The organism is Nocardioides oleivorans, assembly GCF_004137255.1.
GTDB classification, from domain to species: domain Bacteria; phylum Actinomycetota; class Actinomycetes; order Propionibacteriales; family Nocardioidaceae; genus Nocardioides; species Nocardioides oleivorans.
In genome coordinates this window covers 846,815-902,884 of sequence record NZ_SDWT01000001.1, presented here as the reverse complement: position 1 = coordinate 902,884, position 56,070 = coordinate 846,815, and the positions used below count along the sequence as shown (strand labels likewise).

General features: G+C 72.2%; 55 protein-coding genes (2 of these 55 only partly in view). 43 read left to right on the top strand and 12 right to left on the bottom strand.

What is annotated here, in order from left to right:
* The 4 genes in view from EUA93_RS04360 to EUA93_RS04345 are tightly spaced (at most 22 nt apart) and all read left to right on the top strand, a layout consistent with a single transcriptional unit that may run on beyond the window.
* Window positions 1–454 carry the final stretch of a thiamine ABC transporter substrate-binding protein gene (locus EUA93_RS04360; protein WP_129399012.1) on the top strand. 629 nt of this gene lie to the left of the window's left edge, so 454 of the gene's 1,083 nt are visible here — the last part of the coding sequence; its start codon lies beyond the left edge, outside the window; it ends in the stop codon at window positions 452–454.
* Window positions 451–2,085 (top strand): ABC transporter permease, encoded by a 1,635-nt coding sequence (locus EUA93_RS04355; RefSeq protein WP_129399011.1) that lies wholly within the window; start codon window positions 451–453, stop codon window positions 2,083–2,085. Before EUA93_RS04360 ends, EUA93_RS04355 begins: the two co-directional genes overlap by 4 nt.
* Window positions 2,085–3,116, top strand: coding sequence for an ABC transporter ATP-binding protein (locus EUA93_RS04350; protein WP_129399010.1), 1,032 nt, complete (start codon window positions 2,085–2,087; stop codon window positions 3,114–3,116). Before EUA93_RS04355 ends, EUA93_RS04350 begins: the two co-directional genes overlap by 1 nt.
* A gap of 22 nt (window positions 3,117–3,138) precedes the next feature.
* Window positions 3,139–4,185: a phosphatase PAP2 family protein gene (locus tag EUA93_RS04345; protein ID WP_242497234.1), complete on the top strand. Its 1,047-nt coding sequence runs from the start codon at window positions 3,139–3,141 to the stop codon at window positions 4,183–4,185.
* A gap of 99 nt (window positions 4,186–4,284) precedes the next feature.
* Here EUA93_RS04345 and EUA93_RS04340 read toward each other — a convergent pair whose 3' ends face one another.
* Window positions 4,285–5,241, bottom strand: coding sequence for a hypothetical protein (locus EUA93_RS04340; RefSeq protein WP_129399009.1), 957 nt, complete (start codon window positions 5,239–5,241; stop codon window positions 4,285–4,287).
* Between the two features lie 325 nt (window positions 5,242–5,566).
* On the opposite strand from EUA93_RS04340, the gene EUA93_RS22160 reads away from it, so the two are divergent.
* Entirely contained in the window at window positions 5,567–7,027 is a 1,461-nt protein-coding gene (locus EUA93_RS22160) for a C40 family peptidase (RefSeq protein ID WP_129399008.1), read from the top strand.
* 104 nt (window positions 7,028–7,131) lie between these two features.
* On the opposite strand, the gene EUA93_RS04330 is transcribed toward EUA93_RS22160, so the two are convergent.
* Window positions 7,132–8,013, bottom strand: a complete 882-nt coding sequence (locus EUA93_RS04330) for a sulfotransferase domain-containing protein (protein WP_129399007.1) — start codon at window positions 8,011–8,013, stop codon at window positions 7,132–7,134.
* 36 nt (window positions 8,014–8,049) lie between these two features.
* Here EUA93_RS04330 and EUA93_RS04325 point away from each other — a divergent pair, with 36 nt between their 5' ends.
* The 6 genes from EUA93_RS04325 (at window position 8,050) to lon (ending at window position 15,293) form a co-directional block, all read left to right on the top strand.
* On the top strand, window positions 8,050–10,098 hold the full coding sequence (locus EUA93_RS04325) for an acyl-CoA dehydrogenase family protein (RefSeq protein ID WP_338036340.1): 2,049 nt from the start codon (window positions 8,050–8,052) through the stop codon (window positions 10,096–10,098).
* Window position 10,099: 1 nt separating this feature from the next.
* On the top strand, window positions 10,100–10,771 hold the full coding sequence (locus EUA93_RS04320; protein ID WP_129399006.1) for a class I SAM-dependent methyltransferase: 672 nt from the start codon (window positions 10,100–10,102) through the stop codon (window positions 10,769–10,771).
* A complete protein-coding gene (locus tag EUA93_RS04315) occupies window positions 10,768–11,343 on the top strand; it encodes an alpha/beta hydrolase (protein WP_129399005.1) in 576 nt (191 codons plus the stop codon). The genes EUA93_RS04320 and EUA93_RS04315 overlap by 4 nt, the downstream gene beginning before the upstream one ends.
* Before the next feature lie 45 nt (window positions 11,344–11,388).
* On the top strand, window positions 11,389–11,970 hold the full coding sequence (locus EUA93_RS04310) for a carboxymuconolactone decarboxylase family protein (RefSeq protein WP_129399004.1): 582 nt from the start codon (window positions 11,389–11,391) through the stop codon (window positions 11,968–11,970).
* The gene (locus EUA93_RS04305; protein ID WP_129399003.1) at window positions 11,967–12,845 is read left to right on the top strand and encodes an RNA polymerase sigma-70 factor; all 879 of its coding nucleotides are present in this window, start codon (window positions 11,967–11,969) and stop codon (window positions 12,843–12,845) included. Before EUA93_RS04310 ends, EUA93_RS04305 begins: the two co-directional genes overlap by 4 nt.
* Before the next feature lie 78 nt (window positions 12,846–12,923).
* Window positions 12,924–15,293 carry an endopeptidase La gene (gene lon / locus EUA93_RS04300; RefSeq protein ID WP_129399002.1) on the top strand — a complete coding sequence of 790 codons (2,370 nt, stop codon included), beginning with the start codon at window positions 12,924–12,926 and terminating at the stop codon, window positions 15,291–15,293.
* A 31-nt stretch (window positions 15,294–15,324) separates the two neighbouring features.
* On the opposite strand, the gene EUA93_RS04295 is transcribed toward lon, so the two are convergent.
* Window positions 15,325–15,861: an inorganic diphosphatase gene (locus tag EUA93_RS04295; RefSeq protein ID WP_129401077.1), complete on the bottom strand. Its 537-nt coding sequence runs from the start codon at window positions 15,859–15,861 to the stop codon at window positions 15,325–15,327.
* Window positions 15,862–15,975: 114 nt separating this feature from the next.
* On the opposite strand from EUA93_RS04295, the gene dacB reads away from it, so the two are divergent.
* The 14 genes from dacB (at window position 15,976) to EUA93_RS04225 (ending at window position 29,386) form a co-directional block, all read left to right on the top strand.
* Entirely contained in the window at window positions 15,976–17,454 is a 1,479-nt protein-coding gene (gene dacB / locus EUA93_RS04290; protein ID WP_165355048.1) for a D-alanyl-D-alanine carboxypeptidase/D-alanyl-D-alanine endopeptidase, read from the top strand.
* A gap of 281 nt (window positions 17,455–17,735) precedes the next feature.
* Window positions 17,736–18,761 (top strand): zinc-dependent metalloprotease, encoded by a 1,026-nt coding sequence (locus EUA93_RS04285; protein WP_129399000.1) that lies wholly within the window; start codon window positions 17,736–17,738, stop codon window positions 18,759–18,761.
* A complete protein-coding gene (gene tilS, locus EUA93_RS04280; RefSeq protein ID WP_129398999.1) occupies window positions 18,758–19,738 on the top strand; it encodes a tRNA lysidine(34) synthetase TilS in 981 nt (326 codons plus the stop codon). Before EUA93_RS04285 ends, tilS begins: the two co-directional genes overlap by 4 nt.
* 101 nt (window positions 19,739–19,839) lie before the next feature.
* Window positions 19,840–20,211: a response regulator gene (locus EUA93_RS04275; protein ID WP_129398998.1), complete on the top strand. Its 372-nt coding sequence runs from the start codon at window positions 19,840–19,842 to the stop codon at window positions 20,209–20,211.
* A 39-nt stretch (window positions 20,212–20,250) separates the two neighbouring features.
* Window positions 20,251–21,963, top strand: a complete 1,713-nt coding sequence (locus tag EUA93_RS04270; RefSeq protein WP_129398997.1) for a sensor histidine kinase — start codon at window positions 20,251–20,253, stop codon at window positions 21,961–21,963.
* A gap of 32 nt (window positions 21,964–21,995) precedes the next feature.
* On the top strand, window positions 21,996–22,547 hold the full coding sequence (gene hpt, locus EUA93_RS04265) for a hypoxanthine phosphoribosyltransferase (protein WP_129398996.1): 552 nt from the start codon (window positions 21,996–21,998) through the stop codon (window positions 22,545–22,547).
* A gap of 136 nt (window positions 22,548–22,683) precedes the next feature.
* Window positions 22,684–24,744: an ATP-dependent zinc metalloprotease FtsH gene (gene ftsH, locus EUA93_RS04260; protein ID WP_338036339.1), complete on the top strand. Its 2,061-nt coding sequence runs from the start codon at window positions 22,684–22,686 to the stop codon at window positions 24,742–24,744.
* Window positions 24,741–25,361, top strand: coding sequence for a GTP cyclohydrolase I FolE (gene folE, locus EUA93_RS04255; RefSeq protein ID WP_129398994.1), 621 nt, complete (start codon window positions 24,741–24,743; stop codon window positions 25,359–25,361). The genes ftsH and folE overlap by 4 nt, the downstream gene beginning before the upstream one ends.
* Window positions 25,362–25,384: 23 nt before the next feature.
* The gene (gene folP / locus EUA93_RS04250; protein WP_129401076.1) at window positions 25,385–26,203 is read left to right on the top strand and encodes a dihydropteroate synthase; all 819 of its coding nucleotides are present in this window, start codon (window positions 25,385–25,387) and stop codon (window positions 26,201–26,203) included.
* 7 nt (window positions 26,204–26,210) lie between these two features.
* Window positions 26,211–26,567, top strand: coding sequence for a dihydroneopterin aldolase (folB, locus tag EUA93_RS04245; protein ID WP_242497233.1), 357 nt, complete (start codon window positions 26,211–26,213; stop codon window positions 26,565–26,567).
* Window positions 26,560–27,129: a 2-amino-4-hydroxy-6-hydroxymethyldihydropteridine diphosphokinase gene (gene folK, locus EUA93_RS04240; RefSeq protein WP_129398993.1), complete on the top strand. Its 570-nt coding sequence runs from the start codon at window positions 26,560–26,562 to the stop codon at window positions 27,127–27,129. The genes folB and folK overlap by 8 nt, the downstream gene beginning before the upstream one ends.
* Before the next feature lie 7 nt (window positions 27,130–27,136).
* Window positions 27,137–27,631, top strand: a complete 495-nt coding sequence (locus tag EUA93_RS04235; RefSeq protein WP_129398992.1) for a DUF3180 domain-containing protein — start codon at window positions 27,137–27,139, stop codon at window positions 27,629–27,631.
* A gap of 9 nt (window positions 27,632–27,640) precedes the next feature.
* Window positions 27,641–28,255, top strand: a complete 615-nt coding sequence (locus tag EUA93_RS04230) for a hypothetical protein (RefSeq protein WP_129398991.1) — start codon at window positions 27,641–27,643, stop codon at window positions 28,253–28,255.
* Between the two features lie 57 nt (window positions 28,256–28,312).
* Entirely contained in the window at window positions 28,313–29,386 is a 1,074-nt protein-coding gene (locus EUA93_RS04225) for a GNAT family N-acetyltransferase (RefSeq protein ID WP_207208600.1), read from the top strand.
* Window positions 29,387–29,392: 6 nt separating this feature from the next.
* On the opposite strand, the gene EUA93_RS04220 is transcribed toward EUA93_RS04225, so the two are convergent.
* Window positions 29,393–30,376: an ABC transporter ATP-binding protein gene (locus tag EUA93_RS04220; protein WP_242497232.1), complete on the bottom strand. Its 984-nt coding sequence runs from the start codon at window positions 30,374–30,376 to the stop codon at window positions 29,393–29,395.
* A gap of 3 nt (window positions 30,377–30,379) precedes the next feature.
* Here EUA93_RS04220 and EUA93_RS04215 point away from each other — a divergent pair, with 3 nt between their 5' ends.
* The 3 genes from EUA93_RS04215 to EUA93_RS04205 are packed head-to-tail and all read left to right on the top strand — an operon-like array spanning window position 30,380 to window position 32,848.
* A complete protein-coding gene (locus tag EUA93_RS04215) occupies window positions 30,380–31,078 on the top strand; it encodes an ABC transporter permease (protein ID WP_129398990.1) in 699 nt (232 codons plus the stop codon).
* A complete protein-coding gene (locus EUA93_RS04210; protein ID WP_129398989.1) occupies window positions 31,075–31,839 on the top strand; it encodes an ABC transporter permease in 765 nt (254 codons plus the stop codon). The genes EUA93_RS04215 and EUA93_RS04210 overlap by 4 nt, the downstream gene beginning before the upstream one ends.
* Window positions 31,840–31,894: 55 nt before the next feature.
* A complete protein-coding gene (locus tag EUA93_RS04205; protein ID WP_129398988.1) occupies window positions 31,895–32,848 on the top strand; it encodes an ABC transporter substrate-binding protein in 954 nt (317 codons plus the stop codon).
* Between the two features lie 16 nt (window positions 32,849–32,864).
* Here EUA93_RS04205 and EUA93_RS04200 read toward each other — a convergent pair whose 3' ends face one another.
* Window positions 32,865–34,001, bottom strand: coding sequence for a glycosyltransferase family 2 protein (locus EUA93_RS04200; RefSeq protein ID WP_129398987.1), 1,137 nt, complete (start codon window positions 33,999–34,001; stop codon window positions 32,865–32,867).
* Window positions 34,002–34,036: 35 nt separating this feature from the next.
* Between EUA93_RS04200 and EUA93_RS04195 the strand changes: the two genes are divergently transcribed.
* From EUA93_RS04195 to EUA93_RS04135, 13 genes are all read left to right on the top strand, one after another.
* Window positions 34,037–35,137, top strand: coding sequence for a sulfotransferase family protein (locus EUA93_RS04195; RefSeq protein WP_242497231.1), 1,101 nt, complete (start codon window positions 34,037–34,039; stop codon window positions 35,135–35,137).
* Window positions 35,134–36,084, top strand: a complete 951-nt coding sequence (locus EUA93_RS04190; protein WP_129398986.1) for a glycosyltransferase — start codon at window positions 35,134–35,136, stop codon at window positions 36,082–36,084. The genes EUA93_RS04195 and EUA93_RS04190 overlap by 4 nt, the downstream gene beginning before the upstream one ends.
* 178 nt (window positions 36,085–36,262) lie before the next feature.
* Window positions 36,263–37,204, top strand: a complete 942-nt coding sequence (locus EUA93_RS04185; protein ID WP_129398985.1) for a MetQ/NlpA family ABC transporter substrate-binding protein — start codon at window positions 36,263–36,265, stop codon at window positions 37,202–37,204.
* Window positions 37,205–37,235: 31 nt separating this feature from the next.
* Window positions 37,236–38,264 carry a methionine ABC transporter ATP-binding protein gene (locus EUA93_RS04180; RefSeq protein WP_129398984.1) on the top strand — a complete coding sequence of 343 codons (1,029 nt, stop codon included), beginning with the start codon at window positions 37,236–37,238 and terminating at the stop codon, window positions 38,262–38,264.
* Window positions 38,261–38,929 carry a methionine ABC transporter permease gene (locus EUA93_RS04175; RefSeq protein ID WP_129398983.1) on the top strand — a complete coding sequence of 223 codons (669 nt, stop codon included), beginning with the start codon at window positions 38,261–38,263 and terminating at the stop codon, window positions 38,927–38,929. Before EUA93_RS04180 ends, EUA93_RS04175 begins: the two co-directional genes overlap by 4 nt.
* Window positions 38,930–39,053: 124 nt before the next feature.
* Window positions 39,054–39,959: a Rossmann-like and DUF2520 domain-containing protein gene (locus EUA93_RS04170; RefSeq protein WP_129398982.1), complete on the top strand. Its 906-nt coding sequence runs from the start codon at window positions 39,054–39,056 to the stop codon at window positions 39,957–39,959.
* Window positions 39,956–40,873 carry a pantoate--beta-alanine ligase gene (gene panC / locus EUA93_RS04165; protein WP_129398981.1) on the top strand — a complete coding sequence of 306 codons (918 nt, stop codon included), beginning with the start codon at window positions 39,956–39,958 and terminating at the stop codon, window positions 40,871–40,873. The genes EUA93_RS04170 and panC overlap by 4 nt, the downstream gene beginning before the upstream one ends.
* Window positions 40,874–40,887: 14 nt before the next feature.
* Entirely contained in the window at window positions 40,888–41,304 is a 417-nt protein-coding gene (gene panD, locus EUA93_RS04160) for an aspartate 1-decarboxylase (RefSeq protein WP_129398980.1), read from the top strand.
* Between the two features lie 9 nt (window positions 41,305–41,313).
* Entirely contained in the window at window positions 41,314–42,984 is a 1,671-nt protein-coding gene (locus tag EUA93_RS04155) for an L-aspartate oxidase (RefSeq protein WP_129398978.1), read from the top strand.
* Window positions 42,981–43,883: a carboxylating nicotinate-nucleotide diphosphorylase gene (gene nadC / locus EUA93_RS04150; RefSeq protein ID WP_129398976.1), complete on the top strand. Its 903-nt coding sequence runs from the start codon at window positions 42,981–42,983 to the stop codon at window positions 43,881–43,883. Before EUA93_RS04155 ends, nadC begins: the two co-directional genes overlap by 4 nt.
* Window positions 43,880–44,650: a type III pantothenate kinase gene (locus EUA93_RS04145; protein ID WP_129398974.1), complete on the top strand. Its 771-nt coding sequence runs from the start codon at window positions 43,880–43,882 to the stop codon at window positions 44,648–44,650. Before nadC ends, EUA93_RS04145 begins: the two co-directional genes overlap by 4 nt.
* A 111-nt stretch (window positions 44,651–44,761) precedes the next feature.
* Entirely contained in the window at window positions 44,762–45,091 is a 330-nt protein-coding gene (locus EUA93_RS04140; protein ID WP_129398972.1) for a histone-like nucleoid-structuring protein Lsr2, read from the top strand.
* 3 nt (window positions 45,092–45,094) lie between these two features.
* A complete protein-coding gene (locus tag EUA93_RS04135; RefSeq protein WP_129398970.1) occupies window positions 45,095–45,670 on the top strand; it encodes a basic secretory protein-like protein in 576 nt (191 codons plus the stop codon).
* 4 nt (window positions 45,671–45,674) lie between these two features.
* On the opposite strand, the gene EUA93_RS04130 is transcribed toward EUA93_RS04135, so the two are convergent.
* From EUA93_RS04130 to EUA93_RS04120, 3 genes are all read right to left on the bottom strand, one after another.
* A complete protein-coding gene (locus EUA93_RS04130) occupies window positions 45,675–46,469 on the bottom strand; it encodes an ABC transporter ATP-binding protein (protein ID WP_129398968.1) in 795 nt (264 codons plus the stop codon).
* Window positions 46,466–47,536 carry a taurine ABC transporter substrate-binding protein gene (locus tag EUA93_RS04125; protein WP_129398966.1) on the bottom strand — a complete coding sequence of 357 codons (1,071 nt, stop codon included), beginning with the start codon at window positions 47,534–47,536 and terminating at the stop codon, window positions 46,466–46,468. The genes EUA93_RS04130 and EUA93_RS04125 overlap by 4 nt, the downstream gene beginning before the upstream one ends.
* A gap of 99 nt (window positions 47,537–47,635) precedes the next feature.
* Complete coding sequence (locus EUA93_RS04120; RefSeq protein ID WP_129398964.1) at window positions 47,636–48,517, bottom strand: ABC transporter permease subunit; 882 nt, start codon at window positions 48,515–48,517, stop codon at window positions 47,636–47,638.
* A 215-nt stretch (window positions 48,518–48,732) separates the two neighbouring features.
* Between EUA93_RS04120 and EUA93_RS04115 the strand changes: the two genes are divergently transcribed.
* Entirely contained in the window at window positions 48,733–51,330 is a 2,598-nt protein-coding gene (locus EUA93_RS04115; protein ID WP_129398962.1) for an ATP-dependent Clp protease ATP-binding subunit, read from the top strand.
* 20 nt (window positions 51,331–51,350) lie between these two features.
* On the opposite strand, the gene EUA93_RS04110 is transcribed toward EUA93_RS04115, so the two are convergent.
* The gene (locus EUA93_RS04110) at window positions 51,351–52,232 is read right to left on the bottom strand and encodes an HhH-GPD family protein (protein WP_129398960.1); all 882 of its coding nucleotides are present in this window, start codon (window positions 52,230–52,232) and stop codon (window positions 51,351–51,353) included.
* Between the two features lie 83 nt (window positions 52,233–52,315).
* Between EUA93_RS04110 and EUA93_RS04105 the strand changes: the two genes are divergently transcribed.
* Window positions 52,316–53,149 carry a hypothetical protein gene (locus EUA93_RS04105; RefSeq protein WP_129398958.1) on the top strand — a complete coding sequence of 278 codons (834 nt, stop codon included), beginning with the start codon at window positions 52,316–52,318 and terminating at the stop codon, window positions 53,147–53,149.
* A gap of 104 nt (window positions 53,150–53,253) precedes the next feature.
* Here the strand turns inward: EUA93_RS04105 and disA are convergent, their stop codons facing one another.
* The 3 genes from disA to EUA93_RS04090 form a co-directional block, all read right to left on the bottom strand.
* Window positions 53,254–54,336, bottom strand: a complete 1,083-nt coding sequence (gene disA / locus EUA93_RS04100) for a DNA integrity scanning diadenylate cyclase DisA (protein WP_129398956.1) — start codon at window positions 54,334–54,336, stop codon at window positions 53,254–53,256.
* A gap of 125 nt (window positions 54,337–54,461) precedes the next feature.
* Complete coding sequence (gene radA / locus EUA93_RS04095; protein WP_129398954.1) at window positions 54,462–55,859, bottom strand: DNA repair protein RadA; 1,398 nt, start codon at window positions 55,857–55,859, stop codon at window positions 54,462–54,464.
* A 42-nt stretch (window positions 55,860–55,901) separates the two neighbouring features.
* Window positions 55,902–56,070 carry the 3' portion of an ankyrin repeat domain-containing protein gene (locus EUA93_RS04090; protein ID WP_207208599.1) on the bottom strand. 599 nt of this gene lie beyond the right edge of the window, so only the last 169 of its 768 coding nucleotides appear in the window; its start codon lies off the right edge, out of view — the gene reads right to left on this strand; the stop codon is at window positions 55,902–55,904.

Here is a 56,070-nt window from a genome sequence, read left to right as displayed (position 1 = left end):
CTACTGGTCCGACCTGCTCGCCAACGGCGCGAAGGTCGTCGACGGCTGGGAGGACGCCTACTACGGCGACTTCACCGCCGGGTCGAGGACCGGCACGCGCCCGATCGTCGTGTCCTACGACTCCTCGCCCGCCTTCACCGTGGAGGACGGCACGACCACGACGGCCGCGCTGCTCGACACCTGCTTCCGCCAGGTCGAGTACGCCGGTGTGCTGGCCGGCGCCGACAACCCCGCCGGTGCCGAGGCGCTCGTCGACTGGATGCTCAGCGACGAGGTGCAGAGCGCGCTGCCGGAGTCGATGTACGTCTTCCCGGTGATGCCCGGCGCGACCATCCCCGACGACTGGGCGAAGTTCGCACCGCAGCCCACCGACCCCTACGAGGTCTCGCCCGAGGAGATCTCGGCCAACCGCGAGCAGTGGCTGACCGAGTGGACCGACGTCATCTCCCGATGAGGCGCATCGCCGGGCTCCTCCTCCTGGCCGCCGGGCCGGTGGCGGTGCTCGGCGTCCTCTTCGTCCTGCCGGTCCTCGGCATGGTCAGCGAGGGCTTCGTCGTCGACGGCCGGTTCGCGCCGGGCACGGTGCTCGAGGTGCTGGCGCGACCGCGGGTCCACCGGGTCGCGTGGTTCACCGTCTGGACCTCGGCCACCGCGACGCTGCTCGCGGTCGTCATCGGGCTGCCGGCGGCGTACGCCCTGCACCGGCTCGCGCTGCCCGGCCGCACCGTCGTCCGGGCCGCGATGCTGGTGCCGTTCGTGCTGCCGACCGTCGTGGTCGGCGTCGCCTTCCGGCAGCTGCTGGGGGAGGGCGGTCCGCTCGGGTCGCTCGGCCTCGACGGCACCCCGGTCGCCATCATCTGCGGGCTCGTCTTCTTCAACGTCGCCGTCGTGGTGCGCACCGTCGGGGTCGCGTGGGAGTCGCTCGACCCGCGGCCCGGCCAGGCCGCCGCGGCGCTCGGCGCGTCGCCGTGGCAGGTCCTGCGGACCGTCACCCTGCCCGCGCTCCGGCCGGCGATCGTGGGCGCGGCGAGCATCGTCTTCCTCTTCTGCGCGACGGCGTTCGGCATCGTGCTGACCCTCGGCGGGGTGCGCTACTCGACCGTCGAGACCGAGATCTACCTGCTCACCACGACGATCTTCGACCTCCGGGCGGCGGCCGCGCTGTCGGTCCTGCAGATCGTCGTCGTGGTCGTGCTGCTCGCCGTCGCCGCCCGGCTGCGTGCGACGCCCGACCCGACGGCGCAGCGCACGGTGACGCCGGTGCGGGCCGTACGCCGCGCGGACGCGCCGGTGGTCGCGCTGACGCTGCTGGTGCTGGGCGCGATGCTCCTGCCGATCCTCACCCTGGTGCTCGGGTCGTTGAGCGTGGGCGACGGCTGGGGGCTGGCGAACTACCGCGCGCTGACGACCGCCGGCGACGACCAGGCGCTGCTGGTGCCGGTCACGACGGCCCTGGTGACGAGCCTGCGCACTGCGGTCGACGCGACCTGGATGGCGCTGCTGGTCGGGATGGTCGTCTCGGTGATCGTCACGCGCCGCTCGCACTCGGTCGCCGAGCGACGCGTGCGCTCGACCCTCGACGGCTTCTTCATGCTGCCGCTCGGGGTGAGCGCGGTGACCCTCGGCTTCGGCTTCCTGATCACCCTCGACCAGCCGCCGCTCGACCTGCGCGACTCCCCGCTGCTCGTCCCGATGGCCCAGGCGCTGGTCGCGCTGCCGCTGGTCGTGCGCACCCTGGCCCCGGTGCTGGGCGGGATCGACGACCGGCAGCGACAGGCCGCGGCGTCGCTGGGCGCGAACGCCTGGCGCACGATCCTCACCGTCGACCTGCCGGTCGTGTGGAAGCCGATGCTCGCGGCGAGCGGGTTCGCCTTCGCCGCCTCCCTGGGGGAGTTCGGCGCGACGTCGTTCCTCGCGCGCGACACCAGCCCGACGCTGCCCGTCGTGATCTTCCGGCTCATCGGCCACCCCGGTGAGATGAACTACGGCATGGCCCTCGCCGCCTCCGTCGTCCTCGCCGTCGCGACCGCCGTCGTGATGCTCGCGGTCGAGCGGCTGCGGGTGCCGGGAGTGGGCGCCTTCTGATGAGCCTCTCGATCTCCGACGTGACGGTCCGCTACGGCGACACCGCGGCCGTCGACCGCGTCTCGCTCGACCTCGCCTCCGGCCAGGTGCTCGCCGTGCTCGGCCCCTCGGGCTGCGGCAAGTCCACCCTGCTCCGCGCCGTGGCCGGACTCGAGCCGCTCTCGTCCGGCACGATCGCGTGGGAGGGCGCCGACCTCGGCGGCACCCCGACCCACAAGCGCGGGTTCGCGCTGATGTTCCAGGACGGCCAGCTCTTCGGCCACCTCACCGTCGCCCGCAACGTCGCCTATGCCCTGCGGTTGCGGCGGACGCCCTCCGCGCGCGTCGCCGCGCGGGTGCGCGAGCTGCTCGCGCTCGTCGGCCTGGAGGGGTACGACGACCGGCTCCCCGGCACGCTCTCCGGCGGCGAGCGGCAGCGGGTCGCCCTCGCCCGGGCCCTGGCCGTCGAGCCGAGGCTGATCCTGCTCGACGAGCCGCTGTCGGCCCTCGACGCGACCCTGCGCGAGCGGCTCGCCGGCGACCTCCGCTCGATCCTGCGGGCCGCCGGCACCACCGCGCTGCTGGTGACCCACGACCACGAGGAGGCCTTCGCCCTCGCCGACCGGCTGGCCGTGATGCGCGCCGGCCGGGTCGTGCAGGCCGGTGCCATCGACGAGGTCTGGCGCACGCCCGTCGACGAGGAGACCGCCCTCTTCCTCGGCTATGCCCGAGTCGTGCGCGAGGACGCGGCGGCGCAGGTGCTGGCCGCGGCGGGGACGGGGTCGTCGTACCCCTCACCCCCGGCCGTCGCGCTGCGCCGCTCGGCGCTCGTGGCGGACCCGGGCGGTGCGCTCCGGGGACGCGTCACCGAGGCGCGGGTGACGCCGGAGCAGGTGCGGCTGGTGGTGTCGGTGGACGGCGTCGGGACGCTCGACGCGGTCGCCTCGCTGGGCAGCCGGGTGTCGCCCGGGGACGAGGTCGCGCTCCGCGTCGACGAGACCCGACTGGCGGTCCTGCCGGACGCGGCTGCGCCGTTTCGGGGACAGGCTTGACGCGTCCCTAGACTCATCCCTTGTGTACAGACCCGCCTATGCCCTGCTCGTCGGCGTCGCCGGCATCATGGGCGCGCTGGCTGTCACGGCCGCGATCACGCTGAACCGGCCGCTCGTCGACCCCGAGGGATTCCTCGGCCCGTCGTGGCTGCGCCTGCCGCTGCTCGTGCTCGGCGCCTTCCTGCTCGACCTGCTGCCGCGGACGCTGTGGTTCTCCCGGATGAAGCCGGCGCTGATGCCCGACATCGTCAAGGAGCGGATCCGCACCCACTGGGACCGCGAGCGGATCATCCTCGTGGTGCTCGGCCTGGTGAGCTTCTACATCACCTACGTCTGCTACCGGAACCTCAAGTCGTTCCTGCCCTTCATCATGGGCGAGGACAAGTACGACCGTGAGCTGCACCTGATCGACCGGGCGCTGATGTTCGGCCACGAGCCGGCGACGATCCTGCACACGATCTTCGGCACCGGGATCCTGTCCCACTTCCTGTCGACGATCTACCTCTGGTTCCTGCCGCTGGTGCCGCTCGCGCTGGCCGCCTGGCTGGTGTGGTCGCGCAACATCACCTTCGGCTACTGGTTCGCCACCTCGCAGTGCCTGGCCTGGACCCTGGGCACCGCGTCCTACTACGCGCTGCCGACCCTCGGCCCCGGCTTCCAGTACAGCTACCTCTACGCCGACCTCCCCGACACCGGGTCGAGCGCGTTGATGGAGGCGTTGTTCTACGGACGAAAAGGGGTGATCCGCGACGGCGCGGAAGGTGCCGTGCAATCGGTGGCCGGGTTCGCGTCCCTGCACGTCGCGATCACCCTGCTCGTCGCCCTGATGGTGCAGTACACCCTGCGCAACAAGCTGATCCGGATCGTGTTCTGGCTCAACTTCTCCATCACCGTCGTGGCCACCCTCTACTTCGGCTGGCACTACATCGCCGACGACCTCGCCGGCGTCGTGATCGCCCTCTTCTCCTTCTGGCTCGGGGGACTCGCCTCCGGGCAGAAGTTCGACAGACACGGGTTGGCGAGCCACCCCACCTCCACGACCCGTCAGGTCCCCGTCGACGCCGAGTGAGCGGCGGGTGGGTTGCCTCGGCGGTCACCGGATATCCGGTGACCACCCCGCTTGTCGGCCCAGATCTCGGCCGACAACCGGGAGACTCGGGTGCAAAGGTCACGCGGCGCCCTTGTTGCGCGAGGCCATCACCTTCCGGATCCGGGTCGCGAGCAGCTCGGGGCGGGACAGGTCGGCCCACGTGATCCTGATGCAGGTCCAGCCGGTGAGCTGGCACACCAGCACCTCGCGCTCCTTCTCGCGCATGAGGAACTCATCGAGCGTCTCGCCCCCCTTGCGGTAGCGCTCGTACTTCACCTTGCCGTCGAACTCGACGAACACTCCGAGCTCCGGCCACGCGAAATCCACCCGCGCCACCCGCGTGCCCTGCTCGTCGAAGATCTCGACCTGCGGCTCGGGCCTGACCAGCCCTTGCCGGTACGCCAGATAGCTGAAGCGGTCCTCGCCGACGGACTCCGGCCGACGGTCGGCGAGGTGCACGACGAGGTTCGTGGTCAGGCTCCCCGGCCAGTCGCGATGCGTCTCCGCCTGCGCCTTGAACTCCTCGATCGTCATCGCGCCCGCGTGCAGGAGGCGGTTGACCGCCACGAGTGCGGCCTCCACGCTGCCCAGCGTCGTCGCCTCGAAGGCCGAGCGCGCCGCCGTGCTGACCACGACTCCGTTCAGCTCCTCCTGGTCCTCGGTCCCCAGGATCCCGCGGTGCGGGATCCAGTCCGGTTGCCGCCGCCCCGCCCGCTGGTGGGTGCCGGTGCGCGTCGTGTGCACCACGTCCAGCGAGAAGCCCCACAGCGGGATCCCGCGCTCGACGAGCGAGGAGACGTGCGTCAGCGCCGTCGCGCTGTGCGCCCTGGCCCGCACGGCGCGTGCGAGCAACCGATGCCGGTCCTCTGGTGTCAGCCGGTCCCACACGTCGTGATGCACGTAGGCGCCGTACCGGATGCGCTTGAGCACCCTGGCGGCCACCAACCGGTCGATCTGGTTGTCGGTCAGTCCGCTCGCGAGAAGGTCGCGGCGCAGCTGCACCAGACCCTCGAGGTCCACCTGTGGCTCCGTCATGCGGTGGTGGATGCCCGGCGATCGATCGACGTATGCCCGTCCTCTCGAGGCTGTGGAGAACCCTCGTGCAGGCGACCTTTGCACCCGAGTCTCCCGGTTCGGCACCCAGGTCTGGGCCGACAACCGGGGGCGGTCACCGGATATCCGGAGACTCCATCGCCCGTCGTAAGAAAACTACATTGTTGTAGTTTGCAAGCCGACACGCCGAGCGACGGTGAAAAAGTTGAGAAAACTGTTCCCCGTGTGACGAAAGTTCACTAACGTGCCTCGAGTTGCCCGTGCGGTGGGGAAGCCGCGCGGGCCCGAAGCCAACCAGGGAGCCCCCGTGCCCTTCGTGCCACCGCTGGACCCGACGCCGTCACGCGCCACCACGCCGAGGCGTACGACGTCGCGCTGGGCGACCGCCCTCGTGCTGGTCGCCGGGCTCGCGCTCGGTGGACACGGCATCGCGTTCGCGCAGGACGATGACAGCGTGCCGAGCGAGGCCGACGTCGAGCAGGCCCGGCAGGACGCGGCCGACAAGGAGCGCGACGTCGCCGACGTCCGTGCCGACCTGATCAGGGCCAACCTCGCGCTCAATGCTGCGGGCGACACCGCGGCCCAGGCCGCCGAGGCGTGGAACGGCGCACGCTGGCGCGCCGAGGAGGCCCGCCAGGAGGCGAAGGACGCCGAGAGCGCGGCCGAGACGGCACGTGCGGACGTCGCGGAGCAGCGCGAGCTGTACGCCGACACGGTCGTGCGGTCCTACGAGCGGGCCTCGCAGGTCCAGGGCCTGGCGGCGGTCGTCGAGTCCGACGGGATCAGCTCGCTCATCGACCGCTCGGTCACGATGGGCAACACCTCCGACGCGCTGGACAACCAGTACGACTCCTTCATCGCAGCCTCCGCCGTCGCCGACGTCGCCGCCACGACCGCGGCACGAGCCAGCGAGCGCGCCGCAGCGGCCGAGTCCGAGGCTGAGTCCGCCCACGACGCCGCGGCCGCAGCCCAGTCCGATGCCGGCGCCCTGGCCGAGTCGATCGCCGCGACCAAGTCCGACCTGATCGCCGAGCTCGCCGACCTCACGGGCATCTCGGTGCGCCTGGCCGAGAAGCGGCAGCAGGCTCTCGAGCAGGCGGCAGCCGACGCGGCCGCAGCCGCGGCCCAGGCGCAGGCCGAGCAGGAGGCGGAGGAACAGGCGGAGCAGGAGCAGCTGACCGCCACGCCGACGCCGACGCCCACGAGCAAGCCGACGCCGACCAGCAAGCCGACTCCGACGAGCACGCCGACCCCGACGCCGACCCCCACGCCGACCCCGACGCCGACCCCCACGCCGACCCCCACCCCGACTCCGACGCCGACTCCGACTCCGACGCCGACTCCGACGCCGACTCCGACGCCGACTCCGACTCCGACCCCGACTCCGCCGCCCACCCCCACGCCGGGCGACGCGACCGCCGCCATCGCCTTCGCGCAGGCGCAGATCGGGGAGCCGTACAGGTGGGGCGCCGCCGGTCCGAATGCCTGGGACTGCTCCGGGCTCACCTCGGTCGCGTGGGCCCAGGCGGGCAAGGCGCTGCCGCACTACTCGGTCGCGCAGTACACCCAGTCGACCGCGATCACTGCCGGCCAGCTCGCGCCGGGCGACCTCGTCTTCTGGGGCTCCTCGAGCAACCCGAGCTCGATCTACCACGTCGCGCTCTACATCGGCGACGGCCAGATCGTGCACGCTCCGCGCACCGGTCGGAACGTCAGCCAGGAGTCGATGTACTACTGGCGGGCGCCGAACTTCTTCGCCCGCCCCTGACATAACGGGACCTTTGCACCCGGGACTCCCGGTTCGGCACCCAGATCCAGGCCGACAAGCGGGGCAATCACCGGATATCCGGTGACCGCCGGGGAGAGCCCCCCTCAGCGCACCTTCCGCGCAAACCGCGCGGCGAGCTCGGCGGGGTCCAGGTCCCCGTCGAGGACGAGGCGGGTGGGCCAGGCGGAGGTGTCGATCCCGGACAGCTCCTCGAACAGCGCGAGGTCGCGGGCGTAGACCTCGGCGACGCGGGCGAGGTCGTCGGCGGTGGGCGCGGTGCCGGGGACCTGCTCGGCGCCGGCGTGCCAGTTCCTCAGCGGCGGCACCTGCTCGAAGCGGGGGAGGTCGAGGAAGTCGGTCGTCCGGTCGATCGTCGCGTCGAAGTCGCCGAGCATCGACCGCAGCTCGAGCAGCAGCCACTGCTGGCGCGGGAAGAGCTCGAAGCCGCGCTGCAGCTGCTCGCCGTAGAAGCCGCGCGCGATGCCGGTCATGTGACGCCACCGCATCGTGCGCACCTCGTCGGGCGGGGGGACCGCGTCCGGCAGCGAGGTGTGCGGCCACTCGGTGAGGAAGTCCGGCCAGTCCGGCCACGCCAGGTTGCGCGAGCGCAGCATCACCCAGTGCGAGAAGAGCCGCTCGAGCGGGTCGCGGAAGACGGCGACGAGCGGCATGTCGGGCCGGTAGCGCTGCATCCGCTCCATCGCGTGCGGCCAGTAGAGGTACGTCGGTGACGCGTCGCCGACCATCGTGTGGACCGCCGCCCGGCGCGGGGCGGTGTAGTCACGGGCGTAGTCCGGCGCCGCCCAGTCGACGGCCTCGTCGTCGAAGTAGTGCCGCTCCTTGTCGGGCGGCTGGCACACGAGGCGGTGCTGGTTCAGCGTGACCGCCAGCGTCGATGTACCACCCTTCTGCACGCCGACGACGGCGTAGTTGTAGGGCAGCACGCCCAGGGGATCGCCCTGAGGGGTGGCATCCGGCACGTTCATCGCGGTGAACCTACCCGCCGCACTACCGTGGCGGGTATGGCCACCGACCAGGTCCCTCCGATGACCGACGAGATGCCCACGCCCGAGCCCGAGGCGCCGCAGGTCGAGGTCGACACGGACGACCACGCGAAGGGCTACCAGCAGCCGGAGGTCGACGTCGCCGAGATGCGCCGGCTGCTCGACGGCCGCCACCACGAGGTCCGCGACCTCGTGCGCAGCAACCTCGCCGAGCACGCGCAGGTGCTCCTCGACCAGGAGCAGATGTCCACCGCGGACTTCCGTGAGCGGGTCAAGGATGTCGTGGTCATGATGGCCGAGACCGGCCAGACCGGGATGGGCTTCCCCGAGGAGTACGGCGGGGGCGGCGACATCGGCGCCTCGATCGCCGCGTTCGAGACGCTCGCCCTCGGCGACCTGTCGGTGCTCGTCAAGGTCGGTGTGCAGTTCGGCCTGTTCGGCGGGGCGGTGCTCCAGCTCGGCACGAAGGCGCACCATGACGCGTACCTCGCCGACCTCGTCAGCGGCCGCACGATGGGCTGCTTCGCGATGACCGAGAGCGGGCACGGCTCCAACGTGCAGGCCCTCGGCACCGTGGCGACGTACGACGTCGAGGCGCAGGAGTTCGTGATCACCACGCCCGACGACGCGAGCCGCAAGGACTACATCGGCAACGCCGCCGCGCACGCCGAGCTCGCGGTGGTCTTCGCGCAGCTCGACGTCGAGGGGGAGCGCCACGGCGTGCACGCCTTCGTCGTCCGGATCCGCGAGGGCGGCGAGGTCGTCGACGGCGTACGCATCGAGGACTGCGGCCCGAAGATGGGCCTCAACGGCGTCGACAACGGCCGGATCTGGTTCGACGGGCTGCGCGTGCCGCGCACGGCACTGCTCAACCAGTTCGCCGAGGTGACGCCGGAGGGCCGCTACCTCTCGCCGATCGACAACCCCAACAAGCGCTTCTTCACGATGCTCGGCACCCTCGTCCAGGGTCGCGTCTGCGTCGGTGGCGCGGGCATCAACGCCTCGAAGGTCGCGCTCGCGATCGCCACCCACTACGCCGTGCGCCGCCGTCAGTTCGAGGCGACCGACCCCGAGCAGGAGCAGGTGCTCCTCGACTACGGCATGCACCAGCGTCGGCTGCTGCCGCTGGTCGCGCGGACGTACGCCCTGCACTTCGCGCAGGAGGTCGTCGCCGCGCAGCTTCACGACGTGTTCTCCGGGCCCGGGCCGATCGAGGAGGGGAGCGACGAGCACGCACGCCGGATGCTCGAGTCCCGGGCCGCCGGCACCAAGGCGCTCGGCACCTGGCACGCGACCCGCACGATCCAGGAGTGCCGCGAGGCCTGCGGGGGCGCGGGCTACCTCAGCGAGAACCGCTTCGCCGCGCTCAAGGCCGACACGGACGTCTTCACCACCTTCGAGGGCGACAACCACGTGCTGCTCCAGCTCGTCGCGAAGGGGCTGCTGACCGACTACGCCGGCGAGTTCGAGGAGATGGACCAGCTCGGCATGGCGCGCTTCGTCGCCGGTCTCGCGGTCGACACCGTCGTCGAGCGGACCGCCGTGCACAAGCTCGTGCAGTCGGTGCGCGACCTGCTGCCGGGCGGTGACACGTGGGACCAGGAGGCTGGCCTCCTCGACCCGCGCTACCAGCTCGCGATGCTCCGCTTCCGCGAGGAGCACATGATCGGCGGGGTCGCCCGCCGGCTCAAGCGCGGCATCGATCAGAAGGAGGACCCGGGCGCGGTCTTCTCCCGCGTCCAGGACCACGTCATCGCGGCAGCCCGCGCACACACCGAGCGGCTGGTGCTCGAGGCCTTCGTCGCCAAGGCCGCCGAGCTCCCCGACGGCGACCTGAAGGTCGCGCTCAACCTGCTCTGCGACCTCCACGCGCTCAGCACCATCGAGGCCGACCGGGCCTGGTTCATGGAGCACGGCCGGCTCTCCAGCACCCGCTCGAAGGCGATCAGCCGCGAGGTCAACGCGCTGTGCCGCAAGGTGCGCCCGCTCGCCGTCGACCTCGTCGACGCGTTCGGCGTCCCCGAGGAGATGCTGCGCAGCCCCGAGCTCCTGGCCTGGGGCGAGTGACGTGCGGCTCCCCGGTCTGGGCGGGTGGAGCGAGGACCCGCTGTGGTCCTACGTCTACCCCTGGCTGGTGGAGCACGAGCACCTCGGCGGCGCTGCGTGGCGGGCCGGCACCGGCAGCGACCTGTCCCTCCTGCACGACGCAGCGGCCGAGATCGGCACGCTGCCGCGCGGCGCCCGCGTGCTCGACGTACCCACCGGCTCCGGCGTCGCGCTGCGTGGCCTCCGGCCCGGCCAGGGCATCGACCTGGTGGCGGCCGACATCTCCGCCACCATGCTCGACCGCGCGATGGCCACCGCCCGGCGCCGGGGCGTCGCCGACCAGGTCACGCCGCAGGTCGCCGACGTCGGCGACCTGCCCTTCCCCGACGACGACTTCGACCTGGTCGTCTCGCTCACCGGCCTGCACTGCTTCCCCGACCCGCACCGCGCCGTCGACGAGATCGTCCGCGTGCTCCGCCCCGGCGGCACGATCACCGGCAGCTCGCTCTTCACCGACACCGGCCCGCGCTACCGGCCACTGCGCTGGGGCGGCTCCGCGATCGGCATCCTCGGCCCGATGTGCACCTCCGCCGAGGCACGGCAGTGGCTGCGCGACGCCGGCTGCGACCACGTCGACCTGGCCCTGCACGGGGGCATCGGCTACTTCCGCGCGACGAAAGGAAGCCGGGCATGACCTTCGGCGGACTCCCCACGCGGTTCGAGCCCGACGGCGAGAGCCGGGGCGTCGCGCTCGTGGCTCCCGGGCGCGCCTACTCGCCCGCGGCGCCGCTGCTCGACTTCGCCCGCGTCTCGCTGCTCCAGCACGGGTTCACCGTCCAACAGCTCTGGTGGGACTCGACCACCCGCGGCGAGGAGGACCCGGAGGAGTGGGTACGCCGCCACGTCGCGGCCGCCCACGAGCAGGAGGACGCCGACCACGTGCTGGTCGTCGCCAAGTCGCTCGGCACCCGCGCAGCGTCGTACGCCGCCGAGCGCGGGCTCGACGCGATCTGGCTCACCCCGCTGCTCGTGGAGCCGGCGGTGGCCGAGGCCATCGCAGCCAACCCCGGCAGGCAGCTCCTCGTCGGTGGGCTGCGCGACGAGCTCTGGGACGTCGCCGTCGCCCGCGAGCTCGCCGACGCCGGCTGCGACGTGCTCGCGGTGGCGGACGCCGACCACGGCATGGGCACTCCCGACGCGGTCCGCACCGCCGAGATCCACGTCGAGGTCGCCCGGGCCGTCGAGGGCTGGTTGTCACAGACCTGAGCCGGCCGGTGTCTCCATGTCATCGCACCCACCAGAGGAGATGACATGCCCAGCCAGTTCCGCATCCCGAAGGCCACCCTCGACGGCGCCTACGGCGCGATCATGACCCGCGTCGCGAGGCGCATGTGGGGCCAGGTGCCCGACAACGCCTACGTCCTGTGGCACCACCTGCCCGTCGCGAAGGCGGTCTTCGGCTTCGAGCAGAAGGTCGCGAGGTGGAAGGCGCTCGACCCGCACCTCAAGGCGTACGCCGAGATGGCCGCCGCCGGCGCCATCGGCTGCTCGTGGTGCCTCGACTTCGGCTACTTCATGGCCCACACGAAGGGCCTCGACGAGTCGAAGGTCCGTGAGGTGCCGCGCTGGCGGGAGTCGGACGCCTTCACCGACCTCGAGCGCGACGTGATGGCGTACGCCGAGGCGATGACCGTCACGCCCCCGACGGTCACCGACGAGACGGTCGCCGACCTCGACCGGCAGCTCGGCCACGCCGCGATGGTCGAGCTGACGATGATGGTCGCGATCGAGAACGAGCGCTCGCGCTTCAACTCGGCCCTCGGGCTCGCCTCGCAGGGCTTCAGCGACGTGTGCGAGCTGCCGCTCGCGCAGGCTGGGACCATCAGTCGGTGAGCACGGACCACTTCATCGCCCACCGCAACCTCCTCTTCACCGTGTCCTACGAGATGCTCGGCTCCGCCGCCGACGCCGAGGACGTGCTGCAGGAGGTCTGGCTGCGGTGGGCGGACCGTCTCCGGCAGGAGGACGCGTCCGAGGTGCGCGACCCCCGGGCGTACCTCGTCCGGATGGCCACCCGCCTCTCGCTCAACCGGCTCCGCACGCTGTCGCGCCGGCGCGAGGACTACGTCGGCCCGTGGCTGCCCGAGCCGCTGCTGACCTCGCCCGACGTGGCGCTCGACGTCGAGCTGGCCGACAGCGTCTCGACCGCGATGCTGCTCGTGCTCGAGACGCTGCCGCCGACGGAGCGCGCGGTCTTCGTGCTGCGCGAGGTCTTCGACGTGCCGTACGACGAGATCGCGGAGGCCGTCGAGAAGTCCGAGCCCGCCGTCCGCCAGATCGCCAGCCGCGCCCGCGCGCACGTGGCCGAGCGCCGCCCGCGCGCGGCGGTGAGCCGGGCCGAGTGCGACGCGGTGATCGAGCGGTTCCGCGCGGCCACCGAGTCCGGCGACCTCCAGGGGCTGATGGACGTCCTCGCGCCCGACATCGTGCTGATGACCGACGGCGGCGGGAAGGTCCAGGCCGCGCTCAACCCGATCCGCGGCCGCGACAAGGTGCTCCGCTTCCTCACCGCCGTCACCCCCGACGCCATCGAGCTGCAGCCGGTCTGGCTCAACGGCTCGCCGGCCATCCAGTTCGTGATCGGCGGCCGGCGCGACGGCGTCGGCACGATGCTGGTCGAGGACGGCGTCGTCACCCGGCTCTACCTCGTCCGCAACCCCGACAAGCTCGGCTCGGTGTCGGAGCCCGTCGACCTCGTCCGGCTGTGACGCCGGGCGGGGCGAGCGTTCGCGGTGGGCGAAACCGCAACCGGAATCATCCTCCGTTTCCCGCACGTTGAAGCGAGCATGACCCAGAACCTGTCGCTTCCCGTGGTGTTCCTCCACGACACGGTCGTGCTGCCCGGCATGGTCGTGCCCATCGAGCTCGACGACTCCGCCCGCGCGGCGATCGACGCCGCGCGCCTCGCCCACGACACGAGCCGGACCGGCGAGGCGGGCGACGAGCCCTCGCGCGTCCTGGTGGCGCCCCGCCTCGAGGACAGGTACGCCACCCACGGCGTGGTGGCCGTCGTCGACCGGGTCGGCCGCTTCGCGGGCGGCAAGCCCGCCGCCGTCCTGCGCGCGGAGCGCCGCGTCGCGATCGGCGCGGGTGTCCCCGGTCCCGGGGCGGCCCTGTGGGTCGAGGCCGAGGCCGTCCCCGAGACACTCGTGACCGACGAGCTGCGCGCCCTCGCCGAGGACTACCGCGCGCTCGTGGTCTCGATCCTGGAGCGCCGCGAGGCGTGGCAGATCATCGAGAACGTCCGTCGGATCACCGACCCGGACGTGCTCGCCGACACCTCCGGATACGCGCCGTACCTCTCCGACGACCAGAAGCGCCAGGTCCTCGAGACGCCCGACGTGGGCGAGCGCCTGAGGCTGCTGCTCGAGTGGACCCGGTCCTACGACACCGAGGACGAGGTCACCGACAAGATCAGCAACGACGTGCGCGAGGGCCTGGAGAAGACGCAGCGCGAGTTCGTGCTGCGTCAGCAGCTCGCCGCGATCCGCAAGGAGCTCGGCGAGGGCGAGCCCGACGGCTCCGACGACTACCGCGCCCGCGTCGAGTCGGCCGACCTGCCCGAGGCGGTCCGCGAGGCGGCGCTGCGCGAGGTCGACAAGCTCGAGCGCTCCAGCGACCAGGCCCCCGAGGCCGGCTGGATCCGCACCTGGCTCGACACCGTCCTCGAGCTGCCGTGGAACGAGCGCACCGAGGACTCCCACGACGTCGCCGCCGCGCGCGCCGTGCTCGACGCCGACCACCACGGCCTCGACGAGGTCAAGGACAGGATCACCGAGTACCTCGCGGTGCGTGCCCGTCGGGCCGAGCGCGGCCTGGAGGTCATCGGCGGACGCGGGTCCGGCGCCGTCGTGCTGCTGGCCGGGCCTCCCGGTGTCGGCAAGACGTCGCTCGGCGAGTCCGTCGCGCGCGCGCTCGGACGCAACTTCGTCCGCGTCGCCCTCGGCGGCGTGCGCGACGAGGCGGAGGTCCGCGGCCACCGCCGGACGTACGTCGGAGCCCTCCCGGGTCGCATCGTGCGGGCCATCAAGGAGGCGGGGTCGATGAACCCGGTCGTCCTGCTCGACGAGGTCGACAAGGTCGGCGCCGACTACCGCGGTGACCCGGCCGCGGCGCTGCTCGAGGTGCTCGACCCGGCGCAGAACCACACCTTCCGCGACCACTACCTCGAGCTCGACCTCGACCTGTCCGACGTGCTCTTCATCGCCACCGCCAACGTGGTCGAGCAGATCCCGTCGGCACTCCTGGACCGCATGGAGCTGGTGACGATCGACGGCTACACCGAGGACGACAAGGTCGCCATCGCCCGCGACTTCCTCGTGCCACGCCAGCTCGAGCGGGCCGCCCTGACGCCCGAGGAGGTGACGATCTCGGACGACGCGCTCGGCGAGATCGCCGCCAACTACACCCGCGAGGCCGGCGTACGACAGCTCGAGCGGCTGCTGGCGAAGGCGTTCCGCAAGGCCGCGACGCGGCTCGCAACCGGCGACGTGGAGCGGATGGACATCGACCGGGACGGCCTCGTCGACCTGGTCGGCCGCCCGCGCTTCACACCCGACACGCACGAGCGCACCGACGTGCCCGGCGTCGCGACCGGCCTGGCCGTCACGGGCCTCGGCGGGGACGTGCTGTACGTCGAGACGTCGGTGTCCGACGGACCTGCGGGCCTCACCGTCACCGGCCAGCTCGGTGACGTGATGAAGGAGTCGGCCTCGATCGCGCTGTCCTGGGTGCGTGCGCACGCGGGCGAGCTCGGGATCGACCCGGCCGTCTTCGAGAAGGCGATCCACGTGCACTTCCCGGCCGGCGCGATCCCCAAGGACGGGCCGTCCGCGGGCGTCACGATGGTGACCGCGCTCGTGTCGCTGCTGACCGGTCGCCCGGTGCGCTCCGACGTCGGGATGACCGGCGAGGTGACCCTGTCCGGCCGCGTGCTCCCGATCGGCGGCGTGAAGCAGAAGCTGCTGGCCGCGCAGAGGGCGGGGCTCGCCGTGGTGTTCGTCCCGGAGCGCAACCGCCCCGACCTCGACGACGTACCGGCCGAGCTGCTCGCCGAGCTCGACGTGCGCCCGGTCGGGCGGGTCACCGACATCCTGGCCGAGGCCCTGGAGGTGGCAGCGCCCGTCGCGGCCGCGAGCGAGGCGAGCGCCGCCTGAGGTCGTTACAGCAGCTCTGGCGAGCCGAGGATCAGGCGTCCTCGCCCAGGCTGTCGTCGGCGAGGTTGTCGACGTCGTTGCCGTGGCCGATGGCCTTGAAGCGCTCGAACGAGGCGTGGACCTCGGCCTCGGCCTCGGTGCGGCCGACCCAGTCGGCACCCTCGACGGACTTGCCGGGCTCGAGGTCCTTGTAGACCTCGAAGAAGTGCTGGATCTCCAGGCGGTCGTACTTGGAGACGTGGTTGATGTCGCGGAGGTGCTCCAGGCGCGGGTCGTGGCTGGGCACGCAGAGGACCTTGTCGTCGCCGCCGGCCTCATCGGTCATCCGGAACATGCCGATCGCGCGGCACTCGATGAGGCAGCCCGGGAAGGTCGGCGACTGGAGGATCACGAGCGCGTCGAGCGGGTCGCCGTCCTGACCCAGCGTGTTCTCGATGTAGCCGTAGTCGGCCGGGTAGGCGGTCGAGGTGAAGAGCATGCGGTCCAGACGGATGCGGCCCGACTCGTGGTCGACCTCGTACTTGTTGCGCTCGCCCTTGGGGATCTCCACCAGCACGTCGAAGCTCAGCACGTCTTCCTCCACAGTCTCGGCACGCCGTCGGGCCGTCTCAGATCACACTCTGCCCCCGGACGGGAGCCCGGGGGGAAGTCTTCGGGGGCAGTGTCGCGCACAATGACCCCGATGCGCGAAGCAAGAGGGTCGAAACGTGGGCGACGTGAGGTACGCCACCTCGTCGGGGTGTGGCTGCCCGTGCTCCTCGTCGTCGCGCTGCTGGGCGCCGGGGTCGGCGCCTACCGCTACGACTGGGGCCAGCGCTACCTCCCGTGGCTCTCCGCCGACCCGGCGACCGAGCCGGAGCAGGTGCTGCCGCCCGCCGGCCTCGAGCTGCCCGAGTGGACCACGCCCGCAGCCGACGCGCAGCCCGTCGACGAGGCCTCCGCGATCGCGCCCGACCGGGTCGAGGCCGCCGTCGCGAGGCGGCTCGCCGACCCCGACCTCGGCCCCCACGTCGTCGGCGCAGTCAGTTCCCTGGCCCCGGGCGGGGAGGTCTGGACGAGCGGCGACGGCCGCTACCTGCCGGCCTCCACGACCAAGCTGCTCACCCTCGGCGCGGCGCTCGACGTCCTCGGGCCCGACCGCACCTTCACCACCACCGTCGTGCGCGGCGACGGGCCGCGCGAGGTCGTGCTCGTCGGCGGGGGAGACCCCTTGCTCGCCAGCCAGCCGCTGACGGTCGCCGAGGCCGGGTCGACGTACCCCGCCCGGGCCGACGCCACCACCCTCGCCGTGCAGGCCGCCGACGCGCTGCAGGGTCTCGGCAAGGTGCGCGTCCGCTTCGACGACAGCCTCTTCTCCGGACCGACCGACAACCCCGCGTGGCGCCGCGACTACGTCCCCGACGACGTCGTCAGCCCGATCACCTCGCTGATGGTCGACAGCGGCATCGCTGCCGATGGGCTGTCCCGCTCCGACGACCCGTCCCTGGCCGCCGCCCGGGTCTTCGCCGACGCCCTCCGTGCTGCGGGCGTGGAGGTGGCCGGCGAGCCGCAGCGGGTCGTCGTGCAGCCCGACGCCGAGGTGCTCGCCTCGGTCGAGAGCGCGCCGCTGTCCGAGGTCGCCGAGCGCATCCTCGACGTCAGCGACAACGAGGGAGCCGAGGTCGTCGGCCACCAGGTGGGCCTCGCGGTGTCCGGCACCGGGTCGTTCGAAGCCGGTGCCGCCGCGGTGCTCGGCACGCTCTCCGGGCTGGGCGTCGACGTCACCGGCGACGAGGTGTACGACGGCTCCGGCCTGTCGCGGCGCAACCGGGTCTCGACCACCACGGTGCTGCAGCTGCTCCAGCACGCCGCCGGCCCCGACGGCGACGCGATGCGCAACCTCCTCACCGGCCTCCCGGTCGCCGGATTCACCGGGTCGCTGACCTACCGCTTCGCCGACGGGCCCGCGCTGGCCCGCGGGCTGGTGCGCGCCAAGACCGGCACCCTCACCGGTGTCCACGCGCTCGCCGGGATCGCGGTCGACCGCGACGGCGAGCCGATGGTGTTCGTGCTCGCCGCCGACCGGGTCGCGGAGGACAAGTCCCTCGACGCGCGCGACGCGCTCGACCGCGCCGCCGGCGCGCTCGCCGCGTGCCGGTGTTCGACCCCGGCCGCTGGTTGAGCAGGGCGCCCTGGCGCCCGTGTCGAGACCAGGGCCGTGGATCTGGTCGACCGTGACCATGGATCACGGTGCTTTTTGGCGCCTCCGCTTCGCTTCGGCGCGTGTCCGCGGCGCTGGAAGCCCGCTCGTGCGTCCTCGTTGCCGCGCCCTTTCCCCCGCTGCGCTCCTCCAGGACGCAGCCCTCGTCCTTACTTCACGGGCGCGCCGCGGACGGCAACCCCCGCGGACGGCCGCCCTGCTTACGGCCGCCCCGCTCACGGCCACCCCGCTAGGGTCGTGACATGAATCTCGTCGACTGGGACTTCGCCGTCACCGTCGGCACCAGGCTGGCCGGCCCGGGGCCGGACGTGAGCCCCGACGAGGCGGCCGCCGCGGTGGTCGAGCTGCGCGAGGGAGCCGCCCGGTCGACGCCGCTGGTGAGCGACTACACCGGCCTGCAGACCGTGCCGGGCACGGCGCCGGTGCTCGTGGTGGACCGGGCCGGGTGGATCCAGGCCAACGCCGACGGCTTCGCCAAGATCCTCGGGCCGATCAGCGACAAGCTGTCGGAGAAGGCCGAGCGCCGGGGACCGCCGTCCGCGCTGGCCCAGACGATCGGCTCGCGCGTCACCGGCAGCGAGGTGGGGCTGATGCTCGGCTTCCTGAGCTCCAAGGTGCTCGGCCAGTTCGACCCGTTCTTCGACCCGCACGGCCGGCTGCTGCTGGTCGCCCCGAACATCGTCCAGATCGAGCGGGAGATGTCCGCCGACCCGAGCGACTTCCGGCTCTGGGTGTGCCTGCACGAGGAGACCCACCGGGTGCAGTTCACGGCGAACCCGTGGCTGGCCGGCCACCTCGAGAGCCAGATGGCCGCGATCGCCGACACCCTCGAGCCGAGCAACCTCGCCGAGGGCCTGCGTCGCGGTGCGGAGGCGATCAGGTCCGGGCAGGGCAGCATCCTCGACCTCGTCTCGTCCCCGGAGCAGAAGGAGATCCTCGACCGGGTCACCGGCGTGATGTCGCTGCTCGAGGGCCACGCCGACGTCGTGATGGACGGGGTCGGTCCCAGCGTGATCGGCTCGGTGGCCTCGATCCGCAAGAAGTTCGACAAGCGTCGCGGTGGGCTCGGCCCGCTCGACAAGCTGCTGCGCCGGCTGCTCGGCCTCGAGACCAAGATGGCGCAGTACCGCGACGGGGCGATCTTCGTGCGCCACGTCGTCGACAAGGTCGGCATGGAGGAGTTCAACGCCGTCTGGACCGGCCCCGAGACGCTGCCGTCGAAGGACGAGATCAACGACCCCGACGCCTGGGTCGCCCGCGTCCTGTGACCCTGCACCCCTCGGTCGCGGCCGTCCGGGTGCCCGTGCGGTCCACGCTGTCCGGGCTCGCGCCCGGCGACGTCGTGGTGGTCGCCTGCAGCGGAGGCGCCGACTCGCTCGCGCTGGCCTCCGCCGCGGTGTTCGAGGGCCGTCGCCTCGGCCTGCGGGTGGTCGGCGCGACGGTCGACCACGGCCTGCAGCCCGGGTCGGCCGAGCAGGCCGAGCGCGTCGTCGTACAGCTCGCCGCGATGGGGGTCGACGAGACGCTCACCGCCCGCGTCGAGGTCGACGCCGCGTCCGGGATGGGTCCCGAGGCGGCCGCCCGGGAGGCGAGGTACGCCGTCCTGGAGCAGGTCGCCGAGCACCTCGGCGCCGCGGTGGTGCTGCTCGGGCACACGCTCGACGACCAGGCCGAGACCGTCCTGCTCGGCCTCGCCCGGGGCTCGGGCGGTCGGTCGCTGCAGGGCATGCGCCCGGGCTTCGGCGTCTTCGCGCGCCCGCTGCTCGGCGTACGCCGTGACGACACCGTGACCGCCTGCCAGGTCGAGGGGCTCGAGGCGTGGGACGACCCGCACAACCACGACCCCGGCTACACCCGGGTCCGGGTGCGGGAGCGGGTGCTCCCGCTGCTCGAGGACGAGCTCGGCCCGGGTGTCGCGAGGGCCCTCGCGCGCACCGCCGAGCAGCTGCGCGACGACATCGCGCTGCTCGACGACCTCGCTTCCGCCGCCCTGGCCGAGGCCCGGCGCGAGGACGGGCTCGCCGTCGACGCCGTCGCGCGGCTCCATCCCGCGCTCCGCCACCGGGTGCTGCGCGCCGCAGCGCTCGCGGCCGGCTCCCCGGCGTCGGAGCTCACCCGCGACCACGTGCTCGCCGCCGACGCCCTCGTGACCGACTGGCGTGGCCAGAAGTGGATCGACCTCCCCGGTCCGTTGCGGGTGGCGCGTCGCGACGGGCTGGTCACGTTCGAGACGCCGATCGCCTGAACTCGGGGCGTCGTTGCGCGTGACGGCTGTCGCCCCGGCGCGTTGTCCCGTGAAATTGGGTACTGGGCCCTCGAACGGGTCCAGCCCAGTGGGGGGTAGTGATGCGCAGAGTGCTCGTGGTCGACGACGACCAGGACATGAGGGACCTGATCGGCCTCATGCTGCGTCGAGCCGGCTACACGACCGTGGCCGTCGAGAGCCCGTTCCTCGCCCTCGACGTGGCCACGACCGAGGCGTTCGACGTGGCGGTGCTCGACTGGAGCATGCCGGGGATGAACGGCGGTGAGCTGTGCACCCGGATGCGGGAGAGCCCGGACATCCCGGACACCCCGATCATGATCCTCACCGCGCACGCCGACCAGGAGACGCGCGACCGGGCGTTCGCCTCCGGGGCCGACCGGTTCATGACCAAGCCCTTCACCCTCGCGGAGCTCTCGGGCGCCGTGGCCGCCCTGATCGGCTCCCGGACGTGACGGGCCGGGTGTTCGTCGCGGGACGATCGGCGTAGCGCCGTGAGGACGTCCTTCCGGCCCCGTGCCGACCTCGCGGTCGGTCTCGCCGTCGCGCTCGCCGTGGTGGTCCACCTGGTCTCCACCGACGACCGGCTGGACAGGGCGGTCTACCTCGCCGCCCTCTGGATCGCCGCCGCCGCTGCCTGGTTCGGCGCCGGGCGCGCACCCGCGCCCCAGCGGCTGGTGGGTCGGTTGATCGCGGCAGGGATCGCGCTGACCGCGCTCGGCGACACGCTCTGGCTGGCACTCGGGGCGATGGGCCGAGGGACGGACGTGTCCGTCGCCGACCCGGCCTGGTTCGGTTCCTACGTCCTGATCGCCGCGGCCCTCGCCGTCGTGCTCCGACACAGCGGGGCGGGGCGCGACCTCGACTTCACGATCGATGCCGCGACCATCGTCGTCATCAGTGTCCTGGTCCTGTGGCACCTCTCGGTGGACACGATCGTCGCCGAGCCCGGAGTGAGTGCGTTCACCCGCGCGGTCTGGGCGGCCTACCCGATCGCCGACGCGGTCCTGCTGGCCCTGGTCCTGCGCGTGGTGACCAGCCGGGTGGCCCGCAGGTCGCTGGACGTGACGTTCGGGATCGGCATCGTGCTGTGGCTGCTGGCCGACCTCGCCTACCTCACGGCCCCCGGCGGGTGGTCGCTGGAGCTGATGGACGTGGCCTGGATGGTCGCGCCGGCGCTCCTCGCGCGCAGCACGTGGCTGATGGGCGAGGTGGTCACCGAGTCCCCGGTGCCGTCCACGCACGGGCGGCCGATCCCCCAGCTCGCCATCGCCTTCGGGCCGCTCCTCCTGCCGCCGCTCCTCGAGCTCGTCGCGCACGTCCAGGGCACGGACCACACGCCGTACGCCCTGGTGGCCGGCGCCTCGGTGCTGATCGTGCTGGCCTTCGCCCGGTCGGCACGCCTGGTCCGCGCCGAGCAGCGCGCCCTGCGCGACCTCGCGCGCGCACGGGACGAGGCCCTCGACGCCTACCGCGCCAAGTCGATGTTCCTGGCCACGATGAGCCACGAGATCCGCACGCCCCTGACCATGGTGCTCGGCGCCGGCGAGCTCCTCGAGGAGACCGAGCTCGACGAGTTCCAGCGCGGCATGGTGCAGCGCGTACGGCGCTCCGGCACGGTGCTGCGCTCGCTGGTCGACGTCGTCCTCGACTACTCGCGCCTCGAGGCAGGCCAGCTCGAGGTGGTCTCGGTCCCGGTCGACCTGCGCCGCCTCGCCGACACCCTGGTCAGCACCTACGGACCGTGCGCCGAGGCGCGCGGTGTCGCGATGGAGTGCGTCGTCGACCCCGACCTGCCGGCGGAGGTCGCGGGCGACCCGGAGCGGCTCGTGCAGGTGCTCGGCAACCTCCTCGACAACGCCGTGAAGTTCACCGGGTCCGGTCGGGTCCGGCTCGCCGTGCGACGTGCGGCGGAGGGATCGATGGTGGAGTACGTCGTCGAGGACACCGGCATCGGCATCGCCGAGGACGACCTCGACTCGGTCTTCGGGTCCTTCACCCAGGTCGACTCCTCCACGACCCGCCGCTTCGGCGGCATCGGCCTCGGGCTCGCGATCTGTCGCCAGCTGACCGTCCTCATGGGCGGCACCCTCGGGGTCTCCAGCAGCCTCGATGTCGGCAGCACCTTCGTCGTCCGCCTCCCCCTGGTCGCGGCCGGGATGCGGGCCGGGCGGCCGGTCGCCCACCGGGCCGCGTCCCCGGGCTGACCGGCCTACGTCACGCGCCCTAGGCTGCAGCCATGGACTCGTCCCACGTGGAGCACGACCTGGTCAACATCCTCTTCACCGAGGCCCAGATCCAGCAGCGGCTGGGGGAGATGGCCGTGCAGATCACCGAGGACTACGCCGGCCGGGACCTGCTCGTCGTGGGGGTCCTGCGGGGCGCGGTGATGGTGATGGCCGACCTTGCGCGGGCGATGCCGGTCCACCTCGAGATGGACTGGATGGCGGTCAGCTCCTACGGCTCCGGGACCAAGTCGAGCGGTGTCGTGCGGATCCTCAAGGACCTCGACACCGACATCAGCGGCCGGGACGTGCTGATCGTCGACGAGATCATCGACACCGGCCTGACGCTCAGCTGGCTGGTCAACAACCTCTCCAGCCGCAGCCCGGCGAGCGTCGAGATCGCCACGCTGCTGCGCAAGCCGGAGGCGCTGTCGATGCCCGTCGAGCCGAAGTACGTCGGCTGGGACATCCCGAACGAGTTCGTCGTCGGCTACGGCCTCGACTACCGCGAGCGCTACCGCAACCTGCGCGACATCGGCACGCTCGCGCCGCACGTCTACTCCTGACCGGACGGTTCCCGGACCGTCCCCGGAGTCCGTCGCGGGCAGATCGGGTCGCCCTGCTTCACCCCGGCTGGAAGAATGGTCGTCCGAGCGGCGTGTAGCGTCGCGTCCCTCATCTCCGAACAGCTGAAAGTTGCCTGTGAAGCGCATATTCAAGGGTCCGTGGCTGTGGATCGCCCTGTCCGCCATCGCAGTCCTCGTGGCGATCCAGTTCCTCGCACCCAGTGACGGCTACGACGAGGTGAAGTCCTCGACCATGGCCTCCTACATCGACGAGGGCAAGGTCAAGGAGATCGAGATCAACGGCGTGGACTTCGAGGTCCGCGCCACTCTCGACGACGGCGTCCGCAAGGACGGCGACAAGGTCGTGGCCCAGTACGTCGACGGCCAGCAGGAGACCCTGCTCGCCTCGATCGACGAGCAGCTCGCCGACGGCACCATCGACAGCTACAACGGCGACATGCCGCAGCCGAGCTTCCTCGGCTCGCTGCTCGCGACGCTGCTGCCCTTCGCGCTCATCATCTTGCTGTTCATCTTCTTGATGAACCAGGCCCAGGGCGGGGGCGGACGCGGCGTCATGCAGTTCGCCAAGTCCAAGGCCAAGCTGATCACCAAGGACATGCCGAAGACGACGTTCAGCGACGTCGCCGGTTGCGAGGAGGCGATCGAGGAGCTCGGCGAGATCAAGGAGTTCCTCCAGGAGCCCGCCAAGTTCCAGGCCGTCGGCGCCAAGATCCCCAAGGGCGTCCTGCTCTACGGCCCGCCCGGCACCGGCAAGACCCTGCTCGCGCGTGCCGTGGCGGGCGAGGCCGGCGTGCCCTTCTACTCGATCTCCGGCTCCGACTTCGTCGAGATGTTCGTCGGCGTCGGCGCGAGCCGCGTCCGCGACCTGTTCGAGCAGGCCAAGGAGAACGCGCCCGCGATCGTCTTCATCGACGAGATCGACGCCGTCGGTCGCCACCGCGGCGCCGGCATGGGCGGCGGCCACGACGAGCGCGAGCAGACCCTCAACCAGCTGCTCGTCGAGATGGACGGGTTCGACGTGCGCGGCGGCGTCATCCTCATCGCCGCCACCAACCGCCCCGACGTGCTCGACCCGGCGCTCCTGCGCCCGGGCCGCTTCGACCGGCAGATCCAGGTCGACGCACCCGACCTCAACGGTCGCCACCAGATCCTGAAGGTCCACTCGCGCGGCAAGCCGATCGCGCAGGACATCGACCTGCTCAGCATCGCGCGCCGCACGCCCGGCTTCACCGGCGCCGACCTGGCCAACGTGCTCAACGAGGCGGCGCTGCTCACCGCGCGCACCAACGAGAAGCTGATCACCGACGCCTCCCTCGACGAGGCGATCGACCGCGTCATCGCCGGCCCGCAGCGTCGTACGCGCCTGATGAGCGAGCGCGAGAAGCTCATCACCGCCTACCACGAGGGCGGCCACGCCCTGGTCGCCGCGGCGCTGCCCGGCACCGACCCGGTGCACAAGGTGACGATCCTGCCGCGCGGTCGCGCGCTGGGCTACACGATGGTGCTGCCCGACCGCGACAAGTACTCCCAGTCGCGCAGCGAGATGCTCGACTCCCTGGCCTACATGCTGGGTGGCATGGCCGCGGAGGCGCTGATCTTCCACGACGTCACCTCCGGCGCCGGCAACGACATCGAGAAGGCCACCAACCTGGCCCGGGCGATGGTGACGCAGTACGGCATGACCGAGCGCCTCGGCGCGGTCAAGCTCGGCGACAACAACTCCGAGCCGTTCCTCGGCCGCGACATGGGCCACTCGCGCAACTACTCCGAGGAGACGGCCGCCGCGGTCGACGAGGAGGTCAAGGCGCTGCTGGGCCACGCCCACCAGGAGGCCTTCGACATCCTCGAGACCAACCGCGACGTGCTCGACGCCCTCGTCCTGGCGCTCCTCGACAAGGAGACGCTCGACAAGGCCGAGATCGCCGAGATCTTCGAGGCGCTCACCCGCCGTCCGAACCGGCCCGCCTGGACCGGCTCCCCGGAGCGGGTGCCGTCGACGGTGCCGCCGGTCGACATCCCGCAGGAGATCCGCGACCGCGCCCAGGTCGACGCGGTCCCCGAGGAGCAGGGCGCCGGCGCCATCCTCACCCCGCCCGGCTCGGGTGGTGACGTCCACGGCAGCCCGGCGCCCGGCCCCGACGCGCCGACCCCGCCGACCACCTCGGAGTCCTCGTGACCGACCCCATCTCGACCCCGGTGCGGGCACCCGAGGACGTACCCGTCTTCGACCACGCCCGCGCCGAGGCCGCGGTGCGCGAGCTGCTCGTCGCGATCGGCGAGGACCCCGACCGCGAGGGCCTGCTCGAGACCCCGGCGCGCGTCGCTCGGGCCTACGCCGAGGTCACCCAGGGCCTGCGCCAGAGTGCCGAGGAGGTGCTGACCACCACCTTCGACCTCGGGCACGAGGAGATGGTGCTGGTCCGCGACATCGAGCTGTGGTCGATGTGCGAGCACCACCTCGTGCCGTTCACCGGGGTCGCGCACGTCGGCTACATCCCGGCCGTGACCGGCAAGATCACCGGTCTGTCCAAGCTGGCCCGGCTCGTCGACGTCTATGCCAAGCGCCCGCAGGTGCAGGAGCGGCTGACCACGCAGGTCGCCGACTCCCTCATGGAGATCCTCGAGGCGCGCGGCGTGATCGTCGTGATCGAGGCCGAGCACCTCTGCATGACCATGCGCGGGGTGCGCAAGGCCGGCGCACGCACCATCACCTCCGCCGTGCGCGGCACCATGCTCACCGACCAGGCCACGCGTGCCGAGGCGATGTCGCTGATCCGCTCGGGCACCAGGTGAACCAGGGGGCTGCTCCCCGGGTGATGGGGATCGTCAACGTCACCCCCGACTCCTTCTCCGACGGCGGCCTCTACGACACCACCGAGTCCGCCGTCGCGCACGGTCGCGAGCTGCTCGCCCAGGGCGCCGACCTGCTCGACATCGGCGGCGAGTCCACCCGGCCCGGCGCGACCAGGCCGCTGGTCGCCGACGAGCTGGGCCGGGTCGTCCCGGTGATCCGCGAGCTCGCCTCCGGCGGCGCGGTCGTCTCGGTCGACACGATGCGCGCCGAGGTCGCCGAGGCCGCGCTCGAGGCCGGTGCCACGGTCGTCAACGACGTCTCCGGCGGCCTCGCGGACCCCCGGATCCTCTCGGTCGTGGCGGGCAGCGACGTCACCTACGTCGCGATGCACTGGCGCGCCCACGCCGACCGGATGCGCGACTTCACCGACTACTCGCCCGACGGCGTGGTCGAGACCGTGCGCCGCGAGCTGGGGGAGCGGCTCGACGCGGCCCTGGCCGCCGGGATCCCGCGCGAGCGGATCGTCCTCGACCCCGGGCTGGGCTTCGCGAAGGAGGCCCGGCACAGCTGGGCGCTGCTGGCCGGGCTCGACGCGATCGCCACGCTAGGGTGCCCGCTGCTGGTCGGAGCCAGCCGCAAGTCGTTCCTCGGCTCGCTCCTGGCCGTCGACGGCGTCCCGCGGGGCGTCGACGACCGCGAGCACGCCCACGCCGCGCTGGTCGCCCTGCTGGCCGAGCGCGGGGTCGACCTGCTGCGCGTGCACGACGTACGAGCCACGCGTGACGCGCTGGCGGTGGTCGCCGCCCTGCGCCACGGACCAGGAGGAGAGAACCTTGGATGAACTCTCGGTGACGGGCATCGAGTGCTTCGCGCACCACGGCGTCTTCGAGTTCGAGAAGCGGGAGGGCCAGGTGTTCGTCGTCGACCTCGTCCTGGGCATCGACACCCGCCCCGCAGCGGCCTCGGACGCGCTCGCGGACACGGTGAACTACGGCTCCCTGGTCGACGACGTGAAGGCCGCCGTCGAGCGCGACCCGGTCGACTTGATAGAAACGGTCGTCCAGCGAATCGCGGACACCTGCCTGTTGGACAGTCGTGTTGAATGGGCCCGAGTCACGCTCCACAAACCTGATGCGCCCATCGACGCGACCTTCTCGGACGTCGCGCTGACGATCACCAGAACGCGAGGCAACGCTCATGACTGAGACCCCGAACCCCCACATCGTGGACGCCGACTCCCTCACCGGGGAGATGCACCCGATCCGCCGGGTGGTGGTCGCACTGGGGTCCAACCTGGGTGAGCGGCTCTCGTCGTTGCAGGGCGCGGTCGACGCGCTCGCCGACACCCCCGACTTCTTCGTCACCAGCGTCTCCGGGATCTACGAGACCGACCCTGTCGACGCGCCCGAGGACTCAGGCCCGTACCTCAACGCCGTCGTGCTGGCCGACACGACGCTGCCGGCCGCGCGCCTGATGGAGCGCGCCCTGGCGATCGAGGACGCCTACGACCGCGAGCGCAGCGACGTCCGCAACGCCCCGCGCACGCTCGACGTCGACCTGATCGTCGTCGGCGACCGTCGCTCCAACGAGGACTTCCTGCGCCTGCCGCACCCGCGGGCGCACGAGCGCGCCTTCGTGCTGCAGCCGTGGTACGACCTGGAGCCCGACGCGGTGTTCCCCGACCTCGGCCCGATCGCCGACCTGCTCGCCGCGGTCGACTCCTCCGGCGTCCGCAAGCGCGAGGACCTCTCGCTCGAGGTCGAGTGACGCCCGCGTGACCCAGCCGGGACGTGACGACGAGCCGCAGGAGCCACGCGGCACCCTCCGTCCCACGTCGGCCCGGGCCCTGACGACCTGCGCGGTGGTCGGCCTGGTCCTCGGCTGGGGCCTGCACCCGGTGTCCGTCCGGGTCTCCGGCCAGCCGCCGCTGGTGTCGTGGACCCAGGCGCTGGCGCTCGTGCTCGTCGCCGGGATCATGTCCTACCTGGCCTGGCACACCTGGCAGACGGTGCAGGTCCGCGGTCACCGCCTCGAGGTGCACCAGTCGGTGAACCGGCTCGTCCTGGCCCGCGCCTGCGCGCTGGGCGGCGCCGCGGTGGGTGCGGCGTACCTCGGGTTCGCCATCAGCTGGCTGGGCGACGCGTCGCAGTACGCCGATCGCTGGATCCTGCGCTCGCTCGTGGCGGCACTCGGCGGGCTGGTCGTGACGGTCGCCTCGCTGGTGCTCGAGCGTGCGTGTCGCACGGACGGCGGCGAGCCACAGCCCTAGGGTGGCCCCATGCCTTCCCAGCAGCCTCAGCAGTCACAGGCGTCCCGCACGCCTGCTCGCCGCCGCCAGCGCAGCACGCGCCTGGCCGTCGCGGTCGCCCTCCTGGCGATCGCCGCTGTGGTCGTGGTCGGCGCGCTCGTCTCGGCGTCGGCCCTCCTGACGTCCGTCGCCGCCGTCCTGGCGCTCGTGCTCGGTGCCGCCGCCACCCGGATCACCCACTCCGAGCTGATGCAGGCCCGCCGCGACGCCGCGCAGGACCGCGCCGCCCAGGCCCAGGCCTACCGGGCGCTCGCCGAGGAGCGGGCTGCCGAGACCGACGCCTTCGCTGCCGACATGACGCGCCGGATCCTCGAGCGCGAGGAGGCCATCGACGTCCTCGAGCAGGCCCTCTCGTCGGCGCAGAAGAACGCCGCCGAGCAGACCCTCAAGCGTGGCCAGGAGGCCCGCCGTGCCGACGCCGCCGAGCGCGGCCTGTCCGCCGCTCACGCCGGTCGCGACGACGCCGAGGGCCGCGCCGCCGAGGCGATCGTGCTCGTCGCCGAGCTCGAGGCCGAGCTCGACGTCGTCCGCGCCGAGGTCGACTCCCTCCGCGCCGCCGCCGCGCGTCGCAAGCACAGCGCCTGAGACCTGTCGTCGCACCGCCCGGCAGCGCGAGCGCGCCGTGCGGAAGAATGACCGCTCGTGATTCCCGAGGACAACCGGTTCGAGAGCGACCCCGCCGACGCCCTGCCCGAGGACCCGGGACTACCCGCGGGGTGGCACGCCGACGCGCCGGACGGCGCTGACCGGGCCACGGTCGAGCGGCTGACCGAGCTGCTCCGCGGCCACGAGCGCGCCGGCCGGGGCTGGGCCGGGGCCGGTGAGGACGACGTCCTGGTCGAGGTCTCCGACCACGGCCTCGCGATGCGGGAGAACCTCGTCGTGCGCGACCCCGACGGGCGGATCCGGGCGTGGGGGAGCGTCCACGACCGTGCGGAGGGCCGGATGCTCTTCGTCCACGTCGTCGACCGCGAGATCGACGAGCGCGCCGCCGACGCCTGCAGCGACGCCCTCTTCGCATGGGCCGAGGCGCAGGCGAAGGTAGTCGGAGCGGCCCGCGGGCTGGCCGAGCAGCAGATCGACACCGGGGCCTTCGCCGACGACGTACGCCAGCACGGCTGGCTCGAGGACGCCGGCTTCACGCGCGTGCGCACCTGGTGGCAGATGAGCCGCTCGGTCGAGGCCGCGGAGGCCGAGCTGGTGCCCGACCCGGCCCGCTGGGAGCGCAAGGGCGTGGTCTTCCGGCTCGTCGAGCGCCAGGGGGACGGCCTGCCCGACGTCGAGGACCTCCGCGCGGTCCACGACGTGCTCGAGGGGGCGTTCACCGACCACTTCAACTCCGCCGAGGAGACGCTCCAGGAGTTCGTCCACCGCCTCCGCGAGGACCCCGGCCACCGCTGGGACCACTGGTGGCTGGCCGAGCTCGAGGACGGCGAGCCGGCCGGCGCCCTCGTCGGGACGGTGAGCGAGTCCGCGACCGGACCCGACGGGTCGTACGTCTCCTACCTCGGCGTCCTGGAGTCCGCCCGCGGGCGGGGCGTCGCCACCGGCCTGCTCCGCACGATCATCGCCGACGCCGCCTCCCGCGGCCGCGACCGCGTCGGACTCGAGGTCGACGCCGACTCACCGACCGGCGCCGACGGGCTCTACACCTCGATGGGCTGGGGCACGAAGTACGTCACCGAGTCCTGGCACCGGGACGTGACGGTCAGGTAGGACGCGTCAGCGCAGCGACTCGCGCAGCGCCCGGTGCACCCCGGCGGGCGTCAGCACCCCGAGGAAGGTGGGCCCGCGGCGCACCCCGACCATCGGCTTGTCGTCGCGCAGCATCGCGGCGAGGGCGTCCTCGAGCGAGGAGTCGATGTCGATCGCCGCGCCCAGGTCGCCGGTGGAGACGCCGTCGAGCGGTTCGAGGTGCTCCTCGCGGAGCCGGGTGACGGTCAGCGTGCGCAGCCCGCCCGCCCCGACGAAGTCGGCCACCTGCTCGTCGGCCGGGTGGGCGAGCAGCTCGCCCGGGGTGGCGTACTGGGCGAGGCGGCCGCCGGCGGCGAACACGGCCACGCGGTCGCCCATCCGGATCGCCTCGTCGATGTCGTGGGTGACCAGGACGACGGTCTTGCCGAGCTCGGCCTGGAGCCGGCGGAACTCGTCCTGCAACCGGTGGCGCACGACCGGGTCGACCGCGCCGAACGGCTCGTCCATCAGCAGGACCGGCGGGTTTGCCGCCAGCGCCCGGGCGACGCCGACGCGCTGTCGCTGGCCACCGGACAGCTCGTGCGGGTAGCGACGGGCGTACTGCTTCGGGTCGAGCCCGACCGTGTCCAGCAGCTCGTGCGCGCGCTCGCGCGCGGTCGCCTTCGACTCGCCGTAGAGCAGCGGCACCGTCATCACGTTCTGCTCGATGCGCTGGTGGGGGAACAGGCCGATCTGCTGGATGACGTAGCCGATGCCGCGACGCAGCTCGACCGGGTCGGCGTCGGTGACGTCCTGCCCGTCGAGCCAGATGCGACCGGTGGTCGGCTCGATGAGCCGGTTGATCATCTTCAGCGTCGTGGACTTGCCGCAGCCGGAGGGTCCGACGAGGCAGACCATCTCGCCGCGAGCGACGTCGAGGTCGAGCTCGTGGACCGCGACCGTCCCGTCGGGATAGGTCTTGCCCACGCCCTCGAGCCTGATCATCGAGTCGCCGCCCCGTGTAGCGTCCATGCGGTGACCTTACTGGGAGCGGCCGACGACCCGAGCTGCTACAGCAGCCTCGTCAACGACTGGGTCTGCCTCGACTACGTGGCCGACCGTCAGCAGGAGATCGTCGACGCGACCGTCCAGCACATCGGCATCACGGTGGTCTCGGTGCTGGTCGGGCTGGCGATCGCGTTCCCCCTCGCGCTGGCTGCGCGTCGGCTGCCGCGCCTCGAGTCGACGATCCTCGGGATCACGACCGGCATCTACACCGTGCCGTCGCTCGCGCTCTTCCCGCTGCTGGTGCCCTTCACCGGGCTCACCGCGACGACCGTGGTCATCGGCCTCGCGCTCTACGCCCTCACGATCCTGGTGCGCAGCCTCCTGGAGGGCCTGAGGTCGGTGCCCGACGAGGTGCGCGAGTCGGCGACCGGGCTGGGCTACAACCGCACGCAGCTGCTGCTCAAGGTCGAGCTGCCGCTCGCGCTGCCCGTCGTGATGGCCGGCCTGCGGGTCGCCACCGTCTCGACGGTGGCGCTGACGACGGTCGGATCGCTGGTCGCCTACGGCGGCCTCGGCAACCTCATCAAGGACGGCGTCCTGACCAACTTCCGCGCCGAGCTGTTCACGGCGTCGCTGCTGTGCGTGCTCCTCGCGATGGTCCTGGACGTCGTGCTGGTGGTGGCGCAACGGATGCTCACCCCGTGGTCGAGGGGGGTGCGGGCATGAGCGTCTTTAGCGACATGTGGGCCTACCTGTCGGACGGGGCCAACTGGAGCGGCGGGGACGGCATCGCAGCCCTGCTCGGCCAGCAGCTGCTCCTCACGCTGACCGCGCTGCTGATGGCGATGGTCGTCGGCCTGCCGATCGCGTTGTGGCTCGGCCACCTCGGCCGCGGCGGGTTCCTCGCGATCAACATCTCCAACGTCGGTCGCGCGATCCCGACCTTCGCCCTGCTGGCGCTCCTCGTCGTCGCGCCGTGGCCCGGCGCCGACACCCTCGGCCCCTACGGCCGCGCCGGCCTGGCCACCCTCATCGCGCTGACGCTCTTCGCCCTGCCGCCCATCATCACCAACTCGTACGTCGCCATGCGCGAGGTGGCGCCGGAGGTCCGCGAGGCGGCTCGGGGCATGGGGATGACGGGCGTGCAGCAGTTCTGGCGCGTCGAGCTCCCGCTCGGGCTGCCGCTGGTCGTCTCGGGGCTCCGGCTCGCGCTGGTGCAGGTCTGGGCGACCGCCACGATCGCCGCGCTCGTCGCCGGTCCGGGACTCGGCCGCATCATCACCGACGGCTTCTTCCGCTCCAACTACGGCAAGGGCATCGCCGGGGCGCTCGTCGTCGCCGCGGTCGCTCTCGTCCTCGAGCTCCTGGCGGCGCTGGTCCAGCGCGCGGTCGACCCGTCTAACCGCAGCACCCCTAGAGGTGGTCGCACCGATGCGTTGTCGGTGACCGGGACTACCGTTGACGAGCCCGCCGAATCCCTCGGCTGAGCAACGCACCTCCGGACACGCGCAGCCGCACGCTGCGGGACACAAAAGGAACACCATGAAGATCGTTCGCCCCCTCGCCGCGGTGCTCGCCGCCACGGCGCTCGCGCTCACCGGCTGCGCCGGTGACGACCTCGCCAGTGACGACAACGCCTCCGGCGGCTCGACCTCCTCGGGCAGCGCCGACAAGGGCTCGCTGACCATCGCCGGCCAGAACTTCCCCGAGGCCACCCTCGTCGCCTCGATGTACGAGCAGCTCCTCGAGGACGCCGGCTACACCGTCGACACCAAGCTCGTCGACTCCCGCGACGCCTACATGCCCACCTTCCCCGGCGACGTCGACATCGTCCCGGAATACGTCGGCGGCATCGTCAACTTCCTCAACACCCAGGCCAACGGCGACTCCGCGAAGCCCTTCGAGGCCGGTGACGGCCAGCAGCTCGCCGACGACGGGGCCACCCTGCTCAGCGACGCCGGCATCGAGCTGCTCGACATCTCGCCGGCGACCGACACCAACGCCTTCTTCGTCACCCAGGACTACTCCGACTCCGAGGGCGTGACCACGCTGTCCGACCTCGAGGGCACGAGCGTCGTGCTCGCCGCGGCGCCCGACTGCGAGGGCCGTCTCGACTGCGAGGGCGGCCTGTCCGACGAGTACGGCATCGACGTCACCAAGGTGCTCGAGCTCGGCTACGCCTCGGCCCAGACCTACAAGTCCGTGCTCGACGGCGAGTCGCAGCTCGGTGAGACCTCGACCACCGACGGCACCCTGGAGTCCCAGGGCCTCGTCGTGCTCGAGGACGACAAGGAGATCCAGCCGGCCCAGAACCTGGTGCCCGCCGTCTCCGCCGACTTCCTCGCCGAGCACCCCGACGTGGCCGACATCCTCAACCCGCTGATGGCCGCGCTCACCACGGAGAACCTGACCGAGATGAACGGTGAGATGGCCGTCGACCGCGCCAAGCCCGAGGACGTCGCCAACGACTTCCTCACCTCGCAGGGCCTGCTCTGACCCTTGCGTCCGCGGATCAGACCTCGTGGTCCCGCAGCCCCAGGGCTGCGGGATCCACGGTGGTCTCGTCCAGCACCGAGTGCGGGACCGAGAGCCGCCAGGCCCCGGTCGCCACGTCCTGGACCCGCGGGGCGGGTCCGTCGAGCCCGGCGACCCACTCCATCAGCGCGGTGACGTCGGCCCGGCGGTCCTCGGCGACGAGCCAGCCGGCGAGCCGGTGCACGGGCGGCAGCCCGCTCTCGACGAGGGTCCGCGATCCCCACAGCTCGAGCACGCCCGAGCGCAGCAGCCGCCACCACTCGGGCGAGCAGCCCGGCACGAGCAGGAAGTAGCGCCACAGGTCGCCGGCGAGCACGCGGTCGACGAAGACCTGCTCGACCTCCGCCGAGCCGTGTGCGCGCACCGAGGCGAGCGACATCCGCTTGGTCTCCCACCGGTCGGCGAGGTCCTGCAGCGACGAGGCCCGGGTCTGGGTGATCGACCCCTCCCGGATCCGCCAGACGTAGGTCGTCTGCGACAGCACGTCGAACGTGCCGTCGAGGAAGGCGCGAGTGGTCGTGGGCTGGTCCTCGTAGCGGACCCCCTCGGGCCAGGTCAGGCCCTGCGCATCCCACCACGACCGCCGGAAGAGCTTGTTCCAGGCGAACACGTCACCGAGGATCTCGGGCCGGTCCTCGATGCGTGCCCTCCGCATGGGCGGGTTGTGCAGGCGCCTCATCCACGGCGGCTCGTGGTAGGGCCCGTCGAAGTCGCTGTTGTCCTTCGACAGCCACTGCAGGATCGCGCCGGTCGCGAAGTCCGACCCCGACTCCTCCAGCGACGCGACGAGGTCGGCGAACGCGGTGGGCTGCAGCAGGTCGTCGGAGTCGAGGAAGGCGAGGTAGTCGCCGCGCACGTGCTCGAGGCCCGCATTGCGCGCGGCGCCGAGGCCGGCGTTGGCCTGGTGCACCACCGAGATCCGGTGGTCGCGCCGGGCCCAGCCGTCCGCGATCTCCCCGCTGCGGTCGGTGGAGCCGTCGTCGACGATCACGGCCTCCCAGCGGCGATGGCGCTGGGCCACGAGCGTCCGGACGAACTCGTCGAGGTAGCGCTCGACCCCGTAGACGGGGACGACCACGCCGATCAGGGGTCCCCGGGACAGCCAACGCCTCACGGGCGGTGACTCTAGCCACCGGTAGGCTCACGGCCGTGACCGAGCAGCCCAGAGCGATCGACGAGATGAACCCCGACGGCGTCCCCCGGAAGGTCCTCTTCGTCGCCGGTGCCGGTCGTAGCGGCACGAGCACGCTCGCCGGCATCGTCTCCAAGCTCGGCATGCACGTCCCGCTCCCCGAGGTCCCGCCCGACGACTCCAACCCGCGTGGGTTCAGCGAGCCCCAGTGGGTCGTCGACGTCCACGACGAGTGGCTCGCCGAGTCGCTGGTGCAGGTCAGCGACTCGCGCCCGGAGGCGTGGTTCGAGACCGGGCGGATCAGCAGCCGCGAGCCGGCCCGGATCCGCGTGAGCGAGTGGCTCGAGCCGCACTTCGCCGAGCACCCCGAGCTCGTCGTGAAGGACCCTCGCCTGAGCTGGTTCCTCGGCCTGTGGCGCGTCGCCGCGATCCGCACCGGCGCCACCCCGGTCTTCGCCACGATGCTCCGCCCGCCCGCCGAGGTCGTCGGCTCGAAGCAGAAGTACTACGCCAACAAGCTCGGCTCGGCCCACCTCGCGGCGAGCTGGGTCAACATGCTGCTCCACACCGAGCGCGCCACCCGCCCCGCCGAGGGCGACGGCGGTCGCGTCTTCGTGCGCTACGAGGACCTGCTCACCGACTGGGTGAGGACCACGACGGCCCTGGGCCACGCGCTCGACCTGCAGACGATCATCCACACGCGCAGCGACCAGATCCGCGAGGTCCACCGCTTCATCGACCCCCACCTGCGCCGCGTCACCTCCACCCTCGACGACCTCGCCCTCCCCAGGCGCCTGCACGACCTCACCGGCCAGACGTGGGAGGAGCTCAACAAGCTCGCCGACGAGGGCGGCGACACCGTCGAGCGGCAGGCGACCTTCGACCAGCTCCGTGAGGAGTACGTCGACCTCTACGACGAGGCCGCGGCCATCAGCCGGTCCTCCGCCGAGCACGCGCGGCACCAGGCCCGCCGTCGCGCCCTGGCCGAGGCCGCCACCCACGAGGAGCCGGCCCGGTCGCTCGCCGACCGGGTGCCCCACGACGTACGAGCCGCGATCCCGCCGTCGGTGCGCCGGGGCGTCCGCAAGGCGCTGGGACGCGAGCGGGACTACCAGTGACCGTCCCGATCGGCTCCGGCCACGGGCTGACCAACCTCGAGGGCCACGAGGACTACGACATCGTCTGGCCCTGGAACCAGCCGGGCGGGCTGCGCCGGGGCTCGACAGCCGTGCTGCGGGTGAAGAACGAGGCCCCTGGGCTGCGCTTCGTCCTCCCGCCGCTGCTGCGCGCCTGCGACCACGTGCTGCTGGTCGACAACGGCTCCGACGACGGCACCGGCGGGGAGGCGCTCCGCGTCGCGGCCGAGCACGGACTGTCGGACAGGTTCACGCTGAAGGAGTACCCCTTCCAGGTCGCCCGTGCCGGCGCCGAGCACCTGTCGGTCAACGAGCGCTCCGTGCACTCCCTGGCGTACTTCTACAACTGGTGCTTCTCCCACGTCCGCACCCGCTACTCGTGGAAGTGGGACGGCGACATGGTCCTCACCACCGAGGGCGAGGTCTCGATGTCCGACCTCTCGTGGCAGGTCGGCATGGCCGAGGCAGTCATCCGCTTCCCCCGCCACGGCCTCTACATCGAGTCGGACCGCAAGGCGTTCCTCGACCTCGGCCTGCGCAACATCGAGGAGTGGGGCTTCCCGATGAGCCCCGACTACGTCTACACGAAGGCGCCGGAGTGGGAGATCCGCACGACTCCCGACCGGATCGAGATGTTCGCCCTGCCGCAGGGCCTCTGCGTCGAGCTCAAGTGGCTCGACGGCGACGAGTTCGCCCACTGGACCAACCCGGAGTCGTTCGCGACGTCGATCCGCAACCGCCGCAAGCGCCGCGAGTGGCTGGTCTGGAACGCTCTCCACGACGGGGAGGTGCCCGACGGCGTGGTCGAGATCGAGTCGCCGGAGGGCGTGCACGTGGTCGACCACGTGACCCACACCTGGCTTCCCCGTGCGCCGAGGCCGTTCGTCGTCGACGACCCCGACCACGCCAGGCTGCACCTGCGCGCCTGAGGTGCCTGGCCGCTCGTGACAGGCCTCACAGGCCGATCGGGCATGACGGTTTGGTGCCAGGGGGTTCCACCGGTCTATGGTCGTCCTGGCTTTAGTCCAGTTTGTGTAGTGAATTTGTAGGATTCTCGACGTGGGCAGGGACTGGGCCGACCAACCCCGTACGTCGAAAGGCTCCGCCATGTCCGAGAACCACCCGCAGATCGCACCGCCCTCCTCGCGGCGCACGCCCCTCATCGTCGGCATCGCGGTGCTGGTCGTCCTGGCCGTCGTCGGCGGCGTCGTCTGGTCGCGCAGCGGCGACGACGCCACCGCCGCCGGTGGCGAGGCGAACGAGAAGGTCGTGCTCGGCACGGTCGGCGCCAGCGACCCCTACTGGCAGGTCCTCGTCGACGAGGCCGCCCAGCAGGGCATCGACCTCGAGGTGAAGGACTTCGCCGACTACACCCAGCCCAACCCCGCGCTCAGCGAGGGCGAGCTGGACATCAACCAGTTCCAGCACATCGTCTACCTCGCGCAGTACAACGTGGCCAACGACGACGACATCGTGCCCCTGGGCTCGACCGCGATCTACCCGCTCGGCCTCTACTCCTCCCAGGTCGACTCGGTCGACGACATCGAGGACGGCGACACGGTGGTCGTCCCCGACGACGACAGCAACCAGGCCCGCGGCCTGCTGATCCTGCAGTCGGCCGGCCTCATCACGCTGAAGGACGGCGGGAGCATCTACTCCACGCTCGCCGACATCGACGAGTCCGCCTCGCGCGTGCAGGTGAAGGCGATCAAGGCGGACCTGACCCCCACCTCGCTGCCCGACGTCGCGGCCGCGATCATCAACAACGACTTCGTCGAGAAGGCCGGGTTGAAGTTCGAGGACGCGCTCGCGACCGACGACCCCGAGGACCCCAACGCGCTGCCGTACGTCAACATCTTCGCGGTCCGCGCCGAGGACCGCGACAACCCGACGCTGCTCAAGCTCGTCGAGATCTACCAGGACACCCAGTCCGTCCTCGACGGGGTGCAGGACGTCTCCGGCGGCACCGCCGAGCTGGTGAAGATCCCGCAGGCCGACCTCCAGGCGTCGTTGGACGACGTCGAGGCGGACACCGAAGCCCAGCAGTAGTCCTCACCCACCACACCCAGAGGAGCCCACGGTGCCGCTCGTCGAGCTGACCGACGTCCACAAGACGTTTCCCGCCGCCCGCGGCGGAACCCAGGTCGAGGCGATCCGCGGTGTCGACCTGAGCGTCGACGCCGGCGAGATCGTCGGCATCGTGGGCTACTCCGGGGCGGGCAAGTCGACCCTCGTCCGCCTCGTCAACGCCCTCGAGCCGACGACGTCCGGCAGCGTCCGCATCGACGGCCACGAGATCACCGGGCTCAAGGAGCGCGAGCTGCGAGCGGTGCGCGAGGGGATCGGCATGATCTTCCAGCAGTTCAACCTGTTCCGCTCACGCACCGTGTGGGGCAACATCGCCTACCCGCTCGAGGTGGCCGGCGTGCCGAAGGACGAGCGACACAGGCGGATCTCCGACCTGCTGCACTTCGTCGGCCTCGCCGAGAAGGCCCACAGCCACGTGGAGGAGCTGTCCGGCGGGCAGAAGCAGCGCGTCGGCATCGCCCGGGCGCTCGCGACCAACCCGAGCCTGCTGCTGGCTGACGAGTCGACCAGCGCGCTCGACCCCGAGACCACCCAGGAGGTGCTCGCGCTCCTCCGGCGGGTGAACCGTGAGCTCGGCATCACGATCATCGTGATCACCCACGAGATGGACGTGGTCCGTAGCCTCGCCCACCGGGTGGTCGTGATGGAGGCCGGGCGCATCGTCGAGCAGGGTCCGGTGCTGGAGGTCCTCGCCAACCCGCAGCAGCCGGTCACCCGACGCTTCGTCGCGACGATCGTCGACGACGAGCCCGGCACGGAGGCGCTGGCGGCCCTGCGCGCCCGCCACGCCGGCACCTTCGTCAAGCTGGCCTTCCGCGGCGACGAGGTGCGCCAGAGCGATGTCTTCGCCGCGCTGCTCGAGCACCGCGTGCGCTTCGAGCTCGTCTTCGGCGGGATCGAGGAGGTGCAGGGCGACACCTTCGGCAACCTGACCCTGGCGCTCGACGGCGAGCCGGACGACGTACGCGCCGCGGTGGCCGCCGTCGGCGCCCTGGTCCCGACCACGGAGCTGACCCGATGATCGCCGACTCCCGCATCGACGAGCTGTGGCCCCTCGTCTGGCAGGGCACGTGGGAGACCGTCTACATCGTCGCCATCGTGCTGACGCTGGGCGGCGTGCTCGGGCTCCTGCTCGGCCTGGCGCTCTACGTCACCCGCAGCGGCGGCCTCTACGCCAGCCGCGCGACCAACCTGGTGCTGAACCTGCTGGTCAACTTCTTCCGGCCGATCCCGTTCGTCATCTTCATCGCGGCGGTGCAGCCGCTCGCCCGCGTGGTCGTGGGGACGGGCATCGGCAACCCGGCGATCATCTTCGCCCTGACCCTGGCGGCCACCTTCGGCATCAGCCGCATCGTGGAGCAGAACCTGGTGACGGTCGACCCGGGCGTGATCGAGGCCGCCCGCTCGATGGGAGCCGGCCGCGGTCGGATCGTGCGCACCGTGGTCCTCCCCGAGGCGCTCGGTCCGCTCGTGCTCGGCTACACCTTCGTGTTCGTCGCGATCGTCGACATGACCGCCATCGCGGGCGTGGTCGGCGGAGGCGGGCTCGGCAACTTCGCCCTCCAGTACGGCTTCCGGCAGTTCGACGCGGTCGTCACGTGGACGGCGGTCATCATCATCGTCGCGCTCGTCCAGGTCGTGCAGCTCGCGGGGAACGTCGCCGCCCGCAGGATCCTGCGCCGCTAGACGAGGCCGGGGGAGTGGCGTGCGTCACGCCGCCGTCCCGTTCCTCCGCGGAATCCGCGGGCGTAGGCTCGGAGTTGATCACAGTAGATCGGTACCCGTCAGGGACTGAAACGAAGAGGTCGACATGACGAAGTTCTCCATCGGTGTCGTGGGCGCCGGCCGCGTCGGCGCCGTCCTGGCAGCCGCGCTCCGCTCCGCCGGGCACGAGGTCGTCGCCGCCGCCGGCGAGTCCGACGCCTCCCGTCGCCGCATCGACGCGCTCCTCCCGGGGGTCGAGGTCGCCAAGCCGACGGACGTCGCCCGGGCGAGCGACCTCCTCCTGCTCACCGTCCCCGACGACATGCTCGCCAACGTCGTCCGCGTCCTCAGCGACAGCGGCGCGATCCACGCGGGCCAGGTCGTCGTCCACACCAGCGGCCGCCACGGCCTCGCCGTCCTCGAGCCGGCCCGCCTCGTCGGCGCCCGCACGATCGCGATGCACCCGGCCATGACCTTCACCGGCACGGACGTCGACCTGCCCCGCCTCTCCGGCTGCGTCTTCGGCACGACCGCCGACGAGGCCGACCGTGAGCTCACCGAGTCGCTCGTCGCCGACCTCGGCGGGCGCCCGATGTGGGTGCCCGAGGACCGCCGCACGCTCTACCACGCCGGTCTCGCGCACGGTGCCAACCACCTCGTCACCCTCGTCGCCGAGGCGATGGAGATCCTGTCGGCCGCCGGGGCCGACGACCCCGCCGCCACCCTTCGTCCGCTGCTCGCCGCCGCGCTCGACAACGCGCTCGACCACGGCGACGCCGCGCTCACGGGCCCGATCGTCCGGGGTGACGTGGAGACGGTCCGCGCCCACGTCGCCGACCTGGCCTCCGATGCGCCGCAGACGCTTCCGTCCTACCTCGCGATGGCCCACGCCACGCTCGGCCGTGCCGTCACCGACGGCCGGCTCCTGCCGATCCGCGCCTCCGCGATCCTGCGCGTGCTCGACGCCGCCGAGGCCGGCGTCGGCGCCGACAAGGACGACGTACGTCGATGACGACCGCTCCGGTCCTCGCGGGCACCCGCGAGGAGCTGGCCGCCCTGCTCGCCGGCGCCCGCCGATCCGGCGACAGGGTCGCCTTCGTGCCGACCATGGGCGCGCTGCACGAGGGCCACGCGAGCCTGATGCGCACCGCGCGTGCGGCCACCGACGGGCCGGTCGTGGTCAGCATCTTCGTCAACCCGATGCAGTTCGCGCCGACCGAGGACCTCGACCGCTACCCGCGCACCCTCGGCGCGGACCTGGCGGTCTGCGCGGACGAGGGCGTCGACGTCGTCTTCGCTCCGAGCGTGGAGGAGATGTATCCCGGCGGCTTCAGCCACGACTCCGTGCACGACGGCGTCACCGTCGCCCCCGGGACGCTCGCCACGATCCTCGACGGCGCGTCGCGCCCGGGTCACTTCGACGGGGTCCTCACGGTGGTCGCCAAGCTCTTCGGCCTGGTCCGGCCGGACGTCGCCGTCTTCGGGCAGAAGGACTACCAGCAGCTCGCGCTCATCCGCCGCATGGTCCGCGACCTGTGCCTGGGCATCGACGTCGTCGGCGCCGAGACGGTCCGCGAGCCCGACGGGCTCGCGCTCTCCAGCCGCAACCGCTACCTCGACCCCGACCAGCGACGGACCGCGGTGGCCCTCAGCCGTGCGCTCCGTGCGGCGCAGGCCCGGGCGCCGTACGGCGTGCCTGCCGCGCGCTGGGCGGCGATGTCGGTGCTCAAGGAGGAGGCGGGCCTCGAGCTCGACTACCTCGCCCTCACCGACGTCGACCTCGGCGAGGCGCCGGAGGTCGGCGAGGGCCGGATCCTCGTCGCCGCGCACGTCGGCCGGACGAGGCTCATCGACAACATGGCGATCCGGTTCGACCGGATCGTCGCCCCGGCGGGGACCGCACCTGCGGCCTCGACCACCCACTGAGAGGAACCACCCCGATGCTGCGCACCATGATGAAGTCCAAGATCCACCGGGCCACCGTCACCCAGGCCGACCTGCACTACGTCGGGTCGGTGACCGTCGACCAGGACCTCCTCGACGCCGCCGACCTCCTCGCCGGCGAGCTCGTCCACATCGTCGACGTCACCAACGGCGCCCGCCTCGAGACCTACACCATCGCCGGCGAGCGCGGCTCCGGGGTGATCGGCATCAACGGCGCGGCCGCCCGTCTCGTGCACCCCGGCGACGTCGTCATCCTCATCGGCTACGGCCAGATGGAGACGGCCGAGGCCAGGGAGCACCAGCCCCACGTCGTCTTCGTGGACGCCGACAACAAGATCATGGGCACCGGCTTCGACCCCGCCGAGACGTTCGGGGACCCGTCACTGTCCCGGGGCGACCTCGTCACTCGATAGCCTGCACGGATGACCACCCACCGGCCGGTCCCGGGTCGCCTGCGGGCCCCCGCACCCGGGTGGACCACCCGCACGGACGTGGTGGTGGTGGGGTCCGGCATCGCCGGGCTCACCGCTGCCCTGCGCATCCACGCGGCTGATCCCTCGCTCCACCTCACCGTCGTCACCAAGGACGTCCTCGCGGCCGGCTCGACCCAGTGGGCCCAGGGCGGCATCGCTGCCGCGCTCGGCCCGGGCGACACCCCCGAGCAGCACGAGCGCGACACCCTCGTCGCCGGCGCAGGTGCCTGCGACGTCGAGGCCGTCCGGGTCCTGGTGACCGAGGGCCCCGACGCGGTCCGCGAGCTCATCGCCCTCGGCACCCAGTTCGACCACCACCCCGACGGCGAGCTGTCGCTGACCCGCGAGGGCGGTCACCACCGCGACCGCATCGCCCACGCCGGTGGGGACGCGACCGGGGCCGAGATCCAGCGCGCCCTGATCGCGGCGGTCGAGCGGGCACCCGAGATCGAGGTGATCCAGCACGCGCTCGCGGTCGACCTGCTCCGCGCGGCCGACGGCGGCGTCGCGGGGCTGACCCTCCACGTGCTCGGCGAGGGTCAGCTCGACGGCGTCGGCGCCGTGCACTGCCGGGCCGTGGTGCTCGCCTCCGGCGGCCTCGGCCAGGTCTTCAGCCAGTCCACCAACCCGAGCGTCTCCACCGGCGACGGGATGGCCCTCGCGATGCGGGCCGGCGCGCGGGTGCGCGACCTGGAGTTCGTGCAGTTCCACCCGACCGTGATGTGGCTCGGCCCCGACTCGCAGGGCCAGCAGCCGCTGATCTCCGAGGCCGTCCGCGGTGAGGGCGCGTTCCTCGTCGACTTCGAGGGCGACCGCTTCATGCTCGGCCAGCACGAGCTCGCCGACCTCGCCCCGCGCGACGTGGTCGCCAAGGCGATCACGCGTCGGATGATCGAGACCGGCAAGCCGCACATGTGGCTCGACGCGCGCCACCTGGGTGCCGAGTTCTGGGAGCGCCGGTTCCCGACGATCCTCCGGGTCTGCCGCGAGCACGGCGTCGACCCGGTGACCGACCTGATCCCGGTCGCACCCGCCCAGCACTACGAGTCCGGCGGCGTCGCCACCGACCTGTGGGGGCGTACGACGGTCCCCGGTCTCTACGCGACCGGCGAGGTCGCCTGCTCCGGGGTGCACGGCGCCAACCGGCTGGCGTCCAACTCGCTGCTCGAGGGGCTGGTGTTCTCCCGCCGCATCGCCGAGGTGCTGCCGGGCGAGCTGCGCGCCCGGGCCGAGCCGGCCCTGGACGACCGGCCCGAGGGCCTGGTCTCCGGCGATCGCCGGCGCGCGATGCAGGAGGTGATGACGTCGAGGGTCGGCGTGCTGCGGCAGGCCGACGGCCTCGCCGAGGCGCTCGCGCTCCTCACCACCGTCGACCCGGGCGAGGCCGCCGCCGGTCCGGCCGCGTGGGAGACCACCAACCTGCTGACGATCAGCACCGCGCTCGCCGAGGCCGCCTCCCTGCGCACCGAGACCCGCGGGTCGCACTGGCGCGAGGACTTCCCCGACCGCGACGACTCGAGGGCGGGACACATCGACTCGTGGCTGGTCGACGGCACCGTGCACAACGTCTGGGACCACGCACCCTCGACCGACCCGTCGACCGCCGGGGTGCCGGCATGACGAGCTGGGACGACGTGCCCCCCGAGCTGCGCGAGGAGATCGAGGCGGCCGGGCTCGACCCCGACCAGGTGTGGGACAAGCTCGTCGAGGCCTTCGAGGAGGACCTCCCCGGGGAGCCGCGCGTGGACCCGACCAGCGAGTCGACGATCCCAGGGGACGAGCGTGCCGAGGCGGTCTTCGGCGCCCGTGAGGACGGCGTGGTGGCGGGCCTCGCCGTCGCCGCCGTCGCGTTCTTCATGGCCGGCGCCGACGCGACGATCACCGACCGCCTCCCCGACGGCACCCGCGTCGCGAGCGGCGACGTGGTCATGCGGGTCACCGGCCGGACCCAGCGGATGCTGGTCGCCGAGCGCACCGCGCTCAACCTCGCGAGCCACCTCTCCGGCATCGCCACCGCGACCGCGCGCTGGGTCGACGCGCTCGAGGGCTCGCCGACGCGCGTGCTCGACACCCGCAAGACGCTGCCGGGCCTGCGCGCGCTGCAGAAGTACGCCGTCCGTTGCGGTGGCGGGGTCAACCACCGCTCCTCGCTCCAGGACATGGCGATGGTCAAGGACAACCACGTCGTCGCGGCCGGGGGCGTGCTGCCGGCGCTCGAGGCGATCCGGGGTCGCCACCCCGGCCTCCCGGTGGAGGTCGAGGTGACCACCCTCGACCAGCTCGAGGAGCTGCTCGCGCTCCCGGAGCCGCCCGAGCGGGTCCTGCTCGACAACATGGACGACGCGACGATGGCCGAGGCCGTACGCCGCACAGCGGGACGGGTGCCGTTGGAGGCCAGCGGCGGGATCACCCTCGAGCGCGCCGCCCGGATCGGCGCCACCGGGGTCGACTTCGTGTCGGTCGGGGCGCTCACCCACTCCGTGAAGGTCTTCGACCTCGGCATGGACCTGCTGTCATGACCCTCCTCGCCGTCGACATCCGCAACACCCACACCTTCCTCGGCCTGCTCGACGGCGAGGACGTCACCGACCACTGGCGGGTCAGCTCGCTGGAGGGGCGCACGGCCGACGAGTGGTCGGTGCTGCTGCTCGGGCTCCTGGGCGACCGGGTCGACGACGTCGACGGGATCGCGCTCTGCTCGACGGTCCCGGCCGTCCTGCACGAGTGGCGCGAGATGCTCGCGCGCGAGCTCGGCGACGTGACGGCGATCGTGGTGGAGCCCGGCGTGAAGACCGGCATTCCCGTGCTGATGGACAATCCGCGCGAGGTCGGCGCCGACCGGATCGTGAACGCCCTCGCAGCTGCGTCGCTGCACGGAGGTCCGGCCATCGTCGTCGACTTCGGGACCGCCACGACGTTCGACGTCGTGAATGCCAAGGGCCAGTACGTCGGCGGGGCGATCTCGCCCGGCATCGAGACGTCCCTCGACGCGCTCGGGCGACGGGGGGCCCAGCTGCGCAAGGTGGAGCTGGCCCGGCCCCGGTCGGTGATCGCGAAGAACACGGTCGAGGCACTCCAGAGCGGCATGGTGTTCGGCGTCGCCGCGCAGGTCGAGGGCCTCGTCGCCCGGATGATCGCCGAGCTCGGAGAACCCGCCGAGAGCGTCACGGTGATCTCCACCGGACACCTCGCTGCCTTGCTCGTCGACGACTGCTCGAGTTTCACCGTGCATTCCCCGTGGTTGACCCTCCAGGGTTTGCGGCTGGTCTTCGAGCGCAATTCCTGAAAAGGAATCCTTGACATATTTCCGGGCTTTTCTGGAAATCGCCCGCATTCTGATTCAATGCTGCAATCCGCGTTTTCCCCCAAGAACGCAACAGCTGAAAAGGAATCCCCCATGGCACAGAAGGTCAACATCGTCCTGGTCGACGACCTCGACGGCACCGAAGCCACCGAGACCGTCACGTTCGGCCTCGACGGAACGACGTACGAGATCGACCTCAACGACGCCAACGCCTCGGCCCTCCGCGAGGCCCTCAGCGGCTACGTCGGCCACGCGCGCAAGGTCACCGGCGGAGCCCGCCGCGGCCGCAAGGCAGCCGCCTCCTCGTCCTCGTCCTCCAACACCAAGGACGTGCGTGAGTGGGCCAAGGACCAGGGCATGGAGGTCTCCGAGCGCGGCCGCATCTCGGCCGACGTGCAGCAGGCCTACGACGCCGCGCACTGACGGGTGCCGCGTCCGGAGTGGCCCGGGGCCGACCCGGGCCACCTGGCCGGACGTCGGCGCCGTTCGGCCATCAGGCGCTGGGCCAACGGCGTCGTCGCCGAGCACGGCCGGGCCGTCGCCGACGTGATGGGCCTCGAGCCGGCCCGTGTCCTGGTGGTGGTCTCGCGGCGCCCGGGCATCGCCGTCACCGGCGGTCGCGTGATCCGGCTGCACGAGCCGTGGTTCGCGGAGCACCCCGACGACGCCGGCTGCGTCGTCCACGAGCTCTCCCACGCCTACCTCCTGCCCCGCGAGCGGTCCGAGCGCACGCTCTGGCTGATCGAGGGGCTCGCCGACCTGGTCCGCAACAGGCTCGGCCTCGGTGCCGACGGCTCCCCGTCACGGGTCGAGCCCGGCGCCGCCCTCTGCGGCTACCAGCCCTCTGCCCACTTCCTCGCGTGGGTGGAGGAGCAGAGCCCCGGCACCGTCGTCGCCCTGTCCCACCGCCTGCGGGAGGGTGCGTACGACCCCTCCCGCTTCACCGTCGACGGCCGCGGGCTCGACGACCTGGTCCGCGACTACGAGGCCGCGCACGCGTAGGCCCTCAGGCGACGTCGGCGTAGATGGCGCGGCGCACGTCCGCGGTCAGGTCGGCGTACTCGGGCAGCGAGCGGATCTCCTCGACCGGCACGCTCTGCCCGTCGCGGCCGAACCGCGCCGGTGCGTCGAAGACGATCCGGCCCGGCCGGGGGCTCATCACGAGCACCCGCGACCCCAGGTAGACCGCCTCGTCGACACTGTGCGTGATGAACAGGACCGTCTTGCCGGTCTCGCGCCAGATCTGGAGGAGCTCGCCCTGCAGCCGCTCGCGGGTCAGGGCGTCGAGGGCGCCGAACGGCTCGTCCATCAGCACGATGTCGGGATCGCCGGCCAGCACGCGGGCGATCTGGCAGCGCTGCTGCATGCCGCCCGAGAGCTCGTAGGGTCGGTGGTCGGCGAAGTCGGCCAGACCGACCATCTCGAGGTAGTGGTCGGTCCTGGCCCTCCGCTCGGCCGCCGGCACGCGCTGGAAGCGGGGTCCCACCTCGACGTTGCGGCGCACGCTGAGCCACGGGAACAGGGTCGGCTGCTGGAAGACGACCCCGCGCTCGTGCCCCGGTCCCTGCACGGCCTCGCCCGAGACGGTGACCGATCCGCTGCTCGGCTCGGTGAAGCCGGCCAGGATCCGGAGCAGCGTGGTCTTGCCGCAGCCGGAGGGTCCCGCGAGGGTGACGAACTCGCCGGGCGCGATGTCGAGGGTCGTGGCCGCGAGCGCCGGCAGCGACTCGCCGCCGACGTCGAAGCTCTTGGCGACCGCGTCGAGCGAGATCGACCGGTCGTGGCCGGCGCGGGACGTCACTGGGCCACCGAGCCGGCAGGCCGCGCGTCGACGTGCGAGGCGTAGTCCTGCTTGCTCCCCACGGCCTCGATGCCACCCTGCTCCAGCAGGAAGGAGGCCGTGGTGTGCAGGTCGTCGGCGAGCTTGCCGCCGAGGTAGTCCGGCCCGGCCTGGGTGGCGGCGTCGAGGAAGGTGAGCCCGTCGAACTGGGGCAGCACGTCCGCGGGCTCGATGCCGAGCACGACGGCGACCGACTCGGCGGCGGTCTCCGGGTCGTCCTGGATCATCGACACCGCGTAGTCCTGGGCCTTGGCCCACTGGTCCATGAACGCGGTGTTGGCCTCGGCGAACGCGGCGTCGACCGTGCCGACGTCGAAGGTCGGTCGACCGGCCTCGGCGGTGTCGGCGCTGGAGAGGATGCGGGTGCCGCCGTCGTCGATGAGCTGGCTCTGCGTCGGGTCCCAGACCCAGGCCGCGTCGATCTGGTCGCCCTGCCAGGCGCCGGCCATCTTCTCGGGGTCGAGGTTGATGACCTTGACGTCCTTGTCGGGGTCGAGGCCCTCCTCGATCAGCGCCTGAAGGAGCGAGTAGTGGGCGGTGCTGCTGAACGGTACGGCGATCGTGGCGCCGCGCAGGCCGGCCAGGTCGGTGACGGCGGGGTCCTTGGCGATCAGCGACTCCGCGTCGCCGATGACGTCGTGGATCCACACCACGTCGAGGTCGACGTCGGCGTTGGTGGGCTCGGAGGAGGCGATGGTCGCGGGCGAGGAGCCCATCAGGCCGAGGTCGACCTCGCCGGCGCCGTAGTAGCCGACGACGTCGCCACCCGACGCGGCCTGGACCCAGGTGATCGTGGCGTTGGGCATGCACGCCTCGAGCAGGCCCAGGTCCTTGACCACGACGTCGCCGTTGGGGATCGCCTGCCAGGCGATCCTGGCCTCGGTGTCGATCGACTCGTCCGGGGTCCACGGGCAGGCCGACTCCTCCGGGGCGGCGCTGCTCGACCGGCCGGACTCGACGCAGCCGGTGAGGCCGATCGCGAGGCAGGCGGTGGTGGCGGCCGCGGCGAGGGTGCGGAAGTGGTGCATCGGGTTCTCCTGGAGGTGGGGGTGGATCGGGCTGGACTCGGGGATGGAGCTGGGATGTAGCGGGGATGGAGCGGTGACAGGCGCGGGACGGCCCGGCGGTCAGGCCTTGCCGCGCCAGGGCACGAGGGCGCGCTCGAGCGCCTTGAGGCCGAGGTCGAGGACGATGGCGGCGAGGCCGATCACGAAGATGCAGGCCACGACGAGGTCGCTGCGCAGCTGCTCGCCGGCGAGGTAGGCGAGGCCGCCGATGCCGGGGATGCCGTTGGCGATCTCGGCGGCCACGACGGTGGTCCAGGCGAACCCGGTCGCGACCCGGATGCCGGTCAGGACGTCGGGGAGCGTGGAGGGCAGCACGACGGCCCACAGCGTCTGCGCGCGGCGGGCGCCGAGGCTGAGCGCGGCGTTGACCTGGTCCTCCCGCACGCCGCGGACGCTGGCCATGGTCGCCATCGTGATCGGCGGGAACGCGGCCAGGAACAGCAGCCACACCTTGGAGGTGTCGCCGATGCCGAACCAGACGATGAGCAGGCCGATGTAGGCCAGCGGGGGCAGCGAGCGCAGGAAGTTGAGGTAGGGCTCCAGCAGGGTGCCGACGAACGTGGTCCCCATGACCAGGCCGAGCGGCACGCCGACGAGGATGCCGCCGCCGACGCCTGCGGCGATGCGCTGGAGGCTCGCGACCAGGTGCTCCCAGAGGTAGTAGTTCTGCTCGCCCCGCACGATCCGGTCCGACCCCGCACTCACCGGGTGGTCGGAGTTGGCGCGCACGAAGGCGTCCCACACGTCGCCGGGGGAGGGCAGGAACAGCGGGCGGACGAGCCCCGCGCGGGTGACGGCCCACCAGGCGGCCAGCAGCACGCCGAAGGTGGTCACGTGCAGGGCCGTACGACGGACGCGTCCGCGCCGCGCCGCTCGACGGCGGGTGTCGGCGACGTCGCGGTCACGGGGCGCGGCGCGCTGCAGGGTCGGGGTGAGGCTCATCAGACGTCCTTCGAGTGGTGGAGCACAGTCCCGAGAGCATAAGCGTACTGAATTACTACACTTAAGGACGACCGGGGGTCGGCTCCGTTCGCTGTGAGCGGACGGGCTCGTGCTGAGCGAGGGAACACGTAGGCTGATGTCGGGCGTTGAGCCCAGTGTTCGTGCTCCCGTCCCGGCGGGGGGCCAGCGGACCACGCAGACGTAGAGGAGCGCACATGTTCGAGCGGTTCACCGACCGAGCCCGGCGAGTTGTCGTGCTGGCCCAGGAAGAGGCCCGCATGCTCTCCCACAACTACATCGGGACCGAGCACATCCTGCTCGGCCTCATCCACGAGGGCGAGGGCGTCGCCGCCAAGGCCCTCGAGTCCCTCGACATCTCCCTGGAGGCCGTGCGCGCCCAGGTCGAGGAGATCATCGGCCAGGGCCAGCAGGCCCCGTCTGGCCACATCCCGTTCACGCCCCGCGCCAAGAAGGTGCTCGAGCTCTCGCTCCGCGAGGCGCTCCAGCTGGGTCACTCCTACATCGGCACCGAGCACATCCTGCTCGGCCTGATCCGGGAGGGCGAGGGCGTCGCGGCCCAGGTCCTGCAGAAGCTCGGCGCCGACCTCAACCGGGTCCGCCAGCAGGTCATCCAGCTGCTCAGCGGCTTCCAGGGCAAGGAGTCGGCCGCGGCCGGCGCCGCGACCACCGGCTCCGGTGGCGAGGCCCCGTCCAGCTCGCTGGTCCTCGACCAGTTCGGCCAGAACCTCACCCAGGCCGCCCGCGAGGGCAAGCTCGACCCGGTCATCGGGCGCGAGCAGGAGATCGAGCGCGTGATGCAGATCCTGTCGCGCCGCACGAAGAACAACCCCGTCCTCATCGGCGAGCCGGGCGTCGGCAAGACCACGATCGTGGCCGGCCTGGCGCAGGACATCGTCAAGGGCAACGTGCCCGAGACGCTGAAGGACAAGCAGATCTACACGCTCGACCTCGGCGCGCTCGTCGCCGGCTCGCGCTACCGCGGTGACTTCGAGGAGCGCCTCAAGAAGGTGCTCAAGGAGATCCGCACCCGCGGCGACATCGTGCTGTTCATCGACGAGATCCACACCCTCGTCGGTGCCGGTGCGGCCGAGGGCGCGATCGACGCCGCCAGCATCCTCAAGCCGATGCTGGCCCGTGGTGAGCTGCAGACCATCGGCGCCACCACCCTGGACGAGTACCGCAAGTACCTCGAGAAGGACGCCGCGCTCGAGCGCCGCTTCCAGCCGATCCAGGTGCAGGAGCCCTCGATCGCGCACACGATCGAGATGCTCAAGGGCCTGCGCGACCGCTACGAGGCGCACCACCGCGTCACGATCACCGACGAGGCCCTGGTCTCCGCGGCGACGCTGGCCGACCGCTACATCTCCGACCGGTTCCTGCCGGACAAGGCCATCGACCTCATCGACGAGGCCGGTTCGCGACTGCGCATCCGCCGGATGACCGCACCGCCGGACCTGCGCGAGTACGACGACAAGATCGGCGACGTGCGCCAGCGCAAGGAGGCCGCCATCGACGGGCAGGACTTCGAGGCCGCGGCCCGCCTGCGCGACGAGGAGAAGCAGCTCTCCGCCCGCCGTGCCGAGCGTGAGAAGCAGTGGCGCGCCGGCGACCTCGACGAGATCGCCGAGGTCGACGAGGAGCTGATCGCCGAGGTCCTGGCCGTGGCCACGGGCATCCCGATCGTCAAGCTCTCCGAGGAGGAGTCCACCCGTCTGCTCAAGATGGAGGACGAGCTCCACAAGCGCGTCATCGGCCAGGAGGACGCCGTCCGGGCCCTCTCCCGCGCCATCCGTCGTACGCGTGCGGGCCTGAAGGACCCGAAGCGTCCCGGTGGGTCGTTCATCTTCGCCGGCCCCTCGGGCGTCGGCAAGACGTGGCTGTCGAAGACGCTCGCGGAGTTCCTCTTCGGCGACGAGGACGCGCTCATCCAGCTCGACATGAGCGAGTTCTCCGAGAAGCACACCGTGTCGCGCCTCTTCGGCTCGCCCCCCGGCTACGTCGGCTACGAGGAGGGCGGCCAGCTCACCGAGAAGGTGCGGCGCAAGCCGTTCTCGGTGGTCCTGTTCGACGAGGTCGAGAAGGCGCACCCCGACATCTTCAACAGCCTGTTGCAGATCCTCGAGGAAGGCCGGCTGACCGACTCCCAGGGTCGGGTCGTCGACTTCAAGAACACCGTCATCATCATGACGACCAACCTCGGCTCGCGAGACATCGCCAAGAGCGTGAACCTCGGCTTCGGTGCCGTGGGCGCGGACGCGGCGGGCTCCTACGAGCGGATGAAGAGCAAGGTCTCGGAGGAGCTCAAGCAGCACTTCCGCCCCGAGTTCCTCAACCGTGTCGACGAGATCGTGGTGTTCCCGCCGCTGTCGCAGGAGCAGATCGTCGCGATGGTCGACAACATGATCGCTGCCGTCGAGCTGCGTCTGAAGGACCGCGACATGTCCCTCGAGCTCACCCAGCCGGCCAAGGCACTGCTGGCCGAGCGCGGCTTCGACCCGGTGCTCGGTGCTCGTCCGCTGCGCCGCACCGTGCAGCGCGAGATCGAGGACGTGCTCGCCGAGAAGATGCTGTTCGGCGAGGTCGGCCCGGGGCAGATCGTCCTGGTCGACGTCGAGGGCGAGGGTCCGGCCGCGAAGTTCACCTTCCTCGGCCAGAAGAACTCGGCCGTTCCCGACATGCCGCCGTTCGAGACCGCCGACCTGGTGATCGAGCCGCAGCGTGACGACGAGGGCAACCTCGAGGGACCGGACGACACCGAGGGACCGGTCGACGTCCCGCGCGACCCGGCCTGACGTTCAGCCAGATCGCCTGATCACCCCGGGAGCGCCCAGCGCCCCGGGGTGATCTGCGTCAGGAGGCCGTCGTCGACCAGGCCGGCGAGGCACCGCTCGCGCTGCTCGGCCTGCGGCCACGCGGCCTCGGCCTGGGCCGCGGTCACCGACGACTGCTCGCGGGCGAGGGCCATGATCCGGCCGCGGCACTGCCGGTCGGTGCCGGCCCAGGCCTGCCCGCGGCGCGGCGGACCGTCGTACGCGGGGAAGCCGGCGCCACGCCACGCGCACATCTCGCTGACGGGGCAGGCGTCGCACGAGGGCTGGCGAGCCGTGCACACGAGCGCGCCGAGCTCCATCGTCGCGACCGCCCACGTGGCGGCGGTGGCGTCGTCGTCGGGCAGCAGGGCGGTGGCGACGTCCCGCTCGGCCCGCGTGACGGCCGGCGCCGGGAACTCGCGCCCGGACACCGCACGGACGAGCACCCGCCGGACGTTGGTGTCGAGGACCACGTGCCGCTGGCCGAAGGCGAAGCTCGCGATGGCCGAGGCGGTGTAGTCGCCGACGCCCGGCAGCGCCAGCAGGTCGTCGTACGACGCCGGGACCTCGCCGCCGTGACGCTCGACGATCGCGGTGGCGGCGGCGTGCAGCCGCAGGGCGCGGCGCGGGTAGCCGAGACGGCCCCACATGCGCACGGCCTCGCCCGTGGGCTCGTCGGCGAGGTCGGCCGGGGTGGGCCAGCGCTCCAGCCACAGCGCGTGGACGGGGAGGACGCGGGCGACCGGGGTCTGCTGGAGCATGAGCTCGCTGACCATCACCGACCACGGCGTGGCCTCGAGCCCGCGCCAGGGCAGGTCGCGCGCGTGGTCGTCGTACCAGTCGAGCACGGCGTCGTGCAGCGCGGCGGGAGAGGGGGAGTCCATCGCGGCGATCCTAGGCAACGCCGAGTGGGGGTGGCCCGGTGCGCCTCCGCCGAGACGGGGCGCCGGCTCCCTAGCCTGACACCATGCCGACGAACGTCCGACCCCGCGGGCCGCTGCCGGCCCGGGTCTACTGGACCCGTCGGCTCGTCGTGCTCGGCATCCCGCTCGTGCTCGTCGTCGTGCTCGCCCGGATGCTCGGCGGCTCGTCCGACGCCACCGACGCGGCCGGGGACAGGGCTACGCAGGCCGGGGCGAGCATCGAGCCCACCCCGACCCCGACCGCCGGGCCGACGGCCGGTGCGCCCACGGGCGGGAACGGCAAGGGGAAGAAGAACAAGAACAAGAACCAGCAGCAGGAGACCGCGCCCCCGGAGCCGGTCCTGGCCGAGCCGTCCGGGCCGTGCACCGACTCCGACATCGTCGCCACGCCTGCGCTCACGCAGGTCCCCGGTGGTGCCGACGTCGCGCTGACGGTCAACCTGCGCACAGTCGTCACCGAGGCATGCACGTGGCAGGCCTCGCCGCAGACCCTGACGCTCACCATCACGTCGGGAGACGACTTCATCTGGAGCACCCGTGAGTGCCCGGCCGCGATCGCCGTCCAGGACGTCGTGGTCCGCCAGGCGGTCGACACCCCGGTCGTGGTGACCTGGTCCGCCCGCCGGTCGGACGAGGGCTGCACCCTGCGCACGGACTGGGCGATGCCGGGGTTCTACCACGCCGAGGCCGCTGCGCTCGGCGGCGAGGGCACCGACGTCCAGTTCGAGCTCGTTCCCCCGCAGCCGGGCGTCGTCACCGAGACCGCCAACCCCCAGCAGGGCGGCGCCAAGGGTGGCAAGGGCGGCAAGGGCGGCAAGAAGAACGGCGAGAGCTCGCACACCCCCGGCCAGGACGGCGCAGGCAACAGCGAGGGCTGAGTGCTCCCGCGCCCACGGCGTACACGTGTCCGGGATGTCGCCCCCCGCGACCCGGTCCGAGGGCAGCTCCTCGGACACGTGTGGGGGGTGGCGGGCTGCTCGGCTCAGATGTAGCGCTCGGTGATGCTGGACTCGGCCAGGCGGGAGAGGCCCTCGCGCACGGAGCGGGCGCGGAGCTCGCCGACGCCGTCGACGGCCTGCAGGTCGTCGATGCCGGCCGAGAGCAGCTGCTGGAGGCCACCGAAGTGGTCGACGAGACGGTCGACGACCGCGACCGGGAGGCGGGGGACCTTGGCGAGGAGCCGGTAGCCGCGGGGCGCGACGGCGGCGTCGAGGTGCTCGGCACCGCCGAGCCCGATCGCGCGGGCCACGGCGGCGGGGTCGACGAGCTCGGTCGAGGACAGCGCCTCGAGCTCGGCGAGGTGCGACTCGGGGCTGGCCTGGCGCCGCTTGCCGGAGGGGAGGTAGTCGCGCACGACGAGCTCGCGCTCGGCGTCGACCCCGGTGATGAGCTCCTCGAGCTGCAGCGAGAGCAGGCGGCCGTCGGTGCCGAGCTCGAGGACGTAGTCCTCGATCTCACGGGCGATCCGGGTGACCATCTCCAGGCGCTGGGCCACGACGGCGACGTCGCGGACCGTCACCAGGTCCTCGATCTCGAGCGCCGACAGCGTGGCGGAGACCTCGTCGAGGCGCAGCTTGTAGCGCTCGAGCGTGGCCAGGGCCTGGTTGGCGCGCGACAGGATCTTGCCGGAGTCCTCCAGGACGTGGCGGATGTCGCCGACGTAGGCCGCGATGATCTGCATCGACTGCGACACCGACACGACCGGGTGGCCGGTCTGCTTGGCGACCCGCTCGGCCGTGCGGTGGCGGGTGCCGGTCTCCTCGGAGGGGATCGTGTGGTCGGGCATCAGGTGCACGGCCGCGCGGTGGATGCGGGTGATGTCCTTGTCGACGACGATCGCGCCGTCCATCTTGGCCAGCTCGCGCAGCCCGGTCGCCGTGAACGGCACGTCGAGGGTGAAGCCGCCGGTCGAGATCGACTCGACCAGCTTGTCCTGGCCGAGCACGATCAGGGCGCCGGTGCGACCGCGCAGGATCCGCTCGAGGCCGTCGCGCAGCGGCGTACCGGGTGCGATCGAGGCGAGTGTTGCGCGCAGCCGAAGCTGCTCGTCGTTGCGCTCTGCCACCGATCCTCCGCGTGCTCAGTCCGTGCTCGTTCCGGGGGCACCCCCGTGCGCCCCCGGTGAAGTGTAGGGCGCCACACGCGTTCCGGCGGCTCCGTGACTGAGCCGTGACCTGCGGCTCGGCGCGCCTAGAGGGGCGGCGTCAGCTCGAGGGTCAGCAGCGCGCTGAAGACGTCGTCGACCTCGACCACCCGCAGCCCGTCGACCGTGCGCCGCGACGGGATGCCGCGCTCGCTCTCGAGCGGGCGCCCGCGCGGCACCACCGCCACCTTGAAGCCGAGCCGCGCCGCCTCGGCGACGCGCTGGGGCAGGTCGCGGACCCGTCGGAGCTCGCCGGCCAGCCCGATCTCGCCGATCGCGACCGCGCCCCGCGGTGCGGGCACGCCGAGGTGGGAGCTCGCCACCGCCACCGCGATGGCGAGGTCGGCGGCCGGGTCGTGGAGCTTGGCCCCGCCGACGGTCGCGACGAACGTGTCGCTGCCGGTGATCCGCAGGCGGGCATGGCGCTGGAGCACGGCGAGGACCATGTCGACGCGCGACGACTCGACCCCCGAGACCGTACGGCGAGGGCGCTCGAGCGGCGACGGGGTGAGGAGCGCCTGCACCTCGGCGAGCAACGGGCGCCGACCCTCCATCGTGACCGCGACGCAGGTGCCGGCGACGTCCTGGCTGTGGTGCTCGACGAAGAGGCCGGTGGGGTCGGTGACGGCCTGGATGCCCTCGGAGGACAGGTCGAAGCAGCCGACCTCGTCGACCGGGCCGTAGCGGTTCTTCATGGCGCGGACCATCCGGAAGCGTGAGTTGCGCTCGCCCTCGAAGTGGAGCACGACGTCGACGAGGTGCTCGAGCACACGGGGACCGGCGATCGAGCCGTCCTTGGTCACGTGGCCGACGATCATCGTGGTGATGTTGCGGGTCTTGGCGACCCGGATCAGCGCGGCGGCGACCTCCTTGACCTGGGTGACGCCGCCGGGGACGCCGTCGATGCCGGAGGCGCCGATGGTCTGGATCGAGTCGACGACGAGCAGCGTCGGGCGGACCTCCTCGATGTGGGTCAGCACCGCCCCGAGGTCGGTCTCGGCGGCGAGGAAGAGCTCGTCGTGGACGCCGCCGGTGCGGTCGGCGCGCAGGCGCACCTGGGCGGCCGACTCCTCACCGGTGACGTAGAGGGTGCGCTGGCGGGTGCGTGCGGTCTGCGCGGCGACCTCGAGCAGGAGCGTGCTCTTGCCGACGCCCGGCTCGCCGGCGAGCAGGATCGCGGCGCCGGGCACGAGCCCGCCGCCGAGCACGCGGTCGAGCTCGGGCACGCCGCTGGAGCGGGCGACCGACTCGGTGATCGGCACCTGCCCGATCGGGACGGCCGGGGTCGACACCGGCCCCGCGGCGGCGCGCAGCGTCGGCGCGCCGGCCTCGGCGACGGAGCCCCAGGCCTGGCACTCCCCGCAGCGGCCCACCCACTTGACGGTCTCCCACCCGCACTCGGTGCACCGGTAGGAGGAGCGCTGCCTCGGAGCCTTGGTCGACATGCGGCTCACGCTAGGCGAGGCCACCGACAGCCCGGCGGATGCTCACCGGGCGAGCAGCGCCGCGATCTCGTCGTACCCCCGGGCGCGCGCGTGCGCGAGCGCCGTCACGCCGTCGCGGTCGGGGATCGAGCGGTCGGCTCCCTGCTCCAGCAGGATCGCGACGATCCGCTGCCAGCGCTCGGTGCCCTCGCCGAGGACGACCGCCTCCAGC

What these genes read in the sequence shown, in the direction of transcription:
- EUA93_RS04355 (WP_129399011.1), top strand. Translation starts at nt 451, where the DNA reads ATGAGGCGCATCGCCGGGCTCCTCCTCCTGGCCGCCGGGCCGGTGGCG.
- EUA93_RS04350 (WP_129399010.1), top strand. Translation starts at nt 2,085, where the DNA reads ATGAGCCTCTCGATCTCCGACGTGACGGTCCGCTACGGCGACACCGCG.
- EUA93_RS04340 (WP_129399009.1), bottom strand. Translation starts at nt 5,241, where the DNA reads ATGACGGAGCCACAGGTGGACCTCGAGGGTCTGGTGCAGCTGCGCCGC.
- EUA93_RS04330 (WP_129399007.1), bottom strand. Translation starts at nt 8,013, where the DNA reads ATGAACGTGCCGGATGCCACCCCTCAGGGCGATCCCCTGGGCGTGCTG.
- EUA93_RS04325 (WP_338036340.1), top strand. Translation starts at nt 8,050, where the DNA reads ATGGCCACCGACCAGGTCCCTCCGATGACCGACGAGATGCCCACGCCC.
- EUA93_RS04315 (WP_129399005.1), top strand. Translation starts at nt 10,768, where the DNA reads ATGACCTTCGGCGGACTCCCCACGCGGTTCGAGCCCGACGGCGAGAGC.
- EUA93_RS04310 (WP_129399004.1), top strand. Translation starts at nt 11,389, where the DNA reads ATGCCCAGCCAGTTCCGCATCCCGAAGGCCACCCTCGACGGCGCCTAC.
- lon (WP_129399002.1), top strand. Translation starts at nt 12,924, where the DNA reads ATGACCCAGAACCTGTCGCTTCCCGTGGTGTTCCTCCACGACACGGTC.
- dacB (WP_165355048.1), top strand. Translation starts at nt 15,976, where the DNA reads ATGCGCGAAGCAAGAGGGTCGAAACGTGGGCGACGTGAGGTACGCCAC.
- EUA93_RS04285 (WP_129399000.1), top strand. Translation starts at nt 17,736, where the DNA reads ATGAATCTCGTCGACTGGGACTTCGCCGTCACCGTCGGCACCAGGCTG.
- EUA93_RS04275 (WP_129398998.1), top strand. Translation starts at nt 19,840, where the DNA reads ATGCGCAGAGTGCTCGTGGTCGACGACGACCAGGACATGAGGGACCTG.
- hpt (WP_129398996.1), top strand. Translation starts at nt 21,996, where the DNA reads ATGGACTCGTCCCACGTGGAGCACGACCTGGTCAACATCCTCTTCACC.
- folP (WP_129401076.1), top strand. Translation starts at nt 25,385, where the DNA reads ATGGGGATCGTCAACGTCACCCCCGACTCCTTCTCCGACGGCGGCCTC.
- folK (WP_129398993.1), top strand. Translation starts at nt 26,560, where the DNA reads ATGACTGAGACCCCGAACCCCCACATCGTGGACGCCGACTCCCTCACC.
- EUA93_RS04230 (WP_129398991.1), top strand. Translation starts at nt 27,641, where the DNA reads ATGCCTTCCCAGCAGCCTCAGCAGTCACAGGCGTCCCGCACGCCTGCT.
- EUA93_RS04220 (WP_242497232.1), bottom strand. Translation starts at nt 30,376, where the DNA reads ATGGACGCTACACGGGGCGGCGACTCGATGATCAGGCTCGAGGGCGTG.
- EUA93_RS04210 (WP_129398989.1), top strand. Translation starts at nt 31,075, where the DNA reads ATGAGCGTCTTTAGCGACATGTGGGCCTACCTGTCGGACGGGGCCAAC.
- EUA93_RS04205 (WP_129398988.1), top strand. Translation starts at nt 31,895, where the DNA reads ATGAAGATCGTTCGCCCCCTCGCCGCGGTGCTCGCCGCCACGGCGCTC.
- EUA93_RS04185 (WP_129398985.1), top strand. Translation starts at nt 36,263, where the DNA reads ATGTCCGAGAACCACCCGCAGATCGCACCGCCCTCCTCGCGGCGCACG.
- EUA93_RS04175 (WP_129398983.1), top strand. Translation starts at nt 38,261, where the DNA reads ATGATCGCCGACTCCCGCATCGACGAGCTGTGGCCCCTCGTCTGGCAG.
- EUA93_RS04170 (WP_129398982.1), top strand. Translation starts at nt 39,054, where the DNA reads ATGACGAAGTTCTCCATCGGTGTCGTGGGCGCCGGCCGCGTCGGCGCC.
- panC (WP_129398981.1), top strand. Translation starts at nt 39,956, where the DNA reads ATGACGACCGCTCCGGTCCTCGCGGGCACCCGCGAGGAGCTGGCCGCC.
- panD (WP_129398980.1), top strand. Translation starts at nt 40,888, where the DNA reads ATGCTGCGCACCATGATGAAGTCCAAGATCCACCGGGCCACCGTCACC.
- EUA93_RS04155 (WP_129398978.1), top strand. Translation starts at nt 41,314, where the DNA reads ATGACCACCCACCGGCCGGTCCCGGGTCGCCTGCGGGCCCCCGCACCC.
- nadC (WP_129398976.1), top strand. Translation starts at nt 42,981, where the DNA reads ATGACGAGCTGGGACGACGTGCCCCCCGAGCTGCGCGAGGAGATCGAG.
- EUA93_RS04145 (WP_129398974.1), top strand. Translation starts at nt 43,880, where the DNA reads ATGACCCTCCTCGCCGTCGACATCCGCAACACCCACACCTTCCTCGGC.
- EUA93_RS04140 (WP_129398972.1), top strand. Translation starts at nt 44,762, where the DNA reads ATGGCACAGAAGGTCAACATCGTCCTGGTCGACGACCTCGACGGCACC.
- EUA93_RS04125 (WP_129398966.1), bottom strand. Translation starts at nt 47,536, where the DNA reads ATGCACCACTTCCGCACCCTCGCCGCGGCCGCCACCACCGCCTGCCTC.
- EUA93_RS04120 (WP_129398964.1), bottom strand. Translation starts at nt 48,517, where the DNA reads ATGAGCCTCACCCCGACCCTGCAGCGCGCCGCGCCCCGTGACCGCGAC.
- EUA93_RS04115 (WP_129398962.1), top strand. Translation starts at nt 48,733, where the DNA reads ATGTTCGAGCGGTTCACCGACCGAGCCCGGCGAGTTGTCGTGCTGGCC.
- EUA93_RS04110 (WP_129398960.1), bottom strand. Translation starts at nt 52,232, where the DNA reads ATGGACTCCCCCTCTCCCGCCGCGCTGCACGACGCCGTGCTCGACTGG.
- EUA93_RS04105 (WP_129398958.1), top strand. Translation starts at nt 52,316, where the DNA reads ATGCCGACGAACGTCCGACCCCGCGGGCCGCTGCCGGCCCGGGTCTAC.
- radA (WP_129398954.1), bottom strand. Translation starts at nt 55,859, where the DNA reads ATGTCGACCAAGGCTCCGAGGCAGCGCTCCTCCTACCGGTGCACCGAG.